At 43.2% G+C, this 57,671-nt stretch carries 55 protein-coding genes, 1 tRNA gene and 1 pseudogene (2 of these 57 running past the window's edge); 29 read left to right on the top strand and 28 right to left on the bottom strand.

What is annotated here, in order from left to right:
* A protein-coding gene (locus FTV29_RS02860; protein WP_180075036.1) for a heavy metal sensor histidine kinase crosses the window boundary here: on the top strand, nt 1-936 show its 3' portion. It extends 450 nt beyond the left edge of the window; 936 of the gene's 1,386 nt are visible here — the last part of the coding sequence; its start codon lies off the left edge, out of view; the stop codon is at nt 934-936.
* On the opposite strand, the gene FTV29_RS02855 is transcribed toward FTV29_RS02860, so the two are convergent.
* Complete coding sequence (locus FTV29_RS02855; RefSeq protein WP_005170277.1) at nt 933-1,721, bottom strand: rRNA large subunit pseudouridine synthase E; 789 nt, start codon at nt 1,719-1,721, stop codon at nt 933-935. The genes FTV29_RS02860 and FTV29_RS02855 overlap by 4 nt on opposite strands.
* A gap of 195 nt (nt 1,722-1,916) precedes the next feature.
* Here FTV29_RS02855 and FTV29_RS15080 point away from each other — a divergent pair.
* The 3 genes and pseudogenes from FTV29_RS15080 to FTV29_RS02850 form a co-directional block, all read left to right on the top strand.
* Nucleotides 1,917-2,080 (top strand): annotated as a pseudogene (locus FTV29_RS15080) (NADP-dependent isocitrate dehydrogenase); the annotation flags it as partial.
* Between the two features lie 604 nt (nt 2,081-2,684).
* Nucleotides 2,685-2,807 carry a hypothetical protein gene (locus FTV29_RS15075; RefSeq protein ID WP_257224402.1) on the top strand — a complete coding sequence of 41 codons (123 nt, stop codon included), beginning with the start codon at nt 2,685-2,687 and terminating at the stop codon, nt 2,805-2,807.
* A 145-nt stretch (nt 2,808-2,952) separates the two neighbouring features.
* A complete protein-coding gene (locus FTV29_RS02850; protein WP_180075035.1) occupies nt 2,953-3,513 on the top strand; it encodes a M23 family metallopeptidase in 561 nt (186 codons plus the stop codon).
* Here FTV29_RS02850 and FTV29_RS02845 read toward each other — a convergent pair.
* Both FTV29_RS02845 and FTV29_RS02840 read right to left on the bottom strand, forming a co-directional pair.
* Nucleotides 3,492-4,703 (bottom strand): YbfB/YjiJ family MFS transporter, encoded by a 1,212-nt coding sequence (locus tag FTV29_RS02845; RefSeq protein WP_100534787.1) that lies wholly within the window; start codon nt 4,701-4,703, stop codon nt 3,492-3,494. The two genes, FTV29_RS02850 and FTV29_RS02845, sit on opposite strands and share 22 nt — an antisense overlap.
* Nucleotides 4,704-4,919: 216 nt before the next feature.
* Entirely contained in the window at nt 4,920-6,350 is a 1,431-nt protein-coding gene (locus tag FTV29_RS02840) for a pyridoxal phosphate-dependent aminotransferase (RefSeq protein ID WP_180040831.1), read from the bottom strand.
* Nucleotides 6,351-6,579: 229 nt separating this feature from the next.
* Here FTV29_RS02840 and msrB point away from each other — a divergent pair, with 229 nt between their 5' ends.
* Both msrB and FTV29_RS02830 read left to right on the top strand, forming a co-directional pair.
* Nucleotides 6,580-6,999: a peptide-methionine (R)-S-oxide reductase MsrB gene (gene msrB, locus FTV29_RS02835; RefSeq protein ID WP_005097408.1), complete on the top strand. Its 420-nt coding sequence runs from the start codon at nt 6,580-6,582 to the stop codon at nt 6,997-6,999.
* On the top strand, nt 6,996-7,472 hold the full coding sequence (locus FTV29_RS02830; RefSeq protein ID WP_005097407.1) for a glutathione peroxidase: 477 nt from the start codon (nt 6,996-6,998) through the stop codon (nt 7,470-7,472). The genes msrB and FTV29_RS02830 overlap by 4 nt, the downstream gene beginning before the upstream one ends.
* Nucleotides 7,473-7,585: 113 nt before the next feature.
* Here FTV29_RS02830 and dapC read toward each other — a convergent pair whose 3' ends face one another.
* The 5 genes from dapC to FTV29_RS02805 form a co-directional block, all read right to left on the bottom strand.
* Complete coding sequence (dapC, locus tag FTV29_RS02825) at nt 7,586-8,755, bottom strand: succinyldiaminopimelate transaminase (protein WP_159138593.1); 1,170 nt, start codon at nt 8,753-8,755, stop codon at nt 7,586-7,588.
* Nucleotides 8,756-8,778: 23 nt separating this feature from the next.
* A complete protein-coding gene (gene glnD / locus FTV29_RS02820) occupies nt 8,779-11,445 on the bottom strand; it encodes a [protein-PII] uridylyltransferase (protein ID WP_005097404.1) in 2,667 nt (888 codons plus the stop codon).
* 26 nt (nt 11,446-11,471) lie between these two features.
* Nucleotides 11,472-12,686, bottom strand: a complete 1,215-nt coding sequence (gene purT / locus FTV29_RS02815; RefSeq protein ID WP_180001300.1) for a formate-dependent phosphoribosylglycinamide formyltransferase — start codon at nt 12,684-12,686, stop codon at nt 11,472-11,474.
* Nucleotides 12,687-13,056: 370 nt separating this feature from the next.
* On the bottom strand, nt 13,057-13,404 hold the full coding sequence (gene ygaH / locus FTV29_RS02810) for an L-valine transporter subunit YgaH (protein WP_005097402.1): 348 nt from the start codon (nt 13,402-13,404) through the stop codon (nt 13,057-13,059).
* Nucleotides 13,401-14,153 (bottom strand): AzlC family ABC transporter permease, encoded by a 753-nt coding sequence (locus tag FTV29_RS02805; protein WP_159138591.1) that lies wholly within the window; start codon nt 14,151-14,153, stop codon nt 13,401-13,403. Before FTV29_RS02805 ends, ygaH begins: the two co-directional genes overlap by 4 nt.
* A 103-nt stretch (nt 14,154-14,256) precedes the next feature.
* Here FTV29_RS02805 and FTV29_RS02800 point away from each other — a divergent pair, with 103 nt between their 5' ends.
* Nucleotides 14,257-14,751, top strand: a complete 495-nt coding sequence (locus FTV29_RS02800; protein ID WP_180049123.1) for a hypothetical protein — start codon at nt 14,257-14,259, stop codon at nt 14,749-14,751.
* A gap of 207 nt (nt 14,752-14,958) precedes the next feature.
* Here the strand turns inward: FTV29_RS02800 and FTV29_RS02795 are convergent, their stop codons facing one another.
* Both FTV29_RS02795 and ychF read right to left on the bottom strand, forming a co-directional pair.
* A complete protein-coding gene (locus FTV29_RS02795) occupies nt 14,959-15,576 on the bottom strand; it encodes a superoxide dismutase (protein WP_180075034.1) in 618 nt (205 codons plus the stop codon).
* Between the two features lie 206 nt (nt 15,577-15,782).
* On the bottom strand, nt 15,783-16,874 hold the full coding sequence (ychF, locus tag FTV29_RS02790; protein WP_005170292.1) for a redox-regulated ATPase YchF: 1,092 nt from the start codon (nt 16,872-16,874) through the stop codon (nt 15,783-15,785).
* 293 nt (nt 16,875-17,167) lie between these two features.
* On the opposite strand from ychF, the gene FTV29_RS02785 reads away from it, so the two are divergent.
* Nucleotides 17,168-17,932, top strand: a complete 765-nt coding sequence (locus tag FTV29_RS02785) for a glutathione S-transferase family protein (protein ID WP_180075033.1) — start codon at nt 17,168-17,170, stop codon at nt 17,930-17,932.
* A gap of 60 nt (nt 17,933-17,992) precedes the next feature.
* Here FTV29_RS02785 and FTV29_RS02780 read toward each other — a convergent pair whose 3' ends face one another.
* Entirely contained in the window at nt 17,993-19,027 is a 1,035-nt protein-coding gene (locus tag FTV29_RS02780) for a hypothetical protein (protein ID WP_180075032.1), read from the bottom strand.
* Nucleotides 19,028-19,408: 381 nt separating this feature from the next.
* Between FTV29_RS02780 and FTV29_RS02775 the strand changes: the two genes are divergently transcribed.
* Complete coding sequence (locus FTV29_RS02775; protein ID WP_005097392.1) at nt 19,409-19,879, top strand: Lrp/AsnC family transcriptional regulator; 471 nt, start codon at nt 19,409-19,411, stop codon at nt 19,877-19,879.
* A gap of 69 nt (nt 19,880-19,948) precedes the next feature.
* On the opposite strand, the gene FTV29_RS02770 is transcribed toward FTV29_RS02775, so the two are convergent.
* Together FTV29_RS02770 and FTV29_RS02765 are read right to left on the bottom strand one after the other, a co-directional pair.
* Complete coding sequence (locus FTV29_RS02770; protein ID WP_005097391.1) at nt 19,949-20,698, bottom strand: YebC/PmpR family DNA-binding transcriptional regulator; 750 nt, start codon at nt 20,696-20,698, stop codon at nt 19,949-19,951.
* 244 nt (nt 20,699-20,942) lie between these two features.
* Nucleotides 20,943-21,497 carry a 1-acyl-sn-glycerol-3-phosphate acyltransferase gene (locus FTV29_RS02765; protein ID WP_159138589.1) on the bottom strand — a complete coding sequence of 185 codons (555 nt, stop codon included), beginning with the start codon at nt 21,495-21,497 and terminating at the stop codon, nt 20,943-20,945.
* 797 nt (nt 21,498-22,294) lie between these two features.
* On the opposite strand from FTV29_RS02765, the gene FTV29_RS02760 reads away from it, so the two are divergent.
* The 3 genes from FTV29_RS02760 (at nt 22,295) to FTV29_RS02750 (ending at nt 23,887) form a co-directional block, all read left to right on the top strand.
* Nucleotides 22,295-22,371, top strand: a tRNA-Ile gene (locus FTV29_RS02760).
* A 193-nt stretch (nt 22,372-22,564) separates the two neighbouring features.
* Entirely contained in the window at nt 22,565-22,912 is a 348-nt protein-coding gene (locus FTV29_RS02755) for an Arm DNA-binding domain-containing protein (protein WP_180075031.1), read from the top strand.
* Between the two features lie 747 nt (nt 22,913-23,659).
* Nucleotides 23,660-23,887: a hypothetical protein gene (locus tag FTV29_RS02750; protein ID WP_034608979.1), complete on the top strand. Its 228-nt coding sequence runs from the start codon at nt 23,660-23,662 to the stop codon at nt 23,885-23,887.
* Nucleotides 23,888-23,903: 16 nt separating this feature from the next.
* On the opposite strand, the gene bioB is transcribed toward FTV29_RS02750, so the two are convergent.
* The 3 genes from bioB to queG all read right to left on the bottom strand — a co-directional run bounded on the left by bioB (nt 23,904) and on the right by queG (nt 26,454).
* Nucleotides 23,904-24,905, bottom strand: coding sequence for a biotin synthase BioB (gene bioB, locus FTV29_RS02745; protein WP_100329905.1), 1,002 nt, complete (start codon nt 24,903-24,905; stop codon nt 23,904-23,906).
* Between the two features lie 144 nt (nt 24,906-25,049).
* Nucleotides 25,050-25,250: a hypothetical protein gene (locus tag FTV29_RS02740; RefSeq protein WP_005097383.1), complete on the bottom strand. Its 201-nt coding sequence runs from the start codon at nt 25,248-25,250 to the stop codon at nt 25,050-25,052.
* A gap of 109 nt (nt 25,251-25,359) precedes the next feature.
* Nucleotides 25,360-26,454, bottom strand: coding sequence for a tRNA epoxyqueuosine(34) reductase QueG (gene queG, locus FTV29_RS02735; protein WP_005097382.1), 1,095 nt, complete (start codon nt 26,452-26,454; stop codon nt 25,360-25,362).
* A 23-nt stretch (nt 26,455-26,477) separates the two neighbouring features.
* On the opposite strand from queG, the gene FTV29_RS02730 reads away from it, so the two are divergent.
* Complete coding sequence (locus tag FTV29_RS02730; protein ID WP_180075030.1) at nt 26,478-27,959, top strand: NAD(P)H-hydrate dehydratase; 1,482 nt, start codon at nt 26,478-26,480, stop codon at nt 27,957-27,959.
* A 279-nt stretch (nt 27,960-28,238) separates the two neighbouring features.
* Here FTV29_RS02730 and ruvC read toward each other — a convergent pair whose 3' ends face one another.
* Complete coding sequence (gene ruvC / locus FTV29_RS02725) at nt 28,239-28,784, bottom strand: crossover junction endodeoxyribonuclease RuvC (protein ID WP_004278925.1); 546 nt, start codon at nt 28,782-28,784, stop codon at nt 28,239-28,241.
* Between the two features lie 125 nt (nt 28,785-28,909).
* Here ruvC and FTV29_RS02720 point away from each other — a divergent pair, with 125 nt between their 5' ends.
* Nucleotides 28,910-29,476 (top strand): FxsA family protein, encoded by a 567-nt coding sequence (locus FTV29_RS02720; RefSeq protein WP_180075029.1) that lies wholly within the window; start codon nt 28,910-28,912, stop codon nt 29,474-29,476.
* Between the two features lie 126 nt (nt 29,477-29,602).
* Entirely contained in the window at nt 29,603-30,241 is a 639-nt protein-coding gene (locus FTV29_RS02715) for a LysE family transporter (RefSeq protein WP_100535265.1), read from the top strand.
* On the opposite strand, the gene FTV29_RS02710 is transcribed toward FTV29_RS02715, so the two are convergent.
* From FTV29_RS02710 to ahpF, 3 genes are all read right to left on the bottom strand, one after another.
* The gene (locus tag FTV29_RS02710) at nt 30,225-30,425 is read right to left on the bottom strand and encodes a hypothetical protein (protein WP_005097377.1); all 201 of its coding nucleotides are present in this window, start codon (nt 30,423-30,425) and stop codon (nt 30,225-30,227) included. The two genes, FTV29_RS02715 and FTV29_RS02710, sit on opposite strands and share 17 nt — an antisense overlap.
* 146 nt (nt 30,426-30,571) lie before the next feature.
* On the bottom strand, nt 30,572-30,820 hold the full coding sequence (locus tag FTV29_RS02705) for a hypothetical protein (RefSeq protein ID WP_005097376.1): 249 nt from the start codon (nt 30,818-30,820) through the stop codon (nt 30,572-30,574).
* A 271-nt stretch (nt 30,821-31,091) separates the two neighbouring features.
* Nucleotides 31,092-32,657 (bottom strand): alkyl hydroperoxide reductase subunit F, encoded by a 1,566-nt coding sequence (ahpF, locus tag FTV29_RS02700; protein WP_180075028.1) that lies wholly within the window; start codon nt 32,655-32,657, stop codon nt 31,092-31,094.
* Nucleotides 32,658-32,891: 234 nt separating this feature from the next.
* Here ahpF and FTV29_RS02695 point away from each other — a divergent pair, with 234 nt between their 5' ends.
* Both FTV29_RS02695 and FTV29_RS02690 read left to right on the top strand, forming a co-directional pair.
* Nucleotides 32,892-33,110, top strand: a complete 219-nt coding sequence (locus tag FTV29_RS02695; RefSeq protein ID WP_005097373.1) for a DUF1653 domain-containing protein — start codon at nt 32,892-32,894, stop codon at nt 33,108-33,110.
* Nucleotides 33,111-33,134: 24 nt separating this feature from the next.
* Complete coding sequence (locus FTV29_RS02690) at nt 33,135-33,740, top strand: O-methyltransferase (protein ID WP_180075027.1); 606 nt, start codon at nt 33,135-33,137, stop codon at nt 33,738-33,740.
* Here the strand turns inward: FTV29_RS02690 and FTV29_RS02685 are convergent.
* Nucleotides 33,737-33,943 (bottom strand): KTSC domain-containing protein, encoded by a 207-nt coding sequence (locus FTV29_RS02685; protein ID WP_100329913.1) that lies wholly within the window; start codon nt 33,941-33,943, stop codon nt 33,737-33,739. The two genes, FTV29_RS02690 and FTV29_RS02685, sit on opposite strands and share 4 nt — an antisense overlap.
* A gap of 304 nt (nt 33,944-34,247) precedes the next feature.
* On the bottom strand, nt 34,248-34,811 hold the full coding sequence (gene ahpC, locus FTV29_RS02680) for an alkyl hydroperoxide reductase subunit C (protein ID WP_005097370.1): 564 nt from the start codon (nt 34,809-34,811) through the stop codon (nt 34,248-34,250).
* 489 nt (nt 34,812-35,300) lie between these two features.
* On the opposite strand from ahpC, the gene hrpA reads away from it, so the two are divergent.
* The 6 genes from hrpA (at nt 35,301) to FTV29_RS02650 (ending at nt 45,500) form a co-directional block, all read left to right on the top strand.
* Nucleotides 35,301-39,224, top strand: a complete 3,924-nt coding sequence (gene hrpA / locus FTV29_RS02675; RefSeq protein ID WP_180075026.1) for an ATP-dependent RNA helicase HrpA — start codon at nt 35,301-35,303, stop codon at nt 39,222-39,224.
* Nucleotides 39,225-39,254: 30 nt separating this feature from the next.
* The gene (locus FTV29_RS02670) at nt 39,255-40,364 is read left to right on the top strand and encodes a beta-ketoacyl-ACP synthase III (protein ID WP_005170328.1); all 1,110 of its coding nucleotides are present in this window, start codon (nt 39,255-39,257) and stop codon (nt 40,362-40,364) included.
* 26 nt (nt 40,365-40,390) lie between these two features.
* Nucleotides 40,391-41,167 (top strand): 1-acyl-sn-glycerol-3-phosphate acyltransferase, encoded by a 777-nt coding sequence (locus tag FTV29_RS02665; RefSeq protein WP_100355380.1) that lies wholly within the window; start codon nt 40,391-40,393, stop codon nt 41,165-41,167.
* Between the two features lie 161 nt (nt 41,168-41,328).
* Nucleotides 41,329-43,335: a hypothetical protein gene (locus FTV29_RS02660; RefSeq protein WP_159138340.1), complete on the top strand. Its 2,007-nt coding sequence runs from the start codon at nt 41,329-41,331 to the stop codon at nt 43,333-43,335.
* Nucleotides 43,336-43,424: 89 nt separating this feature from the next.
* Complete coding sequence (locus FTV29_RS02655) at nt 43,425-45,140, top strand: AAA family ATPase (protein WP_005097360.1); 1,716 nt, start codon at nt 43,425-43,427, stop codon at nt 45,138-45,140.
* Nucleotides 45,141-45,170: 30 nt separating this feature from the next.
* Nucleotides 45,171-45,500, top strand: coding sequence for a gamma-glutamylcyclotransferase family protein (locus tag FTV29_RS02650; RefSeq protein WP_180075025.1), 330 nt, complete (start codon nt 45,171-45,173; stop codon nt 45,498-45,500).
* Between the two features lie 297 nt (nt 45,501-45,797).
* On the opposite strand, the gene FTV29_RS02645 is transcribed toward FTV29_RS02650, so the two are convergent.
* Nucleotides 45,798-46,250, bottom strand: a complete 453-nt coding sequence (locus tag FTV29_RS02645; RefSeq protein WP_005097358.1) for a DUF441 domain-containing protein — start codon at nt 46,248-46,250, stop codon at nt 45,798-45,800.
* Between the two features lie 139 nt (nt 46,251-46,389).
* Here FTV29_RS02645 and FTV29_RS02640 point away from each other — a divergent pair, with 139 nt between their 5' ends.
* Nucleotides 46,390-47,100 carry a pseudouridine synthase gene (locus FTV29_RS02640; protein ID WP_005097357.1) on the top strand — a complete coding sequence of 237 codons (711 nt, stop codon included), beginning with the start codon at nt 46,390-46,392 and terminating at the stop codon, nt 47,098-47,100.
* Between the two features lie 39 nt (nt 47,101-47,139).
* On the opposite strand, the gene FTV29_RS02635 is transcribed toward FTV29_RS02640, so the two are convergent.
* The 3 genes from FTV29_RS02635 to FTV29_RS02625 form a co-directional block, all read right to left on the bottom strand.
* On the bottom strand, nt 47,140-47,583 hold the full coding sequence (locus tag FTV29_RS02635; RefSeq protein ID WP_005097355.1) for an N-acetyltransferase: 444 nt from the start codon (nt 47,581-47,583) through the stop codon (nt 47,140-47,142).
* A 97-nt stretch (nt 47,584-47,680) separates the two neighbouring features.
* A complete protein-coding gene (locus tag FTV29_RS02630) occupies nt 47,681-48,028 on the bottom strand; it encodes a type II toxin-antitoxin system RelB/DinJ family antitoxin (protein ID WP_005097354.1) in 348 nt (115 codons plus the stop codon).
* A gap of 114 nt (nt 48,029-48,142) precedes the next feature.
* Nucleotides 48,143-49,051 carry a pseudouridine synthase gene (locus FTV29_RS02625; RefSeq protein ID WP_005097353.1) on the bottom strand — a complete coding sequence of 303 codons (909 nt, stop codon included), beginning with the start codon at nt 49,049-49,051 and terminating at the stop codon, nt 48,143-48,145.
* A 125-nt stretch (nt 49,052-49,176) separates the two neighbouring features.
* Between FTV29_RS02625 and tsaE the strand changes: the two genes are divergently transcribed.
* The 4 genes from tsaE (at nt 49,177) to hfq (ending at nt 53,203) form a co-directional block, all read left to right on the top strand.
* Complete coding sequence (tsaE, locus tag FTV29_RS02620) at nt 49,177-49,656, top strand: tRNA (adenosine(37)-N6)-threonylcarbamoyltransferase complex ATPase subunit type 1 TsaE (protein WP_005097351.1); 480 nt, start codon at nt 49,177-49,179, stop codon at nt 49,654-49,656.
* Entirely contained in the window at nt 49,646-51,622 is a 1,977-nt protein-coding gene (gene mutL / locus FTV29_RS02615) for a DNA mismatch repair endonuclease MutL (protein WP_180075024.1), read from the top strand. The genes tsaE and mutL overlap by 11 nt, the downstream gene beginning before the upstream one ends.
* 6 nt (nt 51,623-51,628) lie before the next feature.
* Nucleotides 51,629-52,573 (top strand): tRNA (adenosine(37)-N6)-dimethylallyltransferase MiaA, encoded by a 945-nt coding sequence (gene miaA, locus FTV29_RS02610; RefSeq protein ID WP_005097348.1) that lies wholly within the window; start codon nt 51,629-51,631, stop codon nt 52,571-52,573.
* Between the two features lie 93 nt (nt 52,574-52,666).
* The gene (hfq, locus tag FTV29_RS02605) at nt 52,667-53,203 is read left to right on the top strand and encodes an RNA chaperone Hfq (protein ID WP_180075023.1); all 537 of its coding nucleotides are present in this window, start codon (nt 52,667-52,669) and stop codon (nt 53,201-53,203) included.
* Nucleotides 53,204-53,322: 119 nt separating this feature from the next.
* Here hfq and FTV29_RS02600 read toward each other — a convergent pair whose 3' ends face one another.
* Together FTV29_RS02600 and FTV29_RS02595 are read right to left on the bottom strand one after the other, a co-directional pair.
* Nucleotides 53,323-54,630: a peptidylprolyl isomerase gene (locus FTV29_RS02600; protein WP_005170365.1), complete on the bottom strand. Its 1,308-nt coding sequence runs from the start codon at nt 54,628-54,630 to the stop codon at nt 53,323-53,325.
* Nucleotides 54,630-57,083: an LPS-assembly protein LptD gene (locus FTV29_RS02595; RefSeq protein ID WP_180075022.1), complete on the bottom strand. Its 2,454-nt coding sequence runs from the start codon at nt 57,081-57,083 to the stop codon at nt 54,630-54,632. The genes FTV29_RS02600 and FTV29_RS02595 overlap by 1 nt, the downstream gene beginning before the upstream one ends.
* 121 nt (nt 57,084-57,204) lie before the next feature.
* Between FTV29_RS02595 and FTV29_RS02590 the strand changes: the two genes are divergently transcribed.
* Nucleotides 57,205-57,671, top strand: the 5' end (the start) of a protein-coding gene (locus FTV29_RS02590; RefSeq protein WP_180075021.1) for an aminoglycoside phosphotransferase family protein. It continues 547 nt past the right edge of the window; the window shows 467 of its 1,014 coding nt (coding positions 1-467); it begins with the start codon at nt 57,205-57,207; its stop codon lies off the right edge, out of view.

Below are 57,671 nucleotides of genomic sequence, written 5' to 3'. Positions count from 1 at the left end.
GGACAAAGGATACTGGCAAGCTATTTATCAAAACTGGTGCTCTATAGTCTGCTTGGCATACTGCTCTCGACCTTGATGGCCTGGCTGGCAGGACGCTATATTCTCAAGTCCATGCGCCAGTTGATGCTGGCTACAGCACAGGTCAATATTCAGCAGCCCAATCAGCACATCGATGTTCAGAGTAATACGCTTGAGGTTCAAGAGCTGCGTCAGGCCATGAACGATATGCTCGCTAATATTCAGGCTGCGTATCAGCAGCTGGCACGTTTTTCTGAGGATATTTCACACGAACTTCGCACCCCATTAAACAATTTAATCGGGCAGACACAGATTCTGTTATCGCGGTCGCGCGAACCTGCTGAGCTGGAAAATCTGCTCTATTCCAACTTGGAAGAATACGAACGCCTGAGCCAGATGATTGAAAGTATGCTGTTTATCGCCCGGGTAGAACATGGCGGATATGCGATTGAAAAACAGCGTTTCAATCTAAATGACATGCTGCAAGAATTGCTTGAGTACTTCAGCTTTCTGGCCGAAGAGAAGCAGATGCATTTAAAAGTGGATGTTCCGCCAGATTTAAGTCTGACAGCCAGCACCGTATTGTTACAGCGCGCAGTCGCCAATCTGATCAGCAATGCCATTACTTATGGTCAGCCTGGGAGTGAGATTATTGTGTCTGCACAGCGACTCAACCACAGGATTAAAATATCAGTGTTGACGCCAGAAGTCTGGATTGCAGAGCAGCACCATCCGCATTTATTTGAGCGTTTTTATCAGATCGATGACAGCCGGCACGAAAAAGCCCAGACGGGTGGTCTGGGCCTTGCCATTGTACAGTCGATCATGCAGCTCCATCAGGGGCAGACAACTGTAGAAAATACACCGTCTGGCGTGATCTTTAGCCTGTCCCTACCTGATGAGCAGACTGGGTTTTAACCACGACCGCGTCCGCGACCACGAGGTGCTTTGGTATTTGGACGAGTTGTACCATTGGTACGACGTTTCGGCTTTTCGCTTTCGTCCATTTGCCAGATACGTTTGGTACCTGATTTTTTCACTGAACCATCTTTGTTCTTGCGAACCATTGGCTTACCACCCGTACCACCCGGTTTTTTCACATAAGAACGTGAACGGTATGGCTCTTCAGCAGGAACATTCTGGAAATCTGGATAAAGTAAAGGTTCAATTTCCTTGGTTTCACCCGGTTTAATATCCATACGTACAAGGTCAATATCACCAATTTTAGTACGGATTAAACGCAGTGTAGGGAAGCCCACCGCAGAGGTCATACGACGAACCTGACGGTTACGGCCTTCACAAATCGAAATCTCAACCCAAGACGTTGGGACAGATGCACGGAAACGTACAGGAGGATTACGCTCCCACAACCATTCCGGTTCAGATACTTTTTCAGCTTTGGCTGGAAGGGTCATGCCATCTTTAAGTTCCACACCTTTACGAAGCTGCTCAAGTGCTTCTTCGGTGACATCACCATCAACCTGCACCATATAGGTTTTAAACTTTTTATTGGCAGGATTGGTGATGTACTGGTTCAGACCACCGTGATCTGTTAAAAAAACCAGACCTTCTGAGTCCATGTCCAGACGACCAGCAAGACGTAAATCTTTGTCGTCGATGAAATCAGCCATGGTTTGGTGTTTTTCATCTGGGCGGAATTGGGAGAGGACGTCATAGGGTTTGTTTAAAATGACGATTTTCATAGGAAATAACTTCTATAATTACATAAACTTAAAAAATGTAGAGGCTTATTTTAAAGGGAAATTTGGTTATTTCCCGTATAAATCTCAAAAACAACGAATCTGGATTAGAATATTATGCGTTAAGAACAGTTGAAAGTATTGCCTAATTGGCAATTATTTTTAGGTTTGTCAGTAGCATTCGGAAAAATATGAAGAATAGAATATCAAAAGATCGTAGTACCTGCGGATGGTGCCAAATTACCGTTAATGCAAACCTGTCCCTCAACCTAGCAAATAATCCAATTGTCCCATGTATCAAAGGGAATGAAATTGGTGCTGATATTACACCAACAATGCAGGCTGTGGTAGATGTTGCAGTTTAAAAGCATAGAGTAGTAAGCCCTCAAATGCTTGGATCAGATAGATATCGAATCTGTCAGAAGTAAAAAAGGTTATTAAGTTAATCAAAGAGAAAAAATGGACATGACTAGAATCACCTTGAACTAAATTGTGCGTTAAACATGAACTACTAGAAAGAAGTCCTGACCTGATCATAAAGAAGATTTTAACTATAAAAAAATAGCCAAAGAGCGAACATTCATGCATTTGCGCGCTGGAGGTCAAGCGCAAGACTGCGAGCTTGTTTTGAATTTGATCATCCTACTATTGCAGATATACTTAACTCATTAAAGCCTGATTCTCCTAATTAAAACCTATATTAAGCGCAGGTTTCTCAGGGGGATTAAATTTTCTTAAATTCTGATTGATAAACGCCCAAAAGTTAAAATGAGTATCAAGCTGCAACTTTGCGTAAAGATTGTAGTGAGCCAGAACAGGATTTGTTCTGAGTTGAATCACTTAGCCAACCTATTATTACATTGACGTATTTGGATACAGCTCGATGATTGGCATATTTTCCAAAAACGTTAGAGTGATCAATGGAACTTCCAGTGATAGAGACGTTTCTCCGAAGGAGTACATAATATGGCCAAATCTAAAGCGAAACATAAGCAGGTCCAACAAAAGGACAAGCAGGACAGCGCTCAGAATGAAGAGCAACAACAGCAACAACCAGCCAAACCCTCCCGTGCAAAAAAACGTAAGTAATTCCTAGCTACCTTCCATAACAACGCCCTTACATAAGGGCGTTGTTATATCATTGATTTTATAAAAATATCATTCAAAAAATTACAAGATTACGACTTTAAATTGTGCTGTTCTGCTTAAGATAAAAACCATCTTTCTAAAATAAATGCGAATAATATTGGTGAAATTTTTTCGGATTTTAAGCTTAATTTTATCTGTATGCTTTGTCTTGACCGCCTGTCAGCCACCACCTTCAGGTGAAGCAGCAGGATGGAAAAGTCCTTATCTTTATTGGCAACTGAAAAAGACTCAATTAGAAGCACCGTTACAGATTCCGGTCGAAGGTATTACAGTCCGTCAAATTAATGATACGTGGGGAGCCGCGCGCAGTGCAGGCCGTAAACATGAAGGGACAGATATTTTTGCTCGACGTGGCACACCTGTCTTAAGTGCCACCCAAGGGATTGTACGTAAAATTGGCACCAATAATCTGGGTGGGAAAGCTATCTGGGTGACAGGGCCTGATATGAGTCAGCATTACTATGCGCATCTGAATGATTATGCTGAGCATATTCAGGAAGGCGACTGGGTGGAAGCGGGCGAAGTGATTGCCTATGTCGGCAATACTGGAAATGCCAAAAATACTCCGCCACATCTACATTACGGGATTTATCTGAGCGGGCAAGGGGCGACCAATCCATATCCTTATTTCGTGCCTTCTCCTTGAGCAGAAACTGGATGGGGTTGTGTTTCAGGAGTGAATCTGGCAGGACGGGTACACCAGAATAATTGCAATGTTCCTAATAAAAGAACAAATGCAGCTAATATGAACTGTTGATGATAGCTCAAACCAAAATATTGCAGCGCACTAAAACTGAGTCCGCCAATCAGCTGAACAGAGGCGAAACACAAGGTGGCAATGCTCCAGAGTTTTTTATACGCCAGCCCATACAGTTGCAAAATGGTATAAGAGGTCAGGAAGACCACAGCAGGGTTTAGCATGCCGGTCAAAAAGGAAGAGCTCAACGTGAGCAATGCTTGGCCCTCTAGAGTCGCAATAAAAATAGCCACAATATAAAGACTATAAAGAATTTTTAGGGCAGCAAAATTACCGAATTTTCTGGCCAGTGCATAAGCACTGAAGGCACCTAAAGCACTACCAAATCCATAAAGAATCCAGTTGAAGTTAATCCAGAACAAGCTCAACTCCAACTGCTGGCTTAAATAATCAATCCAGAAGAGCGAATGCGGTATATAGGCAAAGGCGCTACACGCGTAGACAGCCAGTAAGCTATAAAAGACGCTACTCAAAGATATCTTGGAGGTAGTCGAAGGTGCTTGTACGGACAAATAAGGCTTAAATTTTTGGATAAGTCCACTTAAACATAGACAAATGAGCAGGGCAAAGCCACATAAGATCAGCCAGGCAGTCTGTATGGAAATCTGATCCAGATAAGGCAGAAACAGGGTTGCAATTAATACACCTAATCCGATTCCGCTAAAACCGATAAAGTTGATTTTAAGACGATCCTGAAGCTCACAGCACTGCGCGACTACACTCGGCGATAAGATCATCATCAGCCCGCCGCTGATTCCTGAAATCACGCGCCAGACGATATACCAAACTTCAGAGAAACCAGAAAATGCACAGCACATCAGACTGAACATACCGGCAAAAGCTGAAATTTGAATATACCTGCTCATACTGCGGTCTTGAGGCAGACGCATGGCGGTATAGGCACCAATTAAATAGCCCAGTAAATTGGCACTGCCCAAAAGCCCGGCAAAATCTGTACTCCAGCCAAAGGCTTCTCGTGTACCCGGTAACAGCGCAGTATAAGAGAAACGAAGAATGCCAATCCCCAAGCACATACTAAGGCAGAGAAACAGGCTGAGTTTAATTGTGTGTGAGGACATCCGTGTGTTCATAAAGTTTTATATTTGGTTAAAAAATAACATGAATCTTCGTGATTAAGGAGAAATCACTTGATAAGAAACCGTTGAGTGCAGGAATTTGTGCTTCAGGAAGTCTTTGTACTTTTTAAAATGTTATAAGTCGAAACTTTGAATATGGAGAGAAATAAAAAAACCGCATTCAGAAATGCGATTTTTTTATGTTGTCTATTTCAGGAGTTAACGCATCTTGGCCAGGAAACGGCCAACACGGGTAAGGGCTTCACGCAGTTCATTTTCAGCCGGCAGGAACACCACACGAAAATGATCCGGTGTCGGCCAGTTAAAGCCTGTACCTTGAACCAGAAGTACTTTCTCGGCACGTAACAAGTCCAGCATCAGCTTTTCATCGTCCTGAATTGGATAAACGTTCGGATCCAGTTTCGGGAAGCAGTACATCGCCCCCTCAGGCTTGACACAGGACACCCCAGGAATCTCGTTCAGCATTTCCCAGGCAATATTACGCTGTTCATACAAACGGCCACCCGGACGAATCAGGTCATTAATGGACTGATAGCCGCCCAGTGCAGTCTGAATTGCATATTGCGCCTGATGGTTGGCACACAGGCGCATAGATGCCAGCATGTCCAGACCTTCGATATAGTCTGCTGCACGTGTTTTATTGCCGGTAATGGCCATCCAGCCAGAACGGAAGCCAGCAATACGATAAGCCTTTGATAAACCGTTAAATGATACACAAATCTGATCACCTGCCAAGGCAGCTACAGCGACATGCTCGATACCGTCATAGATGATTTTGTCATAGATTTCGTCAGCAAATAAAATCAGGTCATACTTCTTGGCCAAGTCCACGATCTGTTGCAAGACATGACGCGGATAAACCGAACCGGTCGGGTTGTTTGGATTAATAATCACAATACCACGGGTATTTGGCGTGATTTTACTTTCCATATCGACAATGTCTGGATACCAGTGATTTTCTTCATCACATTTATAATGAATCGCCGTACCGCCAGACAGATTGACTGCCGCAGTCCAGAGTGGATAATCTGGCATTGGAATCAGCATTTCATCGCCATCATCCAATAGACCCTGCATGGCCATGACAATCAGTTCAGAGACACCATTACCGATATACACATCATTGACGTGCATATCCAGAATGCCTTTTTGCTGGTAATACTGGCAGATCGCCTTACGTGCCGGGAAAATCCCTTTAGAATCTGTATAGCCAATGGCATTTGGCAGATTTAAAGCCACATCATTGATGATTTCTTGTGGTGCTTCAAAACCGAATGGGGCGGGGTTGCCGATATTCAGTTTGATAATCTTATGACCCGCTTCTTCCATCTCGATGGCCGCTCGTAACACAGGCCCGCGAATGTCGTAGCAAACATGCTCGAGCTTAGACGATTTCTTAATTTCGCGAGGGGTTTGGAGAGTGTTCGGCATTTTGATGTTCTCGGAAAGAGTGGAGGTCACTTTTGCATAACGGTATAAATAACTTTTAAATGTCTCAGTTGTTACCAGATCGAGATGATGTTCATCTCTGAGTAAAGCAACAATTCTTTCATGGGTAAATCCTAGCTGTTGATACTGTTTGATCACAGGAAGTAAATTCTGAAAAATTACGCTCTTTTTTTGCGACATTTTTTAATCCTGAGCAAGAATATGACTAAGCTTAACACTAAATTTGCTCACAAAAAAGCATTTAGTACATAAGTTGCTTACTTTGTTTCCGCATATTTGCTTACTTTTTGCTTTTTTGGCTATTATAGGTCTTTTGTAAATTGTTAAATAAACACTAGAATTTTTAAATTGAATCACGTAAATATAGGATTATCCTATTTTAAATAGCAAGATAAAAAGGTACGCAATCATGGGAAAACTCAATAAAACAGACAGAGAATGGCAAAGAGAGTTATCACCTGAAGAGTTCCGTATTACACGCCAAAAGGGAACCGAACCCGCATTTACCGGGAAATACTGGAATACCAAACAAGATGGTGTTTACGTATGTCGCTGTTGTGGTGAACCTTTATTTACTTCAGAAACCAAATTTGACAGTGGTTGTGGCTGGCCAAGCTTTTACCGTCCCCTGAGCAGTTCAGTCATAGAAGAATTACCTGATACTTCACACGGGATGGTCAGAACTGAAATTGTTTGTCATCATTGTGACGCACATTTAGGGCATGTTTTCCCTGATGGTCCAGAACCGACGGGCTTACGTTATTGTGTAAACTCGGCTTCTTTAGAATTAGAAACACAAGAAAAAAATGATGAGGAAACCTATCCATGACCAGCATTTATCAGTTTGAAGCTGAATTGTTAGATGGTAAAAGCAAACAGCTTGCAGATTATGAAGGCAAGGTACTTTTAATCGTGAATACAGCAAGTAAATGTGGCTTTACCCCACAATTCTCAGGATTAGAGAAGCTTTACGAGAAATATAAAGATCAAGGTCTGGAGGTCTTAGGATTTCCATGCAACCAGTTTGGCGGTCAGGATCCAGGTTCCAATGAACAGATTGGTGAGTTTTGCCAGAAAAATTACGGGGTATCTTTCCCGATGTTTTCCAAAGTGGATGTTAAAGGCCCTGAAGCGCATGCCATCTTCCGTTATTTGACCAATAATTCCAAAGGTATTTTAGGAAATGGGATTAAATGGAACTTTACCAAGTTTCTGATTGGACGTGATGGTAAGGTTTTGAGCCGTTTTGCACCGACGACCAAGCCTGAAGATCTTGAAGTTGAAATCGAAAAAGTACTCTAAACTTTATTTTGAGACATGAAAGAATTTTTGAGTGCTGGATTAAAATTGATCGTATTGCATTTTTATAAAAAAACCACTGTATTTACAGTGGTTTTTTTGATTATGACTTAAATCTAGAGAATCGCTTTTAGACGTTGAATGACTTGTTCACATTGTGCCAGATCAGCAACCAGAGCTAAACGTACATGATTTTCACCCGGATTACCTTGTTCAGTATTACGAGACAGATAACGGCCCGGCAGAACTTTAATATGGGCTTTTTCCATCAGCATTTTGGCAAAGGCTTCATCATTGTCGACTTTGAGCCAGTAGTAGAAACCGGCATCCGGTTTTTTCAGTGGCAGCAGGTGACCGAGTTCTTGCTGGAACAAATCAAATTTGGCGCGGTATTGCACCCGGTTGTCTTCCACATGGGCTTCATCGTTCCAGGCAGCAATAGAAGCCAGTTGGTGCTGTACCGGCATCGCTGCACCGTGATAAGTACGATACTGCAAATACGGTTTTAGTAAAGTTGCGTCACCGGCGACAAAACCTGAACGCATGCCCGGCAGGTTGGAACGTTTAGACAGCGAGTGGAATACCACACAGTTTTTATAGTCATCACGACCGATTTCAGCACAGACTTCCAGTAAACCCGCGGGTGCCTGATCAAACCACAATTCCGAATAGCATTCATCTGAAGCAATGACAAAGTTGTATTGATCTGACAGCGCAATCAGCTTTTTAAACTGTTCTTTAGACAGCACCGCACCCGTTGGATTGCCCGGCGTGCAGACAAATAATAATGCGGTTTTTTCCCAGACTTCTGCCGGAACGGCATCAAAGTCACCGAGGTAATTATTTTCCTCAGTACAGTTGATGAAATAAGGTTTGGCACCTGCGAGCAGCGTCGCACCTTCATAAATCTGGTAGAACGGGTTCGGCATCACCACATAAGGTGCCTCTTCTCGGTTCACCAAGGCTTGTACAAAAGAGAAAATTGCTTCACGTGTACCGGAAACGGGCAGGATATTGCTGTCTGCACTGATGCTATTCAGCTTAAAGCGGCGGCTTAACCAGTTGGCAATACTTTCACGTAGTTCGGGAAGACCTTTACTGTTGGGATAAGTCGATAAATGTTTAAAGTTATCAATAATCGCCTGTTTCACAAACTCCGGTGCAGGATGCTTTGGTTCGCCAATCGACAGGGGAATTAATGGCATATTTGCAGGCTGGATATCCGCAAAAAGCCGATTTAACTTTTCAAAGGGATAAGGGTGCAATAAAGACAAGCTAGAGTTCATGAAATGTGTTACCGAGCAGAGTGTTAGTGTTGACCGCTGACCTGATGTGAAGCCTCATCCAGGGCAGCTTTGAGTGCAGCTGCAAATTCTTGAGACTCAGTCGGGCTCATCGGGATGCCATTTTTTTTGGTGACAAAGAAAATATCTTCAGCACGTTCGCCAAGTGTGGCAATTTTGGCAGAGTGGATATCCAGCCCTTGCATCATAAATAAACCGCCAATTTTGGCAAGTAAACCAGGATGATCCAGAGTCGCAATTTCGACCATATTCTGATCCAGAGCCGCATTCATCGTAATATCGACTGTATTTTCAATATCGAAATGACGGAGTTGACGCGGAATGCGGCGTTGCATCAGACCCGGATATTCATCTGAATGGCTCAAAGCGTCTTTCAGGGCTTCAATGACGGTGGCTTCCCGTTCAGGGTCGGTGAGTAAGGTACCAAAGCGATCCAGCACCACATAGGTATCCAGACTAAAAGCTTTGGTCGCGGTAATAATCCGCGCATCTTGAACATCCAGATTCATACGATCCAGAATGGCAACGGTGGTCGCAAACAGATTCGGTTTATCCTGAGTATAAATAAAGATCTGTACTGCATCCTGAGCATATTTTCGATGCGCCCGCATCAGCACCAAAGGCGCAGGATTATCGCCATGTTGTAAAATGGCGCGGGTATGCCAGGCAATTTCATCCGCGGTTTCTTTCAGGAAATAATCATCACCCAGTTCCTGCCAGACTTTTTCAACATCATAGAGCGAGAAATGCTCGACCAGACGTTCACTGGCTTCAAACTTGGTGTCTTCAATCAGCATCTGATAATCGACCGGACGGCCAAGACCAGAACGGATCACATCACGCGCCTGCGTATAGAGTTGACGCATCAAGGATGCGCGCCAGGTATTCCAGAGCTTGGGATTGGTGGCATTGATATCCGCAACTGTCAGGGTATACAGATAGTCCAGATGCTCCATATCGCCCATTTTTTCTGCGAATTCTTTGACCACATCCGGGTCGGAAATATCTTTTTTCTGCGCAGTCACAGACATCACCAGATGATTCTGGATCAGCCAGGCCACCAGATTACTTTCGCGTTCGGTAAAGCCATGGCTACGGCAGAATTTAATGGCATCGGCTGCTCCAAGCTCACTATGATCACCGCCACGACCTTTGGCAATATCATGAAAAAGAGCTGCCAGATATACAATGTCACGACGGGTCAGGCGCTGGAACACTGAACTGACCACAGGAAATTCCTTGGCAAATTCAGGTGCTTTAAAGCGATTTAAATTGCGTAGCAACAATAAGGTATGTGCATCGACCGTATAGATATGGAACAGGTCATATTGCATCAGGCCCAGAATCTGCCCAAAGGCCGGGATGTAATTACCCAGTACGCCATAACGCTTCATCGTCACCAGGGTGTCGTAGAGTCGATGCGGTGAGCGGATAATCGCCATAAACAGCGCCTGATGCACCGGATTATCACGAAAATCCTGATCAATGCGTTTTCCTGCCAAGGTCAGCAGGCGTAAGGTACGCGCACGAATGCCCTGAATTTCAGGACGATTGGCCAGCAGATAGAAAATTTCCAGAATCGCGCTTGGATTTTCCGAGAAAATCTTGTGATGCTGAACTGCTAACTTGCCATCGACCAGTTTGAAATTTTCATTAATTTCCTCAATCTGGCGTTCATATTGCGGTAAACGTGGGGTAATCACAGATTCATTGAAGTAGGCCAGCAGCATTTCATTGAGTGTAGAGACTTGCTGTGCGCTGCGATAATAGCGCTTCATAAACTGTTCAATTGGATAGTTCGGATGATGCGCCTCATCACGCACATAGCCGAATTTAGCCGCAATATCACGCTGATAATCGAACAGTAAGCGGTTTTCATCGCGCTTGGTCAGGCGGTGCAGATGATGGCGAATTTCCCAGAGAAAACTTTCAGCTTCTTCGAGCACACCGAGTTCAAATTCAGAAATAAAACCCAGATGTACCAGATCATAAATCCGGTTGACGCGGAAATGTCGTTTGGCAATCCAGCCGATCTGGTTGATGTCGCGGATACCGCCCGGCGCATTTTTAATATCCGGTTCCAGATTGCTTTCGGTATTGTTGTGCTGAGCATAGCGTTTATGCTGCTCATCCATTTTGGCATCAAAGAAGGTTTTATCGGTCCAGGTGCGTGACACGATGCGCCGTGGCCATTTGCACAGGTTCTCATTGCCAATAATCAGGCGTGCTTCGATTAGCGTAGTGGCAACGGTGAGATCACTACTGGCCTGACTGACACAGTCATTGATGGTACGCACGCTGATCCCCGGTTTGAAATTACCGACATCCCAGAGTAATGAAATGAAGGTAGAAATCAGCTGTTCCTGCTCTGGACTAATCTCGTCTTCTGACAGGATCATGAGGTCGACATCAGAATAAGGCAGCATTTCACGGCGACCATAACCTCCGACAGCAAACAGGGCCAAATCTGTTTGATCCAGTTCGGCGTATTTCCAGAGAAATTGCAGTGCTTCATCAATCAGATTGGAACGTGCCAGAATAATATCCCGAATCGACTGTCCATTTTCAAAACTCTCCTGTAGCTGATTTTCGACATCACTACGCCATTGATTGATGGCTTTAATGTCATGGTTACTTTTAATGTAATTCAGCAGAGGTAAGGTATTGATCATGAACAGTGGTCCGTTGGTATTTCAGCTTAGTTTTGATTAATGCTAACTTGATTTGCGACCTGAAGTGCCAGTTCGCGTGCCTGTTCAATGCTTTCAGCACGTGCAGTCGCAACACCCATGCGACGCCGTTCGAAGCCTTCAGGTTTGCCAAACAGGCGCAAATCAGTATTGCCGTCTGCTAAAGCAAGATTCAGGCCAGAAAATGAAAGATTACGATCATCTACCCCGGCATAAATCACCGCGCTGGCAGCCACACTATGCCGTGTGGTATTGACCGGCAGGCCTAAAATCGCACGTGCATGCAATTCAAATTCGCTTTGGAATTGAGAGGCAAGTGTTACCAGTCCGGTATCGTGTGGACGAGGAGAAACCTCACTAAACCATACTTGGTCGCCTTTGACAAAGAGTTCTACACCAAAGATTCCGCAACCACCCAGTGCTGTGGTGACTTTGTGGGCAATGCGCTTAGATTCCTCTAGCGCTGCTGGAGTCATCGGCTGAGGTTGCCAGCTTTCGACATAATCGCCCGAGTCCTGACGATGTCCGATCGGATCGCAATAAGAGGTTTCGATCTCGCCGGTTGCCGGATTTTTTGCACGAACAGTCAATAAGGTAATTTCAAAATCAAAGTCAATTTGCGATTCGACAATCACCGTACCCTGATTGACGCGTCCACCAGTTTGCGCATATTCCCAAGCCGCGTCTACCTCTGCAAAGCTTTTTACCCGAGACTGGCCTTTGCCAGAAGAGGACATGACCGGCTTGACAAAGTTTGGATAGCCGACATCATCACAGGCAGCACGGAAGGACTCTAAACTGTCAGCAAATCGGTACGCTGAAGTTGGCAGCCCCAGTTCTTCTGCGGCCAGACGGCGAATGCCTTCGCGGTTCATGGTCAGATTGACCGCTTTAGCCGAAGGAATGACGGTTGCAATATTTTGTTCTTCAACGTCAACCAGTACTTGTGTGGCAATGGCTTCAATTTCAGGAACGATTAAATGTGGCTGGATTTGATGGATCAATTGTTTTAATTCTTCAGCATCGGCCATATTCAAGGTATAGGAATAATGCGCGACTTGCATGGCAGGTGCATGCTCATAACGGTCAGCAGCATGAACTTCGACCCCAAGACGTTGTAGTGAAATCACCACTTCCTTGCCCAGTTCACCAGAACCCAATAATAGAACTTTATAGGCAGAAGCTTGCAGGGGAGTACCAATAGTCACGCTCATGTGTGTCATCCATGCTTGATTTTATGGACTTTTAGCATAGCAGAACTGAGCCGGCAGTTAAGCCAAGATTCATACAAAATTGTGATATTGTCCAACAGTTTTATTTATAAAGTTTTTCTGGATGTAAGTAAGGCGTAATCGTCATTTCACTGATCTGTCAGACTGATTTGAAGACGGTATATCCTGTTTTGGCAATAGCTTTTTTCTATCTACAACTGGTCGAGTATTAAAAAAGTATAAAAGGATATGGAAATGATTTTATTTTAGCTTTTTCTTTCAGGAAAAATGATAGGGATCAGCTAATTATTTTTATATAATAAAGACCTATGCTATTCCATATAGCATAAGTCTTTATCTTGATTGATCAGTCAGTTTAAGCTTAAAACGTCATCGGCACATAAGTATAAACCAGACCATAGGTCAGTGCTGCGGTCAGGGTCGCCATCACGATGCGTTTGAATTTAAAATAAAGCGCAGTGAGTACGATAAATCCGACCAGCATCGCAATACTTTTATTCGGTGTTTCTAATAATGGCGGTAAGGTAGCAACTACCAGCATGGAGCTGATTGCCGCAATGCCGATTGAACCCAAGGCAATTTTTAGCCACAATGCTCCGCGTTTTTGTGAGCCTTGCTGAAATTTCTGAATCACAAAAAAAGGCCCGAAGCGTGAGACGAAATTGGCGATCCCGACGACAATGCCGACCAGAATAATCTCTAGATTCATGCTTGATCTCCTGCGTGTTCAGGATCTGGCTGTTTTAAGATATAGTGCTTGAACAGGCCGGCAAAAATACCGGAACTGATACCAATGAAAATCGCGGCAGACAGATCAATAAAGTAACAGGCCACAGCAGAAACCAGAATGGTGACAGCCACAACAAAAGTATGTTTCTTCTCAAAAGCAGCCAATAGGAAACTCAGGAACAGCGCAGGTAATAGGAAGTCTAGAGCCGCTTGCAAGAATTGCGGCAGATTGCTGACCTGATCGGCAAATAAACCACCGAGAAAAGATCCCAATGCCCAGGACATCCAGCTAAACAGGCTTAAACCCAGCATCCAGGATTCAGACCATTCCTGACGCCGTTGCGAGAGCTTGATCATGCCGGAAGCAAAAACCTCATCGGTCAGACCCCAAGACCAGATCGCGGTTTTCTTTAAATTCAGCCGGTCTTGAATCAGGTTTTGCAGCGCAGGGCCATAGAGCAAATGCCGAATGTCTAGGGCAATCACCGTTAATGCCGTCATCCAGATAGATGTGCCACTGCCTAAAAGTGCGACCACAAGGAACTGGCTGGCACCTGCATACATCGAGCAGGAAAGAAACAGCGCTTCCCAAGCCGTAAAGCCAAACTGAGTGGCTGAAACGCCAAAAGCAAACGACACTGGTAAATAAGTGAAGATGATCGCTTGGCTATCTTTTGCACCTTGCCAGAAGCCAGCAGGTTGCGTAGCGAGTTGATTCTGTTCAGACACGACACACCTTGAAGGAGAGTTGAACGATGGGTCAAATGAAGATTGTGTATTCTACGTGAATTTAATAGCATAGTGCCGAAATGTTTAAATTGGCGAGCCTGATATGTGGATGTTCAAGACACGTACGATGCTGACAGCTGCTTTAATGAGCACTGCATTGTTGTTACAAGCGTGTGGGAATGACAGTCAATCGACTGATAAGCCAGAAATTAAACCGGCACCTAAACTGACGAATGATGCGACCACCTATGCCAATGCGGCATGGCAACTGATCAATAAAGTCGATCCACTGGTTTATCATAAAGAAGTGGATCAGCTGGAAACCCAGGTGCGTCAACCGGCACGTAAGCTGAGCACAGACTGGCGTATTAATGTCAAAATGACCGATTCGGTGACTGAAGGTAAATATGCTCTGTGTCGTAAAGCCTTAACCAGTCTGGAAATCTGGGCGCGTACCGTGATCGACAATGGCAGCAGTCTGGAACAAAAGCAGGCGGATTATGAGCGGGATAAACTGCAATGTCAGAATGCGATTGATAATCCTGAATTGGGAAATACTGATCCCAAACAAAAAGGCACTGCGATTGCCAATATGTAATAAACCTTTAGCCATTTAGTTATAAGCATAAAAGCCAGTCATTCAGACTGGCTTTTTTAGGATGAGACAACAGCAAGACTCTAAAAAGAGGGTATCCACACATGTTCTAATAAAATCACAAATACACCACAGATCAGGAGTGTGCTGCCAATTATGCGCTTAATCAGAATAGGTGTAGACATGGTCGATCTCCTTAAATATTTAAAGCTAAAGCGTGTTCAATGCTTCCAGATAACGACGATTCACTTCTTGCCAGTTCACGACATTGAAAAAAGCCGAGATATATTCCGGACGACGGTTTTGATAGTGCAAATAATAGGCATGTTCCCAGACATCCAGACCTAAAATGGGAATATTGCCATACATCAGTGGAGAGTCCTGATTGACGCTGCTTTCTACAATAAGTGTTTGATCTGGCGCAACACTCAGCCAGGCCCAACCGCTACCAAAACGGCTCAGTGCTGCCTGGGTAAAGGTGTCTTTAAATGCCTCGAATCCGCCTAATTCATGTTCAATGGCCTTTGCAATTTCAGCTTCTGGATGGCCGCCACCGTCTGGACTCATGACTGTCCAGAACAGGGAATGATTGGCATGTCCACCGGCATTATTGATCACGTTCTGTTTTAATTGCTGCGGTACTTCATTGAATTTGCTAATTAAAGCTTCGACCGATAAATCTTCCCATTCGGTTCCTGCGATCCCTGCATTGATATTATTAATATAAGTTTGATGATGCTTACTATGATGAATTTCCATGGTCTTGCTATCGATATGAGGCTCTAGGGCATCATAGGGATATGGCAGTACAGGCAGGGTATAGCTCATGGTCAGGATTCCTTTGCTAGAATGAAGTCATGTTATTTTTCATTAGATTTAACATACGCCTGAATTTAATATTCTTATATGAGAATAATTATCATTATTGTTAATATGTGTGAATTATGCGTTGCCTGTAAGTTTTCTACGCTCGGTCATCTTATTTCCTAGGTAATAAAAAAGCCCCAGAAGGGGCTTTTTCACACAGCAAATACTTAGACGTTAAAACGGAAATGTAAAACGTCGCCATCCTGAACGATATAGGTTTTACCTTCTAGACGCCATTTACCGGCTTCTTTTGCACCCGCTTCGCCGTTGTACTGCACGAAATCATCATAAGCAATACATTCTGCACGGATAAAGCCTTTTTCAAAGTCGGTATGAATTACACCAGCGGCTTGAGGTGCAGTTGCACCAATTTTCACAGTCCAGGCACGAACCTCTTGTACACCTGCGGTGAAGTAAGTTTGTAAGCCAAGTAGTGAATAACCTGCACGAATGACCACGTTTAAACCCGGTTCTTCCATGCCCATTGCTTCAAGGAATTCAGCACGGTCTTCATCTTCAAGCAATGAAATTTCAGCTTCAATCTGGTTGCAAAGTGGAACCACAATTGCATTTTCTTCAGCGGCTAATTTTCTGACTGCATCTAAATGCGGGTTATTTTCAAAACCATCTTCAGCAACGTTGGCAATATACATGGTTGGTTTAAGCGTCATTAAGCCAAAGCCACGTACCAGTTTACGTTCGTCATCATCCAGATCCGCTGCGCGAGCCGGTTTGCCTTCATCGAGTAAAGGCTGGATTTTTTCCAATACTGCTTTAGTAGCAATTGCTTCTTTGTCACCACCTTTGGCAGATTTAGTCAAACGGGTAATCGCTTTCGCCACCGCGTCGAGATCTGCAAGCGCGAGTTCTGTATTAATCGTGGCGATATCATCCAGTGGATCAATACGACCATTCACATGAATGACGTTTTCATCTTCAAAACAACGTACCACGTGAGCGATTGCATCAGTTTCGCGGATGTTGGCCAGGAACTGGTTACCTAAGCCTTCACCTTTAGAAGCACCAGCGACCAGACCTGCGATGTCCACAAATTCCATAGACGTTGGAATCACGCGCTGCGGTTTAACAATTGCTGTCAATTTGTCTAAACGTGGGTCAGGAACAGGCACGATGCCGGTATTTGGTTCAATGGTACAGAACGGGAAGTTTTCTGCAGCAATAGCAGCTTTGGTTAAAGCATTGAAAAGTGTAGATTTGCCAACGTTCGGCAAGCCGACAATACCGCAATTAAAACCCATGAAATAACTCACAAAAGCGTTATATAAAAATTGCCCCCGATTTTACATGAAAGCACGGCTAAAGTCAGGTCATGCACTTGTGGTTTATTGCAATCAAATGCTTCTTATAACTTAAAAGCTCCGCTAAGCTTTCCCGGATTTGTTATGAGTCCGCCGAATATAGAGGAATAATCAGCCAGTATTGTACTTTTGGATAAAAATCACATTGTTTTTCTAAAATTGAGTGACTAAAGTATCTGAATAAAACAGCGGCCTATACGCCCTGATCCAATAACGATAAACATGGAGCATGCATGCGAACTTTATACCAGTTTCCTTTATCTCACTTTTGCGAAAAAGCACGTTGGATGCTGGACCATAAAGAGCTGTACTATGTTGCTCACAACCTGATTCCCGGCGTACATCGGGCTTTTGCCCGACTGAAAACAGGACAGAATCGTCTGCCTATTTTGCGCGATCAGGACAAATGGATTGCAGATTCAACCCAGATTGCGCTTTATCTGGATGATACTTATCCAGAACATCGTTTATTGTATGTTGAAGGACATTTTCGAAATAAAGCCTTAGAAATTAATGAAATTACTCTGGAGCTGGGTCGTCATGTCCGCCGCTGGATGCTCTCTCAAGCGCTGACTTCCGATCATGAATCTCTCGATATTTTAATTGGTGAGCAGGGCTATTTGCGCCAGTTTGAAAAATTTTCTAAACCTTTATTAAAAGCGATGGTCGCCAAGGGTTATGCATTGAATGAGGAAACCGTGGCGGAATCCAAACAGCATATTGATGTCACTGTACAGCAACTCAATCAGATGCTGGTTAGTCAAGGTGGATATTATTTTGTCGGAAATCGTTTAGGTCTGGCGGATATTGCTGTCTGTTCTATGCTTGCTCCATTATTGGCGATTCCGGGGACGCCGTGGGAAAAAGAAAATTTTGAAACCTTGTCCGAAGAATATCGTGATTATCAGCAGCATTTAAATGCGTTGCCTCTGGGTGAATATATTTGTCGTATTTACCGAACCGAACGCAATGCGCGAGTAGACTGGCGTGGTGTATAAGCTTCAAGGCAAATCCTAAAATTAAAAACGCGCATTTGCGCGTTTTTAATGAGATGATGATTAACCCCAAGGATTATTTGGGTCGATATCAATATTTTTACTAAAGTGATTGAACAGTGAACCAAAATCAAACCTGGATGAACCACCACCACTGCTGATATTCTGAATCGTATCTTGAGTGTCAGGCAGAATAGCAGACAAGTCAATATTGGAATCTGTGGCACCCACATCTTGGACCAGATCACCTGGATCAGGTAATTCAATCGAAGAGCTATTATCAATCAATTGCCCAATGCCTCCGGCAATGCTACCTAGATCAAACCCGTTTGAAGCAGAGGAAATTCCTTCGATCAGAGTACCCAGATCCAGATCACTATCTAGATTGAGATTACCCAATAATCCTCCTAAATCTATGCCATTTGAGCCATTCGCGATCAGGCCGCTGAGTAAATCGGTAAAGCCATCGAGATCAAAATCCCCCGCTGCATTCTCACCGACAAAACCGCTAATTAAATCTGTGATAGCACCGATATCAAAATCATTGCCTGTATTGCCGCCGATTAAACCGCCGATCAGATCTGCAATCGCGCCGATGTCGATATCACCCAGTGCACCAGACCCACCAATCAGACCACCAACCAGCTGAACGATTTGTGCAATATCAATCTCGCCATTACCGCCGATGAGACCGCCGACGAGTTTGGAAATAGCACCAATATCCAGATTGCTGCTATTGTTCGCCATTAGGCCATTCAACAAATTGGTGATCTGGCCAATATTAAAACTGCCCCCATTGGATTGGGTTAAGCTGCTGATCAGACTCTGAATATCTAACTTCGAAGCATTTGAACCAGACAACTGAATTAATAAATTGCTCAGATTTGCGCTGTTCAGACTATGTCCAGAGAGAAGGCTGTTTAATAATGAGCTCACGGAAGGTTGTGAATTAGAGCCGTTTAGACTGCCAATGAGATTGCTAAGCGTACCTGAGGCTGTTCCAGCGAATAAGCCACCTAACAGGCTTTTAGTTTGTGTTTCAGCCGTTAAGACAGGACTCACCTTGGTTTTAATCAAACTTAAAATTTTAGAAGCCATGAGCATTCCTTATTTAATATTTTTTGAAAAATGCTATTTTTATTTTTAGTGCGGCTTTGTTTTAATCTATTTCTATACACTTGTAAAAGATAAGTGGCTGAACTGTGCGGGTACTTGAAGGTCTGGCTTATATTTTGCTGGACTAATTAAACTTAAACTATTAAAAAATAAATAATTAATAGAAATTACCATTGGTCATTTTTTAGAATTATATGATTAACGGTTATCTGGTTCAGGATTGAAAGTTACTTTATAAAATGGCAGAAGATTTGGAAAATATTTTCAGAATATGAAAACTTTGTGAAAAATAAATAAATATTGTATAACAGGGAGAGCGCAATATTTTGCTATTTTTATTGATTATTAAGAAAGAGTATAAAAATGGAACTGGATCGTTTCGATAAACATATTCTAGAAATATTGACCCATGAGGATGTCAATCTGAATGAACTGTCTGAGCGGGTAAATTTATCTGTGAGTTCAGTCCATCGCCGGATCAAACACTTGATCGATCACAATATTATCAGTGGCTTAAAGCGTGAAATTAATTATCAGAAATTAGGTTTCACGCTGCATGTACTGTTACAGGTGTCGCTAAGTAAACATGATAGTGATACTTTTGCTAAATTTCTGGAAGAACTGGAAAGTATTCCCGAAGTGATTAATGCCTTTTTGGTCACCGGCCAGTCTGCGGATTTTATTGTCGAAGTGGTGGCGCGAGATATGGAAAATTATAGTGAAATTTTACTCAAGCGTATCGGGAAAATTGAGCATGTGGTTGCACTGCATTCGAGCTTTGTCATTAAAGAATATAATGTCTTTAACTGTAGCGGACTACTCAATAAAGTTTGATCCTATGCGAGAGTAGCAGACAGCCATAAAAAAACGCACCCAAGGGTGCGTTTTTAGTTTTGATCAAGCTTAAGCGTCTAATTGCGCCATCACTTCATCGGTAAACTCTACGTTGGTATATACGTTTTGAACATCATCTAAATCTTCAAACATATCGATCATTTTCAGAATCATTTTGGCTTGATCAACATCTGTAATTTCAGCTTTGGTTGAAGGGCTCATCACCACTTCAGCATTGTCAGACTTCAGACCTGCTGCAGTGAGCGCATCCTGTACATCACCAAAGCTTTCAGGCGTGGTAATTACCAGAATTTCATCTTCAGCAATTTCAATATCTTCCGCGCCTGCTTCCAAAGCTACTTCCATGATTTGATCTTCTAAAGAAACATCTTCAAAAGTGATCTCGCCACGTTTGGTAAACAGATAAGCCACTGAACCGGCAGTACCTAAGTTACCATTGGTTTTTGAGAAGCAATGGCGAACATCAGGAACAGTACGATTCAGGTTGTCTGTCATGGTCTCTACCAGAACAGCAACACCACCTACACCATAACCTTCATAGGTCACTTCTTTCAGGTCGTCGTTATCTTCGCCACCCGCACCACGTTGAATGGCACGGTTGATCACATCACGTGTCATATTTACAGATAATGCTTTTTCAACCACCGCACGCAGACGAGGGTTGCTACCTGCATCTGGACCACCGAGTTTTGCCGCAGTGGTTAATTCACGAATATATTTGGTAAAAAGCTTACCACGACTCGCATCTTGTTTTGCTTTACGATGCTTAATATTGGCCCACTTGGAATGACCCGCCATGCGAACTTTGCTCCTTGTAGATTGGCTGTATGCCTATCAGAATGCCGAAATTCTACCATAAGCTTTTTTTTAAAAAAAAGTGTCTGGATTTGAGATTTCAGGATAAAACAAAAAAATTGTATTAAATTGATAGAAAAGGGGAATGCTATAGTGCAGTTTTTGATTTTATTTTCAAATTTATACAAATGCTTTAGGAGGACATGAACAGCAGTGTATCTGTTCATGTCGAGCACTGTTACTGAGCTTATTCCGGAATGACAATATCCAGATCCACTTTATCTTTATAGAGCTGTTTGATTAAGGCCAGATCTTGAGCCAGATCTGTTGGATAAATCTTGCCTAAAATGCCACCTTGTTTGGTTCTGGAATTGGCATATAGCAACACAATCGGCACATTGGCAGCTTTGGCAATATGCCAGAAGCCGGTACGGATCGGTTTACGTGCTTCACCTTGCTTGGCACGTGTCGCTTCTGGTGCAATCACCAGATTAAACTTTTCATTATTCTGAAAATGCTCCACCATCTGGGTCACGATATCTTTATTGGCCTTGCGGTCAACAGGAATACCGCCGACAGCTTTTAATAGCGGTTTGAAAGGTCCTTTAAATAGTTCTTTTTTGATCAAGGTATGAATTTTAAGATCATAAATCTGGAAGAGGGCAATCGACAGCACTGCATCCATCATTGAAGTATGTTCAAAGCCAATAATGACCTGTTTGTCTTCGAGTACATCTGGTTCGACATGATATTGCCAACCCGCAAGTTTAAATGCAGATTCGCCAATGAATTTATTTAGCATAAGCACAGATTAAGTAAAAGCCATATGTGGAGAATTGCATAATTTCTTCTTGTTCGGCCATTCAGTCAATAGGCTGGCAAATAAAACGTGTAAATAATGTAGAAATCTATAATTTCTTGATCTTTTTAAACTGAAATATTAAGAGCTAAAATGTATAAATAAAAAATTTTGATATTAAAAAAGTATTATTAGATATAAAAAAAGTCTTAAAATGGTGAAAAAATGACTATCCAGAGCAAGACTTAGTTATTAGACTTTTGTCGAAGAAGAGAAGGGGTATTAATCCTTTCTATTTTGTTGTTCTTTCTACTCTGAGATTGAAAACTATGACATACATTACAGCCTTTGTAGTCTCTTTATTGATTTTAGTGCTTATAATTGTATGGTCTTTCATCGAAATTAAGCAGGATTTGCGTAAAGAAAAAGAAATGAAGTCTCAATTCTAATTTTTCTTTATTCTGCAGCTCATATACTTTTCCATCATTTTTAATATTTTATCAAATATTTTTTGATACTTTATAAATATACTGAGACGTCAAATCTATCAAATGTATGTCTTATTCTATGAGGTTGACGTCAATATTTCAGGCTAGGCTGCCTTAAATTGATCTGTATATACCCATTTTTCTGCATGTCTTTAGACTGAAGTATTAAAGAACTAGAATTTCTTTCGAATCAAGTCATGATGATTGCTGCCTAAGTGTTCAAGTGGTTATAAAAGTACTTGTCTTTCAAAAAAATCTTAGCTAGTATTCATGACGCTTGAACTTATTGATAAATAAAGTTTTCAGCATGTAGGGCCTATAGCTCAGTTGGTTAGAGCAGCGGACTCATAATCCGTTGGTCGACAGTTCAAGTCTGTCTGGGCCCACCAAATTCATGTATTTATATAGTAAAATACATACTTAAACCCTTAATTCTAAAAGAGTTAAGGGTTTTTTAATGTCTTAAGAATACTCAGGTGTACTCGTATAAAAACACCCTATTTGTATCCTGGCTTGTATCCTGTATAAAAAATAGAACTCAGGATACAGGAGCCTAGTTTAATCTAGGAAAATCAAAATTTTATGGCTAAATCTAAATTACTCACAGATACCCAATATGCAGCGTTAAAAGCACAAGAATCTGAGTACAGAGTTTCCGATGTTTCAGGTCTGTATTTAAAAGTTGGTGTAACAGGTAAAAAGTCATGGCAGTTAAGATTTAAGAGTACAGTTGGTAAGTGGACATGGCTTGGGTTAGGAAGTTACCCCGTAATCTCAGTCAAAGAAGCACGATCATTGGCGATTAAATATCAAAATGGTGAAATTATTTTAAAAACTAAAAATGAGAAGTTATTGGAAGCTCAACAAAAAGAGAACCTATTGTTTGGTAATTTACTAATTAAATGGATGAAGACAAAGCAAGCTGTATGAACTGATAAAACTTATAAGAAAGAGTATCAGTCGATAGAAAAGCATATATTGCCAGTATTTTGTTATCGTCTATTCAAAGACATACCTGCTTCGGAGTGGAAAGGATTTTTTCAATAAAAACAATTAAATGAATAGATATTCAATCGATTTGAAAAACTAATTTCGTATTGTCGTAATGCTTATGATTTTACCATTGACGATAATTTAACTATTACACTTAAATAAAAATTAGGCAATATTTGAATCAACTTATAAAAAAGAGGTCTGGCTTCAATAGATAAATTCTATGAGTCATTTTTAAGGATTTTTTATCTAGAAGAATTTTACTTCAGGAAAAAAGTTTATATTTATGAATGGACTGTGATGCACTTCAAAAAATATCAGGAAATAAGATGAAAAGTAGATGAAATGCATTTTACAACTGAGAAAATTATGCTAATAAATAAGAGATGATTTTTTAGTCAGAAATCATGATGTTTCAGGAAGGAATATCTTAAGAAGCGTATTAAAAAAATGATTAAACAGGAGTTTCAAGATGCTTCAGCTATTAAGAAAATTATTTTGCTTGCATATCTATGAGTACGAGCAAATGCAGGAAATCGGGGAACACAGGGAGTGTCGTAAGTGTGGGATCAATAAGGACTGATGTTTTACAAAAAAAGTGAGCGAGGGCTCACTTTTTTTATGCTTATACTTGGCTAATTTCCGTTAAAATTAGAGTGAAATTCCAAGCTGATGATCGGGCATATGAGCAAAAATTTTCATGCAGATACCTATATCGTAAACAGCAATCTGGCAGATACGCTGCATTGGCTTAGTCTGCATCAAGACAGTTATGAGTCTTTTAGCTATGATGCAATCACTCAGGAGTTGGTGGTGCATCATGCCAATGGAATGGATCAAATCAGAGTTGGAGATTATCTGAATGCCCGCTATGGCATACTGATTACTGCACATAACTTTTCAGCGACTTAATTCACTCCTATATTGCTTAGCCTGCCATAGCATCGGTCGCCAATGCACGTACACTTGGTTTAGGCTGCTCTGCAACCAGACCTAATTTCTCAAATAGCTTTTGGTCACGACCTTGGGCAGTATTTGGGGTGGTCAAAAGTTTTTCACCCGAGAAAATGGAATTGGCACCGGCCATAAATGCCAGAGCCTGATCTGAATCGGTTAACGATTCACGGCCCGCAGAGAGGCGGATGTAGCTTTTTGGCATCAAGAGGCGCGCCACTGCAATGGTACGAATCCATTCAATAACATCCAGTTTTTCTACATCTGCCATTGGTGTGCCTTCAATTGGAACCAGCATATTGATCGGGACAGATTCAGGGTGAATGACCAGCGTGGCAAGTTCATATAATAAACCAATCCGGTCATTACGGCTTTCGCCCAGTCCGACAATACCGCCACTACATACTTTTAAACCGGCTTGACGCACATAATCCAAAGTATCGAGACGGTCATCAAAGCTTCGGGTACTGATAATATGTGAATAATATTCACGAGAAGTATCCAGATTGTGGTTGTAGTAATCCAGACCGGCATCTTTCAAACGTTCTGCTTGGGATGCATTCAACATGCCCAGTGTCATACAGGTTTCCAGACCGAGTGCTTTAACTTCCTGCACCATTTCCAGAACATAAGGCATATCGCGCTCATGCGGGTTACGCCATGCAGCGCCCATACAGAAACGAGAGCTTCCAGAAGCCAGTGCCTGTTTAGCCTCCTGAATGACTTTATCGACCGCGATACGTTTTTCAGCTTCTAGCTTGGAATCATAATGCGCAGATTGTGAACAGTATTTGCAGTCTTCAGGGCATTTGCCTGTTTTGATCGAGAGGAGGGTGCTGACCTGAACTGTATTGGCAGTGAAGTGCTCACGATGAACCTGTTGCGCCTGAAACAATAAATCCATTAAAGGCTGCTGATACAGTGCCTGTATTTCTTCACGTGACCAATCATTGCGTACTGCATTACTCGTGTTCATATATCTGTCCTTGTTTGTGCTTATTTATCATTCACCTCATCTTAATAAAAATGTGTGTCTGCCTCACTAGCAAAATATGACCTTCTATAACAAACAAAGCCCACACGGGGTGGACTTTGTCATTATATTCAATCCTGAAATTTTTTATTCACGATGACCCCCATGAATATTTTGATTTTGCAGATCGTCACGATGCTGCTTGTTCAACACTCGTTCATCCTGCTCATGCTGATTGTTCTTAGGAGAATCGATTGGCCCATGTTGGGGCTGCTGCTGTTGTTGCTTCTGCTGTTTAAGCTGATCTAGCTGTTCGTGCTGTTGCTGTTTTTTATCTTGCTCTTGCATCTTCAATCCCTCTCGTCATTTTTTCATCTCTTTCTTTATGACATAAAGTGATCAAATATTGTGTAAGCCTTATAAGAGATCGAGTGAGCCGAAGTAATAAATTGAAAATTTATGCTGTTTTGGTCAACTGTTCCTGAATCGCCCAATCAATATGCACCTGCACAATTTCGTCATGTAATGCCCGTTGATGTTGTAAAGCGTAAACAATCTTTTCATCAAAAGGTGCATTGCCCAGACCAATTGCGATATTGCGCATGAAGCTTTGATAACCTGTACGGCGCATTGGACTGCCTTCGGTCGCACTTAAAAAGGTGGTTTCATCCCATTGCCATAAATCTAGCAAGCTGACCTGATCCAGACCATGTCGTGGATGAAAATCTTCTACCGGGGTGATTTGGGCAAAACTGTTCCAAGGACAAATTAGCTGGCAATCGTCACAACCAAAAACCCGGTTACCAATTCCGCGGCGCAAATCCTCTGGAATAATACCTTTATATTCAATGGTTAAGTAAGCTATACATCGCCGTGCATCCAGCATATAGGGCTCGACAATGGCCTGAGTTGGACAGATGTCGATACAGGCCGTACAGGAACCACAATGTTTACTGGCAGGCGCATCAAAAGGGAGGTCCAGAGAAGTAAATAGCTCTCCAAGCACAAAGAAAGAACCAGACTTTTTATGAATCAGCAGGGTATGTTTACCTGTCCAGCCCATGCCAGCACTTTCAGCCAGTGATTTTTCAAAAATGGGTGCAGAATCGGCAAAAGGGCGTGATTCAAAATCGCCAACTTTTTCCCGGATTTTTGTCGCCAAGGTTTTTAGCCGACCGCGCATGATCTTGTGATAATCCCGGCCACGGGCATAACGCGCAATAATCGCGGAATTGGGTGCATACGGAACGTAACGTGGCTTTGGAGTCTCGACCAGATAATCCATACGCACGCAGATAATGCTGCGCGTGCCGGGGACAAGTAAGGCAGGATTGGCACGTTTTTCCAGATTATCTTCCAGAAATTTCATGTCGCCATGATAGCCACGATCCAGATATTCCTGTAAGCGCGCTAATTCTGCTTGAGCATCTGGTTTGGCAATGACACAATCAGAAAACCCCAATTCTAGCGCCTGCGCTTTAATCCAGGCTTTTAGCTCGGCTGGATCTTGTTGATAGACTTGAATTTGTGCGTAAGAATCGGGAGTTGTCATAAACCAAAGACAGGGAATAAAAAATGCAGCAACAAGTTTACCATAGCCCTGTTTATCATAGCCAAAGTATTCAAGCATGGGAGCAGCGTTGGTTTCAGCAGCAAAATAGTTCCTATGGTTTGATGCAGCAGGTGGCTTGGTCAGTCACACAGCGTCTGAGTGTGCTATTTAAAGAAAAAAATATACAGAAAATAGCGGTGTGTTGTGGTCAGGGCAATAATGCTGGTGATGGTTATCTGATTGCAAAATATTTAAAACAGGCCGGTTTCGATGTAGATATTTATGCGGCTGAAAAGGGTCAATCAGTGGACTTGGCCAAAGCTTGGCAAGAAGCGCTGGATGCTGGATTGAAAGTAGGGCCGCATTTTCAGTTTAAGCATGAATATGACGCTTATATCGATGCCTTATTTGGCATTGGTTTAAATCGTGAGCTGGATGTGAACTGGCAATCCATCATCCAATTGATCAATGACCAGAAAGGTCTCAAAATCGCGGTTGATATACCGAGTGGACTGCATGCCAATACCGGTCAGCCTTTGCCTATTGCGGTTAAAGCGGATTTTACGTATACGGTTTTGGGCTTAAAGGCAGGACTGTTTACCGGACAAGCTAAGGAATATGCCGCTAAGGTTGAACTGATTTCTGCCATTCCAGTTGATGCCGAACTGCAACCAGTTGCCAAACTTTCCTCACAGCAGATTAAATTACCGAAACGTGAAGCCTTTGGTCATAAAGGCAGTTATGGTCATGTGCTGGTGGTGGGGGGGCATGCTGAAATGGGCGGAGCAGTGATTATGGCAGCAGAAGCGGCATTTGCTGCCGGAGCAGGTAAGGTCACCATTGTCTGTGATGCGAAACACCATACCGCCATTTTGTCTCGTGCGCCGAATATTATGCTGCGTGATATTAATGCTCTCAACATAGAGCAGCGCACAGCCTTAATTCAGCAGGTCGATGCAGTCTGTTTTGGTATGGGCATGGGACGTGATCAATGGGCAAAAGAGCAATATCAGGCATGGTTTGATTTAATTCGAAATTCAGACTTAGACATTGTTTTAGATGCAGATGCATTGTGGTTTTTAGCCAAACAGCCGCAACAATTAAATTCTAAAACTTACAGTACACCGCATCCGGGTGAAGCGGCAACTTTACTTGATTGTAAAACCTTGGACATTGAAACAGATCGGATTCAAGCGATTCATGCCTTAAGGCAGAAGTATGGTGGGCAATGGGTGCTGAAAGGCTCAGGTAGCTTGATTCTGGAACAACAGCTGTATATTTGCACTGCCGGGAATGCGGGCATGGGAACAGGTGGTATGGGCGATGTGCTGGCCGGGATGATTGCCAGTCTAAAGGCACAATTTGCTCAATCCATTCATTTGCATGAAATTGTGACGCTGCATGCACTGGCAGGGGATGAACTGGCCAAAAACGGCGAACGTGGTTTGCAGGCGCAGGACATGAAACATGCAATTTATCAGGTGGTTAATCGTCAAGGCGGCTAATCTGTCTGCAATCAAGCTGAAAATTTCAGGCCAAGTGCGAGGTGTGGGGTAGCGCTACTGGTTTGCTGAGCAGGCTGTGGCACTCGATTTAAAAGGCTAGGTGAAAAATTTAAGTAGTGGTGAAGTGGAGGCTTGTTATTGTTGGCGCAGATTCACCGCTTCAGGAAATGATTGCACGAAGTTGACAAAGAGCCTGCTTGTGCAATCGGACAAGCAATTATTCCAGAGCATCTGCAACCCGACTTAGGTATTCAAGGCTTTAAAATACGGTGCTAAACATTAACGACGACGGCTGCTGACCCGACTGCGGCCACGTGCCATGCCGCCCAAAGCATTGAGTACCGCCATTTTACTCATACTACCTGAGGCATGTGCATGACAAATGGCAGCCGCCAGTGCATCGGCGGCATCCTGTTGCGGTTTGATGCTGAGTTTTAAAATATTCATCACCATCATCTGTACCTGCTCTTTATCAGCAGCGCCATAACCCACTACAGACTGCTTGATCTGGCGCGCCGTATATTCAGCAACTTTTAAATCCAGATTGACCAGCGCGGCAACAGCAGCACCACGGGCCTGACCCAGTTTCAAGGCAGAGTCCGGGTTTTGTGCCATAAAGACCTGTTCTACTGCGGCTTCTGTCGGGCCATAAAATTTTACAATCCGCTCTACACCGGCAAAAATTCGTTTTAAACGTTCAGGCATTTCCGTGGTTTCTGTGCGGATCGTACCGGCATCGACAAAAGTCAGTTTGGAGCCGTCTTTTTCGATAATTCCGTAACCGGTTAAACGAGAACCGGGGTCAATCCCAATAATTAATGACATGCCTGCACTTTAAAAATAGAATAATGCCCATATTGTTACATAAGCGTATCAAAAAAGCTTGATCCTGATGAAGCAGTTGATTACATCATCCTATTATTTATTTTACTGAGATTAGATTAATTTTCATGAAATTATTTCTTATTATCCTTGCAGGCTTAATCCTAGAAGTATTTGTCTGGATTGGCGTGGGTGACCTCGTCGGGAGCATGTGGTACGTATTTTTCTGGTTTATCGCTGCATTTTTTATTGGTATGAACCTGATCCGTAAATATTCGGCCGGTGTGATGCCACAGATGCAGCAAATGCAAATGGGGCAGATGAATGCAGATCCTGCATTAACAGGAAATTTACCTAAAATTTTAGCAGGCTTTTTCCTGCTTCTTCCTGGCTTAATTAGCGATGTACTGGCGGTATTAATGCTGATTCCAGCCGTGCAGCAGGTATTTAAAGCTGCCATGATGAAGGCGATGATGAAACGTCAGCAGGCCATGATGGAAAAAATGATGGGTGGCATGATGGGCGATATGGGGGGTGCGCAAGGCCAGAACCCCTTTGCCGAGATAATGCGTCAAATGCAGGATATGCAAAACCAGCAAGCAGGTCGTGGTGATTCAACCATCATTGATGGTGAAGCGCGTGAAGTGAAGCCTGAAGCGAAAAAAATTGAAATGAAAGATATCAATCCAAAATAAGATATCCATCTGCAAAGTTCAAAAGGTTATATTTAAGCCGAATCTGATGATTCGGTTTTTTATTGGAATATTCTCATTAGTTTGAACAAACGTTATAATCATTTTTTATAATTTAACGCTATTTTAATGTCTCTGCTTTTTACCATCTGCCTTCTGCATTTTGTTGCTCAACTAAGTCCTGGCCCTGATATTCTACTGATCGCCAAAAGTGCTGCATCTACCACACGCCAAAATGCCCTGAAAATTATTGCAGGTATTTCGGCCGGTATTGTCGTGTGGGTGGTACTGACACTGGCCGGATTTACTGTTTTAATCGAGCAGTTTCCATGGGTCCAGCAGGTCTTGATGCTGCTCGGTGGAATATTCCTGGCAAAAATGGGCTGGGCAATGCTCAAGGGTGGTGTGCACAGTTTTAAGAATAAACATCAGCCCGAAGATGATTCCAATGAACTGGCACAACCCAAAAATTACTTTATGTTGGGTCTATGGACCAACCTCTCTAATCCTAAAACGCTGATCTATTTTAGCAGCGTATTTTCACTGGCACTGAGTTCGTCAGCCTCGGAATATCTGAAAGCACAACTCGCGGTGATTATTCCCTTGCAGACTTTTATCACTTTCGCTTTACTCATGTTGCTGATTTCACAGCCGAAAATTAAAGCTCTGTATCAGCGTTCAGGGAGTTATATTGATATCGTTTCAGGCGGGCTATTTTTACTCTTTGCGTTATGGTTATGGTATGACGCGCTTATTTTGATGAATTAACTGGATGATCATCCAAAGTGGATTCGGTGGATATAAGTGAAGAAGACACTAAATTTTCTTGTGTTTTAACCGCTGTTTGATAGCGATTGGGTCTTAAGCTGGTTTCGGTATTTTCAGAACCCTGATAGCTGCGGCTACGGTTGGCACGCTCGCGTAATCCACCTTTTTTAATTAACTGAACCATTGCATATCTCCCATTCCAAGATCTGCTATTGTAAATCAAATCTGGCAGCTATGAATCGGTTTTTCTGTATAGCGATACTGGTATTAAAGCACCATAAAAAAAGACCTGTTTTTCGGAACAGGTCTCTCAATCAGAGCTAAATAAAATTAACGAAGGCCTTTATTTTCTTCTTGTAAAACATCGAGTATAGAGTGTTGTACGGGAACTTCTTGTTGTTGTGATTGCACATAGACGTGTACCACTTTAAATACGATCGCTGTAGCAAGACAGGCCACCAGACACAAAATCCAGAAGCCAAAAGGACTGCGAATATGATGCGAACCGCAATCTGGACATGATTTTTCTGTAGATTCCACTACTTTTTCGCAGCAGGCACATTGATATTGGTAGTGCATTGTTCTTCTCCCAGGATGTTATCCTTTTTTATTCTTCGATCATGAAAGATGATTTATCACCCTATCATAGGAGAGCTTTCGCAGGCTTGCAATACGAGATTATCGACAGTTACAGACCATCTATACAGAATCAAAATTAATGACATGCTTATGACAAGATTAGCAAGAAGATGAATGGACGCAGTGCTTATAAAATATACTTAATCTAAACAGGTAGTTATTGAAAAATAAAGCCCGCTTCAAGCGGGCTTTATTAGGGTTTTGTTAAGGATTACTGACCTGAACGGATGATGTAATCAAATGCAGACAGTGATGCTTTCGCGCCTTCACCTGTGGCAATGATGATCTGCTTATACGGAACAGTAGTACAGTCACCTGCTGCAAATACACCTTTCACATTGGTTTCGTTGCGTTCGTTAATCAGGATCTCACCACGATTTGACAATTCAACCGCTGTTGCTTTTAAGAAATCGGTATTCGGCAACAAACCAATCTGTACGAAGATCCCCGCCAATTCAACAGTGTGCTCTTCATCTGTAGCACGGTCTTTGTATTTCAGCGCCGTCACCTGTGCACCGTCACCGACCACTTCAGTCGATAAGGCATTTTTGATCACTGTGGTGTTCGGCAAGCTGTTCAATTTGTCTTGCAGTACCTGATCGGCACGTAACTTGGTATCAAACTCTACCAGGGTGACATGCTCCACAATACCTGCCAGGTCAATCGCCGCTTCTACACCCGAGTTACCACCACCAATTACTGCAACACGTTTGCCTTTGAATAAAGGACCGTCACAGTGTGGGCAGTAGGCTACACCACGGGTTTTGTATTCCTGCTCACCCGGAACGTTCATTTCTCTCCAGCGTGCACCTGTAGACAGAATCACGGTTTTCGATTCCAGTTTGGCACCATTCTCTAAAGTGACTTCTACCAGACCATTGGCCGTTTCATCTGCACCTTTGATGTTAGAGACACGTTGCAGGTTCATGATGTCGACACCGTATTCACGTACATGTGCTTCCATTTCAGCAGCAAACTTGGGACCTTGGGTTTTCTGAATCGAGGTATAGTTTTCGATGTCCATGGTGTCCATGACCTGACCACCCATGCGTTCAGCCACGATCCCGGTTTTAATGCCTTTACGTGCAGCATAGATCGCAGAGGTATTGCCTGCAGGACCACCACCAATCACCAATACATCAAAAGCATCTTTGGCATTGAGCTTTTCAGCCTCTTTTGCTGCAGAGTTGGTGTCCAGTTTTGCCACGATTTCTTCCAAAGTCATACGACCTTGACCGATATGCTGGTTGTCCTGGAACACCATCGGCACCGCCATGATTTTGCGTTCTTCCACTTCATCCTGGAAGAATGCCCCATCAATCATGGTGGTTGTTGTGCCCGGGTTGTAAATTGCAATCAGGTTTAAGGCTTGAACCACATCCGGACAGTTATGGCAGCTGAGTGATACAAATACATCAAAATCAGATTTGATTCCTAAGCCTTTAATCGACTCTAAAACTTCAGCAGATACTTTCGGTGCATAACCAGAGCTTTGCAGTAAAGCCAGAATCAGTGAGGTGAATTCATGCCCCATTGGCAGACCTGCGAAGTAGACCCGTGGCTCTTCACCTGCTTTGGCAATACCAAAGCTTGGAGCACGTTGGTTTGTACCGTCAAAGCGTGCAGTGACTAAATCAGATAATGCAGCCACTTCCTCAACCAGTTCTTTGATTTTTGCAGATTTGTCGGAATCATTTAAAGTCGCAACCAGTTCAATCGGGCTTTCCAGACGTTCGAGTAGTGTTTTTAATTGGGCTGAAGTATTTTGGTCTAACATGGCTAACGTCTCCAAAGGAATAAATATTTATTTGATAAAGCGATATTAGTGCATAAATCAAAATAGTTAAAACAGTTTGTTTTTATAGTATCGATCGGAATTACTGATTTATTGAAAAATGCATCATTAATTTCAGATTTTTATATGGCGTTAGAATAAGAATTTTCAAGTAATTTAACTTGATATTTGCTTAATTCAGTTAGTATTAGGCATCTATAACAGGAGGGCTGAATCATGGAATTACAGCGCGGAATTTATCAGCATTATAAAGGGCAGCTTTATCAGGTATTACATGTCGCCACGCACAGTGAAACTGAAGAAAAGCTGGTGGTTTATCAATGTCTCTATGGGGACTATTCGATTTGGGTGCGCCCTTTAACAATGTTCACTGAAACCATTACCACCAACGATGATCGTGAAGTGGAACGCTTTAAATTAATTCAGGCGCTTTAAGCTAAAAAGGCTCAGGGAGGGGCTATGCTAAATCCAGATGAATTTGAAAAATTCATGCATGAATTATATGAAAAATTTCATATGCATGATCTCAAGCAGACAGATCGACTGCAACGATATCGCAATATAGAACCAGAATCAGGTCGATTTTTATCCATGTTGATTCGTGCCCAGCAAGCCAAAGATATTTTGGAAATCGGTACATCCACAGGCTATTCGACTTTATGGCTAGCTGAAGCTGCTCAGCATACCCAAGCAGTGATAACCACACTGGAAATAGATAAAGCACGTGTCACTCAAGCGAAACACTATGCAAATACATTGGGTTTTGAACATCTTATTGATTTTAAAGTGATGGATGCGCAGCAATATCTAGAAGCTTCACAGCAACAGTTTGATTTTATTTTACTGGATGCAGAGCGCGATGCCTATCTAGGCTATTGGAAGCATTTGGCTCGATTACTCAAGCCAAAAGATGGGATACTTTTGGTGGATAATGTCATTTCACATGCAGCAGAAGTGGAAGAATTTATTCAGCTGATTCAGCAAGATCAGCGTTTTATCATCAGCACTGTACCGGTCGGTGCGGGTCTGCTGATGGTCGGATATCGTGAATCGCATGAGTTTTAATCCATGCAGACTTTATTGAAATGTAAATTATATTCAAGATATTTATGTACGAAAGCAGCTTTATCTTCACGTCTGAGCAGGTTGTCATAAATAAATTCAGGTACAGGATGATAGAGCTCTGTATGGCCATTACTATAAACGATTTTCAGGTGGCGGCTTGAGGGATTATATTTCCATGAAATCACTGTAAGCAGTTTTTGCATATGCGTTCCTCCACTGAATATTTATTTTCTTATCATTTGAACTTATGCCATGCCGTGCTGTAGATGTATAGCTATATTGTAAGAATGGGCAGAGGATTGTAAGAAAATAGCTGCAGCGAGAAATTAAAACTTATTTAGCGCAGTTTGATAGATCGCAAAGAAATAGACGATTCAAGCAATTTCGGGATAAATACACACACTCAATCTGCGTGTAAACACTACTTCTAAAATAAATCAAATCAAAAGTTATAAAAAACCACGCTAAAGAGCGTGGTTTTTTTGAGTCAGTTTAATCTAATTAAAATTAGATTTTACCCACTAGGTCGATTGAAGGAGCAAGAGTTGCATCGCCTTCTTTCCATTTAGCTGGGCAAACTTCGCCTGGGTGAGCATGTACATACTGAGCTGCTTTAACTTTACGAAGAAGTTCTTGAGCATCACGACCGATACCACCGGCGTTGATTTCAACGATTTGGATTTTACCTTCTGGATCGATGACGAAAGTACCACGATCAGCAAGGCCGTCAGCTTCGATTAATACGTCAAAGTTTTTAGCAAGCGTCCAGTTTGCATCACCAACCATTACATACTGGATTTTTTTGATTTCTTCTGAAGAATCGTGCCAAGCTTTGTGTGTGAAATGTGTGTCAGTAGAAACTGAGTAGATTTCAACGCCTAATTTTTGGAATTCAGCGTAGTTGTCAGCAAGGTCACCCAGTTCAGTTGGGCAAACGAAAGTGAAGTCAGCTGGGTAGAAGAATACTACAGACCATTTGCCTTTAAGGTCAGCTTCAGTTACTTCAATAAATTGGCCATTTTGGAATGCAGTTGCTTTAAATGGTTTAACTTCAGTATTAATTAAGCTCATCATTGTCTCCATGATTGAGGTTTGTTTTGAATTTCAATTAGCTTATAGAAATTTACTTTATTGGTGAAATGGTATTTTTACATTACAAAAATCGGAAAAACCGAATCATATAAAAATTCTCCATTTTCACAAAATAGCTTTGTTCATTGAGCAGCATCAAGATGATGGCTTCATGACAAAATTATCTCTTTTTCCTCGTGCTAACAAACATGATGCTGAAACTGAAAAATTCAAGGGCAGATCAGGAAAAAAATCCTATTTCCCTCAAAATACTCTCGATATCAATTTGAAAATTAGGCTTATGCTTAAACTTAATCATGTGGACAGGTGATAGTAGCGGGATAATTTGCTCGATTTGCTACGCCGAATTAAGGGAAATGAGACGAGTAAAGCCAATTTGTCCGGCACTTAACAGAACTACGACTATCTGAAAGCCAATGAACCAAGTAAAATAAACTTTTCCGGTTTTTTGATGTGGGTGTTTTCTCTGTGCAGAGTCATTTAAATGTAGATCAATGGATAATGGCGCGTGACCGTCACCGTTTAAATCGACTGAAGAAGGGGAAAGATGCCAATGCCAAGCAGTATCAGGAACTATTTGAAAAATCCAATCTGAAAGTGCGGCAACGGCTGGAACGTCTTCCAGACATCAAGCTGAATCAAGATTTGCCCGTTACCCAATACGCTGACAAGCTGATAGCCGCGATTCAAAGACATCAGGTGATTATTGTGGCTGGCGAAACCGGTTCTGGTAAAACCACACAATTACCGCAAATTGCCATGCTGGCTGGACGCGGCCTGACTGGTCTGATTGGACATACCCAGCCACGCCGACTGGCGGCTCGAAGCGTATCACAGCGTATTGCTGAAGAAGTTGGCGAAAAACTCGGGGAATCAATTTCCTTTAAAGTGCGTTTTACTGAACAGGGTTCCCAAGATTCAATTGTACGCTTGATGACTGACGGTATTCTGCTTGCCGAACTGACGCATGACCGCTACCTAAGCAAATATGACACCATTATTATTGATGAAGCACATGAACGTTCGCTGAATATCGACTTCATTATGGGCTATCTGAAGCAGTTACTGCCGCGTCGTCCAGACCTGAAAGTCATCATTACGTCTGCCACACTGGATGTAAACCGTTTTAGTAATTACTTTAATGGTGCACCCATTTTTGAAGTAGAAGGCCGTAGTTTCCCGGTTGAACTGCGTTATCGCCCGATCTCGGAAATGAGCATTGGCGGCAGCGATGATGATGAATTTGATGACTTCGAAGAAAACTTGCCGCGTGCTGTGGTTAAAGCGGTAGAAGAATGTTTTCAGGATGCACAAGAAAAAGGCCATCCCGAACATGCCGATATCCTGATTTTTGCCAGTACAGAACAGGAAATTCGCGAGCTACAGGAAACCCTGATCAAGCATGGACCACGGCATACTGAAGTCTTAACCTTATTTGCCCGTTTAGCCTTGGCAGAGCAGCAAAAAATCTTTAATCCTTCCGGTGGTGGGCGACGTATTATTATTGCCACCAACGTCGCGGAAACAGCGTTGACTGTACCGAATATTCGTTATGTAATTGATAGTGGTTTTGCGCGTATTTCACGTTATAACTATCGTTCACGGGTGCAGCGCCTGCCGATTGAAGCCGTTTCTCAGGCTGCAGCCAATCAGCGTAAAGGTCGTTGTGGTCGTATTGCGCCCGGTGTTTGTATCCGCCTGTATTCAGAAGACGACTTTCTGAGCCGTCCGGAATTTACTGAACCTGAAATCAAGCGTACCAATCTGGCATCGGTGATTTTGCAGATGCAGAGTCTGGGTTTAGGCTCGCTGGAGGACTTTGATTTTATCGAACCACCGGATCACCGTCTGGTGAATGATGGCCGTAAGTTGCTGATTGAGTTGGGGGCAATGGCCGAGAAAAATTCTCCTAAAACTGAAGATGATCAAGCAAATCCCTCTAAATCTCCCTTTGAGAAAGGGAGACTTCAAAGCAGTGGATTAACCAAAATCGGTCAGCAAATGGCAAAAATGCCGATTGACCCACGTCTGGCCCGTATGATTTTGGGTGGCGCACATTTTGGGGTTTTAAACGAAGTCTTGATTATTGTTGCGGCGCTCGCGGTACAAGATCCGCGTGAACGTCCTGCAGACAAACAAATGCAGGCCGACCAGAAACATGCCTTGTTCCGTGAAGCTGATTCTGACTTTTTGTTCTATATAAAACTCTGGGAAACATTGCACGGCAATCGCGAAAGTATGAGTGAGAATAAACGCCGTACATTTGCGCGGAATCATTTCTTGAGCTGGCTGCGTTTACGTGAATGGAAAAAAACCCATGAACAACTGGTGGACTTGGCTCAAGGTCTAAAACTGTCATTTAATGACAAAGCTGCCAGTTATGAAAATCTGCATCGTGCATTACTCACCGGCTTATTGTCGTTTATTGCCAACAAGACCGATGAACGTAATGTGTTTATGGCGGTACGTCAGCAGAAAGCCCGGATTTTCCCGGCATCGACTTTGCATAAGAGCAATACGCCGTGGGTCATGGCTTTTGAGATGGTGGAAACCTCGCAAGTGTATTTACGCACTCTGGCCAAGATTGAACCGGAATGGATACTGCTAGCCGCCCGCGATCTGCTCAAGCATCATTATTTTGAACCGCACTGGTCGAAAAAAGCCGGTGTGGTGAACGCTTATGACCAGATTTCATTATTTGGTCTGATCATTGAGCCAAAACGAGCAATCAATTATGAAAAAGTCGATCAGGCTGCGGCGCATGAAATTTTCTTACGCGATGCTTTAACTACGGGTCATCTCGGTATTAGTCCGCCATTTTTAAAGCATAACTTGCTTAAACTGGAAGAAGTCGAACGGGTTGAGGATAAATTGCGTCGTCGTGATCTGGTGGTAGACGAAGAAACCATTTACCAGTTCTATGCATCTAAAGTGCCAGCTGAAGTGGCCAGCCGCCGTACTTTTGAAGATTGGCGGGCTACGGTTGAGCCTCAGCAGCCACGTTATTTATTTGTTGATGATGATGCATTATGGCTGAATGACCGTCCAACCACACAGCAATTTCCTGACTATTTACGTAATGGTGAACTTCGTCTGGCAGCGACCTATCGCTTTGACCCGAGTCATGATGAAGATGGCGCGACAGTTAAAATTCCACTGCAAGCCTTGGCTCAGGTAGATGAAGCAATCTGGTCCTGGGGAATTCCAGGCTGGCGTCTGGACCTGATTGAAGCATTGCTAAAAGGCTTGCCGAAGGACAAGCGCCGTAATCTGGTGCCAATTCCAGATACTGCACGAAAACTCATGGCAAAAGTCGATGTACAGGATCTGCAGAAACATATCTTTGGTTTCCTGGCGTTCCAGTTACGTGGCGATCAAATCACTGAGAAAGATTTCAGCTTTGACCGGGTCGAACAGTATCTGTTACCGTTTATTAAAGTCACTGATGAAAAAGGTCGTGTCATTGAACAGGGTCGTGATTTGTCAGAGCTGAAAGCACGTTGCCGGGCTGAAACCCATAGTCCGGTCAAGCAGCTGAAAGGTGAATTTAAAACCTTCCCGGAAAGTTTTGTGTTTGAAGCCTCACAAAAAGTCACGGGTGTCGTGGTCAAGCAGTATCAGGCGCTGGTGCCGACCAAAGCCTTTGCTGCACTGGAGCAAAAAGATGAGTCGGGCGTGGTGATTCAGACCTTTAACGATCAGGCGGAAGCGATCAAAAAACATCGTGAAGGGGTGATCCGACTGGTGCATATGCAACTGGGAGACCTGATTCGCCAGTTAAAAAAACAGATCTCCAAACCTTTGGCACTGGCTTATTCGCCACTCGGTGACAAGGCCCAACTAGAACAAATGTTAGTTTATGCCACAATGCAAGTGTCCATGAATGAGCTACCTGTCAATGCGCAAGAGTTCCAAAAACTGGTTGAAGATGTAAAAAAATCTTTCTTAAGTCATGGGCAAGTTACCCTGAAAGAGATCACAGATATTTATATCCAGTGGCAGGAAATCCGCCGGAAATTATTGGTTTTAGACCATTCTGTGTTTGAGAAAAATATCAATGATATTGAAGATCAACTTGATTTAATGAGTCTTTCTGACTTTGTATATCGTAAACCATCCGATGTATGGATCGAATTTCCACGTTATTTGAAAGCCTTGATCTTGCGTTTAGACCGCTTGCCCAATAATCTACAAAGGGACAATTCCGCCATTGACCAAATTGATCAATGGATGGAAAAATTGTTCAAGTTTAAAGATGACCCTCGTCTGAAAGAATTGTACTTCATGGTCGAGGAGTTAAGAATCTCATTGTTTTCACAACCGATGAAAACAAAAGCACCCGTGTCTCCAACTCGCTTGCAAAAAGTATGGGATCGTCTTGGAATCAGTTAAGATATAGGTAATTCAGAGAAGGAGTTTTACATGGGCATCCGCATTACGGGTACTGGCTTGTTCCATCCGGAAAATGTCATCACCAATGAAGAATTAGTTGAAAGTTTAAATGCTTATGTGGAACTGTTTAATCACGAAAATGCGGACAAAATCGCTGCAGGCGAAATTGAAGCGCGTCGTGGTTCTAGTGCAGAATTTATTGAAAAGGCATCTGGTGTCCAACGCCGTTATGTTGCGGAAAAAAGCGGTATTCTAGATCCGAAACGTTTACGTCCGAATTTACCTGAACGTGCAGATGATGAAATTTCACTGCAAGCAGAATGGGGTGTAATCGCAGCCAAGCAGGCGATGGAAAATGCAGGCGTAACTGCTGAAGATATTGATATCGTGATTTTGTCATGCTCGAATTTGCAACGTGCTTATCCTGCCGTTGCCATCGAGATTCAAACCGCTTTAGGAATTAAAGGCTATGCCTATGACATGAATGTGGCCTGCTCGGCAGCAACATTTGGTCTGAAACAGGCCTATGATGCGATTAAGGCTGGTGCGCGTCGTGTGTTATTGGTTAATGTGGAAATTACCTCTGCACATACCGATTTTCGTTCACGTGACTGTCACTTTATTTTTGGTGATGTGGCAACCGCTTCAATTATTGAAAACACTGAAAGCAAAACCGGTTTTGAAATTCTGGATTCCGAGTTGTTCACCCAGTTCTCGAATAACATCCGCAATAACTTTGGTTTCTTGAATACCTCTGAAAATGCCGACATTGATGACAAGCGTTTCCGTCAGGATGGCCGTAAGGTCTTTAAAGAAGTCTGCCCACTGGTTGCGAAAATGATTACAGCGCAACTGGAGAAGAATCAGATTGCACCGACTGGCGTGAAACGCTTCTGGCTCCATCAAGCCAATGCCAGTATGAATGAACTGATCCTGAAACTGGTGGTTGGCAAAGAAAATGCCAAACCTGGTCTGGTGCCGATGATTCTGAACGAGTTTGCCAATACTTCTTCTGCAGGCGTGATCATTGCATTACACCGCACTGCCCATGAAGTGGAAGATGGTGAATACGGCGTACTTTGTTCATTCGGTGCTGGTTATTCAGTGGGTTCGATTCTGGTTCAAAAACGTGTGGCATGATCCGCAATAAATAGAGAGTAGACAGATTGCAGGCCAAGCATGACGGGCAGTGGATCAGGCGTTTAAGTGCCTTCTCCAAGTTATATTTTACCCCGACATTTTTAGGGGCTGAGTATATGGATGCCAGTCGACCTGCAATGTATGTCGGTAATCATTCCATGTATGGCATCTTTGATGCGCCGATGCTGATTGATTACCTCTACAACGAACATAAGGTGGCTGTGGTCAGTATTGCAGATCATAGCCATTTTTATGTGCCGCTGTGGCGTGAAGCCGTGAAAAAGTTTGGTGCCATTGATGGAACACAAGCCTATGTGCGTGCTGCAATGCAGCAAGGCTATTCCATTCTGGTCTTTCCGGGTGGCGGTCGTGAAGTGCTCAAACGTCAGGGTGAGCAGTATCAGCTGATCTGGAAGCAGCGTTACGGCTTTTTAAAGCTGGCGCAAGAATTCAACTATGATCTTGTCCCTTTTGCCGCTCTCGGTGCGGATGAGGTCTATGAGATTGGCTTTAATGCCAATAAGATTATCCAGCATAAGTATTTTCAAACACTACTTAAAATACCACAACTCAATAAATTACTACGTCAGGGCGATGTGATTCCTTCTCTGCCCAAACACCTGTTGCCAAAACGCTTGCCCTTTTATTTTCAGTTTATGCCACGACTATCGATTGCTCAGGTGCAGACGCAAGAAGAGCTGGTTGAGTTTCGGCATAGCTTGCAACAGCATATTTATACGGGGTTGGCAGCGCTCACTGTGCAGCGTCAGCAAGACCAGCAGGCAACCGAATCCTCGTTGTAAATCCAAGTTGTGACATATTGAGATGCGCTATATTTAGAAGTCATCCTGCAGTGCTGTTTTATTGTGCGAGTACTGCCATAATGTATGGTCAAATAGTCACTGATCGATGATCGAGGGCTCAACATGATTCAATATAAAAATAAAATAATATAGGTGCGTATATGGAACAGGGTGGTTGGGTAGCGCCGTTAAAATTGCTGGCACAACAATGTTTGCGGATTTCTCCGGAGTTGAACCAGCTTTATCTGGATCAGATGGCGATGATTGGTCATCTGACTGCACAAAATCTATTAAAAATTCAGCAGGGTCAATACCGGATTGAATTGCTAGACGGGTTGTTCTATATCCAGTTTTATACTGCATATGCACTGGACTCCGGAACTGCACCCGTTTTGGTCGAGAGTCATTTTTATTTTCAGCAATACAAAGCAGAAGCGCTAGAAGAATTTTTTTTACAGGATATCTATTTCCTGACTGGGGACTTGAAACCGCAGCATTCGCTGTATTTACGTGACAAAGCCAAGCAATTACGCAAACTGATTCTGAACCAGGTCTATGAAGCGGTAAATGGCCCAGCACGGGTATTGGCATTCCTGCGACAGATGTCGGTGGTTCAGGCTGAGATTATTGATCATCATTTAATAGAGGCCGGGTTGTATACAACACCAGTCATGCAAAACGTTGTTCTGGACGAACAGGATATTCCCCCGCAAATTCTTGAAAGCTTGCAACAGGCTTTTTCTTTGGCATTTCTACAGCAGGATGAGTTCCTGTCCATCCAGTCCTTAATGGACACTCTGGATGAATTCTGTTTTAGTGCCGCACAGTTTTTGCATCCGGCGACGTTTCGGATTATGTCCTTGTCTTTTGAAGAGCGTTTTAATTTACATGAACTGAATGATCACAGCGATGATATTCGGCTGTTGTATCGACATGCCGAGGAGCAGAGCCACCTGCTCGGTTTTGTCCGTTTGATGAACCGTGAGGTCTGGCATCGCGATGACTTATTAGCCAAACGAAATTTTCTGGAAAATCATCCCTATTTATGGCAAAAAAAGGTGGCCCGATTACCACTATTTGACTGTCATCGTGCAGTGAACTGGATTTTCAGGCAACCAGCCGAAGTACTGGACTGGATCAGTAGCAATATTCAGCACAGCAGCGTGCGGGTGGCAGTGACGGCCTTAAGTTTTGTAGACAGCCATCATATTCATCCGCAGATTATTCTGGCGACCTTACAATATTTTCAATATGTCTCAGCGCGACTGTTTATTCATAGCATGCATGAATATGCAATCCAGCATGACTGGTTTCAACATCAGCATAATCAGGCGGTGGTCTTAAAAGGCACACGCCAATCGATGGATGATCAGCGGATTGCCATCACTCCCTCGATTCTGTATCTGGACGAATGGATAGAACTGCTGCGTAACGTGGTCAAAATGGATGATCAGATCACCAAGAAAGTCTATTTGCAACTGAGCCGGGTGATGCAGGCATATATGCAGCATCTATATAAAATTACCACACATCTTCCAGAAGAAGTCTTGACCTATATTCAGCCTCAAAGCCAGCAGAATCGGGATTTCTATCATGTGTTGCAGCGCTATCGGATTCCTTTTGTCGAATTTAGACAGCTGTTTTATTTACACAGTGGACATGTGCGTGAGTCTGTATTTGACAGTTATGTGCGTGACTATTTAGTGGAATATTTTTCCAGTCATAACGAGATTCCGAAAAACCTCAGCTGGAGTGGATTATTCGCTCAGGCCGTGATCTGGCATGATCAGATTCAGAAGCAGGAAATGATGGCCAAGCTGAAAAAAGAGTTTGCGCTCGTAACTTGGTCACCTTTGACGCAGGCCTCATTTTTATTATATTTCAACTGGCGTTTTGAGGAGCTTAAAAATCTGGATCGTATTCTGGAAGAATCCAAGGTTTTCAGGAACTGTCTGGCTGCCAGTTATGCCCAGCAGATTATTGAAGGGCAATATGTGGCCTTTCGCATGTCGCATCCGGATGTGCGTTTACCTTTAATTCTGGGCTGTCGAATCGTCAATGGGCAAGTGATCTTCGATCAGCTGGAATATCCGAACAATCAAAAGGCAGAAGCTGAATATAGCAATATCGCGATGCATTTTATCAACTGGCTCAACTTGCAGGCTTAAGTGCAAGATTAAGTGGTTTTCCGCCATGACGCTTAACTTTTCTGCCAAAAATCGTTAGGCTATAGCCGTTCTTTCACGGTATTGCTCTTATGAAACAGGAAACTGCCCTTAAGTTACTCAAAGCAGGAGAAAATGTCTTTTTAACCGGTTCTGCGGGTGCAGGAAAAACCTATACGCTGAATCAATATATTAATTATTTAAAAGCGCGTAAGGTCGCCGTCGCGATTACGGCATCGACCGGTATTGCAGCCACGCATATGAATGGTATGACCATTCACACCTGGGCCGGCATTGGGATTAAAGACTTTTTGTCCGAAGATGACTTAAAGCGCATGAAAGAGCGTAAATACTTAAAAGAACATCTGGAAAATGCCCAAGTTCTGATTATTGATGAAATTTCCATGCTGCATGCCAAGCAGCTGAATCTGGTCAATCAGGTGCTGAAATATTTTAAGGACAGTGATGAAGCCTTTGGCGGTATTCAGGTAATTGTGGCCGGGGATTTTTTCCAGTTGCCGCCAGTCGGTAAGAATGACGAGCGTAATCGCGATAAATTCTGCTTTATGTCGGAAGCCTGGGTAGAAGCCAAGTTTCGGGTCTGTTATCTGACCGAGCAGCATCGTCAGGGCAATGATTATCTGAATGACATCCTGAATGCGATCCGTGCGCAGGCGATTAGCCATGAACATCGCACGGCTTTACAGGCAACCCGACATCAAGAAATCGGCGATACCTATACGCGTCTGTATACCCATAATATGGATGTGGATAGTCTTAACTTTAAACATCTGAATGAAATTGACAATGATCCGCGCCAGTTTGATGCCCAGTGTGATGGCAATGAAAAGCTGATTGAAACTTTAAAATCTTCAGTACGTGCACCAGAAGCCTTAACCTTGAAAAAGCATGCCAAAGTCATGTTTGTAAAAAATAACTTTGATATGGGCTATATCAACGGCAGTCTGGGTGAAGTGATCAGTTTTGAAGAAGACGATGAATATGGTGTGCTGCCCAAAGTAAAACTGACCGATGGCACGACCTTGGTGGTGGAGCCGGAAACCTGGTCGGTAGACAATGAAGCTGGTAAGACTATTGCCAGTTTCCAGCAAATTCCTTTACGCTTGGCCTGGGCGATTACCATTCATAAATCTCAAGGGATGACCTTGGAAGCAGCAGAAATTGATCTGAGTCATACTTTCGAGAAAGGTCAAGGTTATGTGGCGCTGTCACGGTTGAAAAGCTTAAATGGCTTACGTTTAAAAGGCTTTAATGAGCAGGCTTTGGAACTTGACAGTTTAGCGATTAAAGCTGATCGTCGTTTTCAGGAACTTTCTGATGAAGCCGAAGCGAATTTTGAAAATGTCGATTTGACTGCGCAGCATAAAGCCTTTATTCGTCACTGCGGTGGCACATTGAATGAAGCAGAAATCCAGCGCAATGAAAAGAAAATTTCCAAGAGTGGCACGAAGCAGAGTTATGCCACTGCCACACTGGATGAAACCCGAGCACTGTTTGAAGAAGGCTATGAAGTTGCGGATATCGCGACTGAACGTGGTCTGACGCCAGCGACAATCATTAATCATCTAGGCCGTTTACACAAAGAGCAGGGACTGGATATTTCGGTGGCTCATCCGGGTGAGGAAGTGGTGGAGCAGGTGCGTAAAATTTATAAACGCTTAACCAAACGTCAAAGTGCTGAGCATTTTAATGATGATGGCTCGATTAAGTTGCGCCCGATTGTAGAACTCACCACGCCTAAAATGGCCTATGACCAAGTCCGTCTGGCACTGTTATTTGTAGAGTAATCCCCGAAATGATCCTTCAGAACTTTTAAGATGCATAGTTTATTCGTATACGGCACGCTTCGTCCCCAGCAACCCAATGCCCATGTCATGGAGCGGATTGGGGGAAGCTGGAAAGCCGCTTATATCCGTGGGCATTTGCAACAGCGTGGCTGGGGGGGGGCTGAATTTGGTAGCCCGGGCATTCAGCTCAGTGATTCGGGCGAGACTGTTCAGGGTTATGTATTTATATCTGAGCATCTTCCCCAATATTGGGAAGAGCTGGATGCGTTTGAAGGTGATGAATATCAACGGATTCCGGTTAAAGTATATTTGGAAAACGGCGAGATGATAGAAAGTTTGGTTTATGCCTTAAAAGATTAGGCTCGGATTTGTCATGCAGTAAATTTCAAATTTTTATCAGGTCACAGCTTGTTAAAGATCATTCTATTTTTTTGTATCGCTTTTATTTTAGCTTGGAAAGCTTACAACCAAGATGAATCTTCCGTTGATCTGATGACATATCCTGAGCAAGCTTGAAACACTGCTTTAAAGCTTGGTGCAAGGTAATCAATAGATGACCTGCATATTATAGGTCATGTGATGTATTTTTGTTATAGGTCATGTGATGTGTTTTTGAGAAATCTTTGCATACTGGTGATGCGTGCTCATGATTTGAATCTATTGTGTACCAATCAATAAAGATAAAATCCCGGCTGCAATCAGCGGCCCAACAGGTACGCCGCGTAACACCGCCACACCTGCTACAGTACCAATCAATAAGCCCGCGACAATATCCGGTTGATTCGACATCAGTTTCACACCGCGGCCACCGAGCCAAGCCACAAAAACACCAATGGCAATGGCCAGTAAAGATTTCCAGCTGAGAAATGACTTGAGAATACTTTCTCCGGCAATTTTGCCACTCGCAATCGGTGCCAATACCCCGATGGTTAAAATAATAATTCCAATATTCAAACCATGTTGTTGTACATAAGGCAACAGGTCGTGTAGCGGGGTAATTTTAAGAACAATCAGTACCGCTGCAGCAATGGTGACAGCACTATTGTGACTGAATATCCCACAGGCCAGTAATACCAAAAGAACCATCAAATTTAAATCGAGTTGTGACATGGGCGGGAGAGGAAACATGGAAAATGCCACCATTGTAGAGCGTTTCAGCTGGTGATACGAAGAAAATAAGCGAAGCAATCAATTTAGGTGTGTTTCAGGATAGAATGCACAACTCTTCACGCGATACAGGTTTAAGCAGATGCTATTGGAAAAAATGTTGCAGTCACAAGGTTTCGGCTCCCGCAAGCATTGTCAGCAACTGATTAAAAATGGTGCTGTTTCCATCCAGAATGAAGTGATTGATCATCCCAAACATAAACTGGATTTGAATGATTTAGACTTCGAGGTCTATGGCAAGGCCCATCGCTATCGAGAGAAAGTCTATATCGCTTTAAACAAACCGCAGGACTATGAGTGTTCGCATCAGGCCACGCATCATTTTAGTGTGTTTGATCTGTTTGATGAGATGCTGCTGAATCGTGGCATTCAATGCGTGGGTCGTCTGGATCAGGACACCACCGGACTGTTATTGCTGACTGATGATGGCCAGTTTCTGCAAGCATTAACACATCCGAAAAAACATGTGGCCAAAGTTTATCAAATGCAAACGGCAGATCCAGTCACTGATGCTCAGCTACAGCAACTGGAACAAGGCGTTGAGCTACGCAATGAAAAAGGTATTTTTGCAGCCACTGAAGTGATACGTCTGTCTGAAAGCCGTCTGCAAATGAGCATTCATCAAGGGGTATATCATCAGGTGAAACGCATGCTGGCAGCCGTCGGAAATAAAGTCGAGCAATTGCATCGTGCTCAAATTGGTGCTTTGGCTCTGCCTGAGCTGGCTGAAGGAGAATGGATCTATTTAAATGCAGAACAGGTGGCTTTGGCAAAATTCCGTTCAGAAGAATAATTGAGTTATTCTTCTCAAGTTTATTTGAACGATCAGATTTTATCTCAGGAAACAATGATAGGTCTGAAACTCATTATCCTTAATAAATCCCATAGATTCATACAATTCATGCGATTGGTAATTGTTCTTTTGGGTTTCCAGGGTAATTCTTAAGGCCTGTTCATGTTTGGCAAATAAAATTGCGGTATCAATCAGTTGTCTGGCTGCACCCTGACGCCGAAATATCGGGGTGATATAGACATCATCCAGAATATAATAGGTCGAGCAGGCCACCGAAGAAAAACCCAGATACAGGATAATAAAGCCGGTAAAAGTATCATCTTTGGTATTAATGAAAATGACGGTCTGTCCATCTTCAAAACGTTGTTTTAAAAATTGGTAGGAGAGTTCGGGGTTAGAGGAGGTGCCATAAAATTGTCGATATTCATCGAATAATATCGCAAGCTGATTCAGGTCTGCTGATTGAGCGCGTCGTACGAGCATTGCATCCTCCATGCTAATTTTTTATTCATTATCAGCATCAAGCATAGCGAAGTTTGTCAGTGGCCGGCTTTAGAAATTGTTCGGAAATGCAACAATGTTAAATTTTGTCGCTTTCACCTAAAATGGCATTCAGTTCTTCAAATAAATCCAGATGATCATCATCGAGCTGGATTTCCTGATCATCCAGAGAATTGAGTGTTGAATTTGGCAAGCTGCTTTGCCCATTCTGGATCTCATTTTGCTTCAGTTTGCGCAGTCGGATCAGTTGTTCCAGATTAATATTCTGGTTTTCAATCGAGAAGGGGATCGATTTGGTAATCACCACCTGTTTGAAAAAAAGACGCACGGCCTGAGCTGGCGTAATCCCCAATTGCTTAAATACCGCAAAGGCTTGTTTCTTCTCTTGCGAGTCCAAGCGAATTTGATAAACTTCAGTTTTTCTCATAATATTTTTAAAGCTTTAAATTACTTAACTTTTCGCCTTTATTCTAATCAATTACGTTTGAAATTCAATCTTAAAGCGACCGATTTTAGAAAATAATCTGTAATGACAAGCGATTTACAGTGTCAATTCAAGTCTGGAGCTGAAATTCATGCTTTTCTGCGTGATCGGATCGATGAATTGAATATGTTGGGCCAATAAGCTTAAAGGGGCAGAAAAATCATCTTCGGCTTTGTGCGCTATCCGTGGATAAAACGGATCATTCTGAATTGGAATACCGAGATGATTCAAGTGCACGCGTAATTGGTGCTGTTTGCCAGTGTGTGGTTTCAGTTCATATTTGGCCCATTCTTTATTATGTTCTAACAGCTGGATTGCCGTTTCGCTATTGGCTTCGCCGTTGACCACCTGCATGGTATAGAAGGGCTGACCTTTTTCCATTCTTAATCGTGTGATCAATGGAAATTCTAAATCAGCCTTGTATGCTGCAATCGCATGGTAGGTCTTCTGCACTTGCCGTGTGGCAAACATCTGTTGATACAGGCCACGAGATTCTACATATTTTGAAATGAGAACCACACCGGCCGTTTCACGGTCTAGCCGGTGAATCGGTGTTAAATGTTCATTGCCTGTTTGTTTTTTGAGACGAACCAGCAAGGTTTCCTGTACATACTGACCGGTCGGACTCATGGTCAAAAAGTGCGGTTTATCGATCACCATGAAATGCTCATTTTCAAATAAAATCTGATGTTGAAAAGGAACATGCACTTCATGTGCCAAAAATCGATAATAAAAACAATGACTATTGGCCTGAAATGGACTTTCTGTGCTTAATTGATGGCCCTGCGCATCATAGACCAGACCTTTGGCGAAACGGGCTTGCCATTCATCTGCTGCGATATGCGCAAATTGCGTGCATAAATAAGCAAAAACTGTCGGGGGTGCATCTAGACTATCCTGCAAGAACACTTTACTGGCACTGACCCCATTTAACATGGGCGGATTAAACTCAACAGTCGGATGCATGGCAGGCAGATCAACCTCTCAGAAACAGAAATGGTGAAAAAATACAGTTTCTCACACAGGTGAATAGGCTTTTAAAGCGTGGCGATGCTATCATATTTATTCTTTTGCATCATGTCGTGAGTAATATGCCTTATTCATTTAATGTCACTTTAAATCATGAAGACGATACCCAGAAACTGGCCAAGGTTCTGGCCGAAAATTTCCCTGCGGGAGTCGTATATCTGATCGGTGATTTGGGGGCAGGAAAAACGACCTTAACGCGCTATTATTTGCAACAGCTGGGTCATCAAGGTTCGGTGAAAAGTCCGACTTATACGCTGGTCGAACCGTATCAGATCAATGGGCAGGATATTTTTCACTTTGACCTGTACCGTCTGAATGACCCCTATGAACTCGAATTGATGGGAATCCGGGATTATCTGGAAACTCCGAATGCGCTATTTTTATTTGAATGGCCCTCCAAAGGTGGCGATGAAATTCCGCAAGCTGACCTGATTATTGAAATTTTAAAATCTGAAGATGAACTGACCCGTACTGCAAGCCTGATTTCCTCTAATCTTGCTTTGCGAGAGGCTTTGGAGCGTCAATTTTCACATGTCGAATGATTTAAGCCTACGCCGTATCCGTGCCCTTGATCCTGCGCTGGCCAACCAGATTGCTGCAGGTGAGGTGATTGAACGTCCGGCATCCGTGGTCAAGGAATTACTGGAAAACTCGATTGATGCGGGTGCGACCGAGCTGATCATCCGGGTGGAACAGGGTGGCAGTACCTTAATTGAAATTATGGATAACGGCCGTGGTATTCATGCTGAAGATCTGGCATTGGCCGTCATGCGTCATGCCACCAGCAAAATCCAGAGTGCCGATGAGCTGTATGCGATCAGCAGTTTAGGCTTTCGTGGAGAAGCGCTGGCATCGATTGCAGCAGTCTCACGCCTGACCATGATCAGCAGTCAAAATGAGGATGGCATTGGTTATCAGGTAGAAGTAAACGGTACGGCTTTTGATCATCAGCAGATTCAAGCGGTCGCGGCTTCGAAAGGGACGCATATCCGGGTTCAGGATTTATTTTTTAATGTGCCTGCGCGGCGTAAATTCTTAAAGAAACCGGGCACTGAATTTGGCCACATTGAAGAAATTGTACGCCGTATGGCACTGACGCATTTTGATATCCGGTTTGTGCTGGAACATAATGAAAGCATCAAGCTGAATTTACCCGTGGCGGATAGCGGTGCTTTACGTTTCCAGCGGGTACAGCAGTTATTGGGTCGTCAGTTCACTGAAAATGCTTATTGGATCGATGCTGACAGTATAAACATGCGTTTATCAGGCTGGCTTGGTCATCCCTCAGATGCGCGTGCACAGGCCGACTTGCAATATGTCTATGTCAATGGCCGGATTGTCAAAGACAAAACCATTTCTCATGCCTTGCGGATGGCTTATGATGGCATTTTGCATGGCCATCAACATGCGGCTTATTTGCTGTTTTTAGAAGTTGATCCTGAAAATGTTGATGTCAATGTCCATCCCACTAAGCATGAAATTCGCTTTCTGAATCAGCGTGAAGTACATGAGTTTGTACGGTATTATGCCAAAGAAACTCTGGCACAATTCCAGACGGCAACTGCTGATTTAGCAACTGCGATGAAAGTTGATGATGAACCTGTTGCACTTGTACCGCAACCGCGTTATCAGGAACAGTTTAGCCTGCACCAGACTGCGCATGCGCAGCAGCAATTATCCTCTAACCTACCTGTAGCTGCTAAAGATGAAAATGAGGCATCGGATGTCCTGACCGACTTTGAATCTTCGCGGCCGCAAACGGTACATTATGCGCGAGACTATAATGCGTCTTATGCAGGCTCGCAGCAGCTGAATAATGCCCTGCAAAGCTATCTGGCACCGCTGCGTGATCAAGCGTCTGCCTATGAGCCACAAGTTGCAGAGCAAGCCTTGCAAAGTCATATACAGGCCAAAGTCGATGAACATCCACTCGGGATTGCGATTGCCCAGTTACATGGGATTTATATTCTGGCACAAAATACCGAAGGGCTGATCATTGTGGATATGCATGCAGCACATGAGCGGATTGTCTTGCAGCAAATGAAATCGGCTTGGGATAAACCTGAATTCTGGACATCACAGCAATTGCTGATTCCCAAAGTGGTCAACATCACTCGAATGCAGGCGATGCGGGTCGAAGAACTCAAAGAGCAGTTAATGCGTTTGGGGCTTGAAATTGACCAGTATGGTGATGAACAGGTGATTGTGCGTGGCGTACCTGCCATTTTGCACAAAGCAGATTTTGATGCACTGATTCCCGAGCTGTTAAATGATCTGGATCCGAATGATCAGGTACAGGGTCTATTGCAGAAACGTGACCAGATTCTGGCAGGTATGGCCTGTCATGGTGCAGTACGTGCGCATCGCATTTTAAGCCTGTCTGAAATGAATGCTTTACTGCGTCAGATGGAACACACTGAATTTGCCAGTCAATGTAATCATGGCCGTCCGACTTGGCGCGCTTTTCCATTGAATAAACTAGACAAACTTTTTGCTCGAGGAGAGTAGTTTTACATGTCCAATCAATTGCCGGTCATCAATTTAATGGGGCCAACTGCAAGTGGCAAAACCGCTTTGGCATGTGAACTGTATGAGCAGGGAAAATTCGAGCTGATTTCAGTCGATTCTGCGCTGGTTTATCGGGAAATGGATATTGGAACAGCCAAGCCTTCTAAAGAGGAACTGGCGCGCTATCCGCACCATCTGATCGATATTATCAGTCCGCTTGAAGTCTATTCTGCGGCAAACTTTGTTGAAGATGCTTGCCGGTTAATTGATGATATTCATGCACGTGGTAAAACACCGATATTGGTGGGCGGAACCATGCTGTATTTTAAAGCCTTACTTGAGGGGTTGTCAGATAATCTGCCCAGTGCCGACTATACGATTCGTGCTGAAATTGAAGCCAAAGGCGAGCGAGAAGGTTGGGAGACTGTTTATGCAGAATTAAGTGCCGTAGATCCCGTTGCTGCGGAGAAATTCAAGGTTAGTGACAAGCAGCGTATTATTCGTGCCTTAGAAGTGTTTAAACTGACCGGTGAGCCGATTACAAAACTACAGGCAGAGCAACCTAAAAATTTACCATATCGTTACAGTTTTTATAACTATGCACTTATGCCAGATCGGTTAGAATTACACGGGCGTATTGAACAACGTCTGCAAATGATGTGGAAAAACGGTTTTTTAAATGAAGTTGTTAGTTTGATTGAAAAATACGATTTTAATGAAAATCTACCTTCTATGCGTTCGGTAGGTTACCGTCAAGCTATAGAATTCTTAAAAAATGCTGACAAAACCAAGGAAAAGCAACAGGAAATGGAGGATAAAGCTTTATTTGCGACACGACAACTTGCAAAACGTCAATATACGTGGCTGAGGTCTTTGCAAGAAAAGCATAAATTTACAACATATTTTACGCTACAGCAGGCTCAACAAGACTTGCGAAACTGTCACGGATAAAGCAAAATTTAGGGACTATCTTTTTTATAATTTTTAATTGAAAAATAGAGATAGTTTTTGCGCTGATTTTTAATTTTTTTTTGGAGTTATAACATGTCTAAAGGTCAAACTTTACAAGATCCATTCTTGAATTCTCTCCGTAAGGAACGTATCCCAGTATCTATCTTCCTGGTAAACGGTATTAAATTACAAGGTCATATCGAGTCTTTCGACCAATACGTGGTTTTATTAAAAAATACAGTAAGCCAAATGGTTTATAAGCATGCAATTTCAACTGTAGTGCCTGCACGTAATCCTCGTCCTGCTGGTGCGCCTGCTGGTCCACAAGGTGCTGGCTTTGGCGGTCAAGGTGCTACTGGTGGTTTCGGTGGCGGTCAAGGTGCTGGCTTTGGTGGTCAAGGTGGCTTCGGTGGCGGTCAAGGTGCTGGCTTTGGTGGTCAAGGTGGCTTCGGTGGCGGTCAAGGCGCTGGCTTTGGTGGTCAAGGTGGTGGCTTTGGTGGTCAAGGCGGCTTCGGTGGCGGTCAAGGTGCTGGTTTCGGTGGTCAAGGTGCTGGTTTCGGTGGTCAAGGCGCTGGCTTTGACAACGATACTAAATTTGAAGATACTCAAGACGACGAAAATAATCGTTAATCGAGTCTGAAAATTAAAAAAACCTCTCATCGAGAGGTTTTTTTATGCCTGTAAGTTTTGCATGGATAAAAATTAAAAAGCCAGCAATCTAGCGCTGGCTTTTTAAAATGGATCTGGGCTTAACGATTACGTTTAGGATCCAGTTGTGGATCTTTGATTTCTACATAGGCATTGCTACGTGTTTCACGTAACCAGCTGTCCAGCTCGGCATCAAACTGACGTTCACCAAGTAATTGACGGGCCATACGTTCTTGATATTCCTCTGTCATATCCTGTTGACGTGTTTCGCTGACTTGCAGGATATGCCAGCCAAACTGGGATTGAAACGGTTTACTGAACTGCCCCACTGGGGTGCTTTTCATTTGCTGTTCAAACTCAGGCACCATTACCCCAGGGCTTACCCAGCCAAGACTGCCACCATCACGTGCTGAACCGGTATCATTGGAGAAGGTTGAAGCTAAAACAGTAAAATCTTCGCCTTGTTGCAGGCGGCTATATAAACTGTCAATCATCTGTTTGGCATTTTCCGGACTGACTACTTCAGAGGGTTGAATCAGGATGTGACGGGTCAAGTATTGAGGAACCAGGGCTTTTTGTTCGCCACCTTTACGTTCTAGTAGCTTGAGTACATGTACCCCATCAGCAACCGGAATGAGTTCAGAGGTTTGACCTGGCTGTAGGGTCGTGACACGTGCAGCCAGTTCTGCCGGAATTTCTGACAGGCTTCTCACGCCCATGTCAGCAGCTTCGACTTTAATGCCGCTAGTGCTGTATTTTTTGCTGATCGCCTGAATATCATTGCTGTTATTCAGCTCTTGCTTTACCTGTGTAGCAATCTGTTCAGCATTTTCGCCGCTTACACGTAAATGCAGCACATGTACCTGACTGCCGAGTAAAGCCTGACCTTGCGGGGTATTTAGGAAGTTTTTAACATCCTGGTCTGTGATTTGAATCCGTGAAGTCACGACTTGTTGACGTAAACGATTCAGCGCTAAATCTTCCGCAATACGGTTGCGTAAAGAAGCATAGGTATTGGGCGCCATGGCATCCAGTTTTTGCTGAAAAGCTTCCAGACTGGTTGAGCCCGAATCGCGTGCAACTTTCAGTACTGCGTCATTCAGGGATTTTTCATCGGGACGAATATTGTAGCGTTTAACTTGTTCAAGTTGTGCCTGACGAATAATGAGCTGCTCTAAGGCTTGTTGCTCAAGAAATTGTTGGGGTGGAACTGTCTGATTTTGCTTTTGCAGCTGATGAGAAATCTCGGCCACACCTTGAGCCAGATCACTACGCAGAATGATACTATTGTCGACCACAGCTACAACTTCATCTTTAGGTTGGGCAACAGCAAACGTCGTCATCGCTGAAGAAAGGCATAGCGCAAGTGCAGTCGCTTTAAAAATTTGTTTTAACTGTTTTGTCTTCATTAACGTTCTGTCCAAGTTTGATTGATATTGTTAAAACCTAGAATGCGATTTTCTAGTAATGAGGTGAGTTTGCTGCTTAACCCACCTAAGCCTTTCAGGCTGACCTCGGCCATAATGGCGCGTTTGGCTTTGACGTTTGAATCATTAACGTTGTCTAAGTCATTGTAATATGAACGACCATATACAGAAACTCCCCAACAGCATGACTCATAGTTCACGCCAAGTAAATATTCTCGTGCGACACTATTGTCGAGGTCAAACTGCGCATGTCCCACCAGACGCCAGTTGTTGGCAATCGGCTGGATAAATGAACCCACTACATGATCATAGCTCTTCTGACGGTTCGGAATGTCTTTACGATAGAAATAGCCGACGTTGTATAGATTGCCTTGCTCACCGGTATAATAAACCTGCAGATCGCGCTCAGCATTTTGGCCATTCGACATCCAGCTTGAGTTCAGATTAATGTGAACATTATTTGACAGCTGGCTGGTCAGTTGAATTACAGGGCCAGTATGACTTTCACGGTCGAATTCATCTGCATCATTTTCCAGTGTGACACGGCGATCTTCAAAGAAGAAACTTTGACCGACACTCGCACGTAGGCGTTCCAGACCTTCTTCATTAAACAGGCTATAACTCAGACCTAAAGAGGCAAAGTTGTTGTCTTCCAGGCGGTCGTTGCCATAGAAGCGACGCGCACTGAAAAGCTGATCATAATTAATCGAAGCGACGACTGAGTCAAAGTTAGGTTGATTCTGCTGGTTTTCATAAGGTGAATAGGCATAGAACAGACGAGGCGTTAAGGTCTGTAAATAGGTGCCTTCTTTTTCGAAAATTAAGCCGGTGTCCAGCGTGAATTGTGGCACCACAATGGACTGGCTTTCACTAGAACCACCACGGTCTCGGGTTTTCTCATCATAGAAGGTATTGATGTTGCGTACAGATGCTTCCGGAATAAAAAACGACCACGGGTTATAGTGATTATAACGCACCGAAAAGTCGTTATAGATGCGGGTGCCACTTGGTTGATAAATCTTGTCATCATTTTGAGGGATATCAGCAAAATTTCTCAGGTCCTTCTGGAAATAAGCAGTATCGTTATTAAACTCAAGCTGTAATCCGAGTGGATTGCCAGTTTTATAATTGACTAAAAGCTGCGGCAAACGTGCATAAGGACGATCTTCATCCAGTACAGTGGGATCGAGTGTCTGGAAATCTTCGACTTTGAATTGTGCCTTTAAGCCGGGAATACCATTTTTATAATTGACTTCCCAGGCGCGGCGCAGGTTCAAGTCAGTTTTTGAGTTCGGGTTATTGTCCAGGTCGGCAAAGTAATCTTTGTCTGAGGCGTAATTATATTCCAGATTGGTCGAGAACTGATCGTTGATCTGCCAATTATGCAAGTAATGTAAGCTTTTACGATCCTCATTATCATAACTTTCATCCGAAGGTAGATAGCCACCCCAGATGCGACCTTCACCATAATTTTCTGTCAGATAACGGAACTCGCCATCTAGCATGGCACCACGATCACCAATATAGCGCGGCGTGAGGGTAGCATCATACTGTGGGGCCAAATTCAGATAAACAGGAACACCGAGTTCAAGTCCGCCATCATTGGTAAAACCAAAAGTTGGCGTCAGAATGCCGGTAGTACGGCGGTCATCAATCGGGAAGTTGAAATAAGGGATTGCCAATACCGGAACGTCTTTGACATACAGTTTGGTATTGCGGGTTTCACCACGTCCGGTTTCCTGATTCAGCTTGATCTTTTCTGCCTGTATTTTCCAGGTCGGCTTTTGCTCAGGCGGGCAGGTAGAGTAAGTGGCATTTTCCAGTTCTATGGTATCAGTCGATGTTTTGGCAATCTTTTCTGCACGACCGTGGGCATGTTGCTGCTCTGCAATATAGAAACTGTTGTTTAAATCGCCCTGTTGGGTTTTTAAATTATAATTAATATCATCACTTTGTGAGATCAGACCGCCTTGTGCTAACTGTACCTGACCTGCTGCTTTGGCATAGGTCTGGGTCTGATCAATGGTCACTCGTTCGGCACGGATTTGACGACCTTGCTGATCAATAACCACATTGCCTTCCAGATAGGAGTCGCCTGCCGGATTGTAATGTCCATAATCGGCGGTAATGGTTGAGGTGGCTTGGTCTGGCGCAATAGTCGCTGCATCTGGAGCGATCGGGGTGACCCAGGCACCTTCACAATAAGCCGAACTTAAATACTGTCCCTGACGTTGCTGCGCTTCAGCCGAGGATTTATCGACATAGTATTGTGAAAAGAAGGCTTCACCTGGATAGGTCTCATTAATGCGCTGTTTGAGTTGTTCTGCATTTACATCGGATGAGACAGTTGATGCAGCATAGCTTGAGGCTGAGCTGCCACATAAAAGGGTTAAGATCGCAGTCGCTAGAGGGTTGATTTTAAAGTGATGCTTCATTTGTCTCATTAACCAATCATGCTTTTATCGCAATTAATTATTGTCGCATCATAGAGAAAAAGTTGATAAGTAGCTACACTTAGCACTTTAAAAACTCAGCCTGTATTAGAATTAATTGCAAATGAATACACAACGCGAACAATTGATACAATCTTGGATTGCCTCTGTACTCGGTTCAGATCAATTTGAAACTCATTTTTTAGCAGGTGATGCCAGCTTCCGTCGTTATGCACGAATCAAACTGAATAATAAAACATTTATGCTGATGGATGCACCACCAGAAAAAGAAGATTGTGTGCCTTTTGTGACGATTGATGAATTTTTTGATGCGCATGGCGTGCGTGTTCCGCATATTGTCGCCAAAGATCTGGAAAATGGTTTTTTGCTGCTCGAAGATTTTGGCGATGTCCTGCTTTCCAATCTGCTGAATGAAGAGACGGTGGATGCTTATTATGAGCAAAGCTTTAAGCAGCTGATTCAACTGCAATCAATTGCTGGAGAAGGACATTTTCCGGAATACTCTTATGAAAAACTGATCTCGGAAATGCAGCTGCTGACTGACTGGATGTTGCCAGCCTTAAAGATCCA

Origin of the sequence: Acinetobacter sp. YH12254, assembly GCF_013417415.1 — a bacterium.
In the GTDB taxonomy this organism is placed as follows: Bacteria; Pseudomonadota; Gammaproteobacteria; order Pseudomonadales; family Moraxellaceae; genus Acinetobacter; species Acinetobacter pseudolwoffii.
Note: the sequence above shows the minus strand (reverse complement) of the source record. Positions and strands in the feature narration are given on the sequence as shown.

Coding starts and splice junctions, on each gene's coding strand:
- FTV29_RS15075 (WP_257224402.1), top strand. CDS start 2,685: ATGGCCAAATCTAAAGCGAAACATAAGCAGGTCCAACAAAAGGACAAG.
- FTV29_RS02715 (WP_100535265.1), top strand. CDS start 29,603: ATGTCTCTGCTTTTTACCATCTGCCTTCTGCATTTTGTTGCTCAACTA.
- hfq (WP_180075023.1), top strand. CDS start 52,667: ATGTCTAAAGGTCAAACTTTACAAGATCCATTCTTGAATTCTCTCCGT.
- FTV29_RS02780 (WP_180075032.1), bottom strand. CDS start 19,027: ATGGCTTCTAAAATTTTAAGTTTGATTAAAACCAAGGTGAGTCCTGTC.
- FTV29_RS02660 (WP_159138340.1), top strand. CDS start 41,329: ATGGAACAGGGTGGTTGGGTAGCGCCGTTAAAATTGCTGGCACAACAA.
- ychF (WP_005170292.1), bottom strand. CDS start 16,874: ATGGGTTTTAATTGCGGTATTGTCGGCTTGCCGAACGTTGGCAAATCT.
- FTV29_RS02720 (WP_180075029.1), top strand. CDS start 28,910: ATGAAATTATTTCTTATTATCCTTGCAGGCTTAATCCTAGAAGTATTT.
- mutL (WP_180075024.1), top strand. CDS start 49,646: ATGTCGAATGATTTAAGCCTACGCCGTATCCGTGCCCTTGATCCTGCG.
- FTV29_RS02685 (WP_100329913.1), bottom strand. CDS start 33,943: ATGCAAAAACTGCTTACAGTGATTTCATGGAAATATAATCCCTCAAGC.
- FTV29_RS02850 (WP_180075035.1), top strand. CDS start 2,953: ATGCGAATAATATTGGTGAAATTTTTTCGGATTTTAAGCTTAATTTTA.
- FTV29_RS02775 (WP_005097392.1), top strand. CDS start 19,409: ATGGAACTGGATCGTTTCGATAAACATATTCTAGAAATATTGACCCAT.
- FTV29_RS02595 (WP_180075022.1), bottom strand. CDS start 57,083: ATGAAGCATCACTTTAAAATCAACCCTCTAGCGACTGCGATCTTAACC.
- FTV29_RS02840 (WP_180040831.1), bottom strand. CDS start 6,350: ATGTCGCAAAAAAAGAGCGTAATTTTTCAGAATTTACTTCCTGTGATC.
- FTV29_RS02770 (WP_005097391.1), bottom strand. CDS start 20,698: ATGGCGGGTCATTCCAAGTGGGCCAATATTAAGCATCGTAAAGCAAAA.
- FTV29_RS02705 (WP_005097376.1), bottom strand. CDS start 30,820: ATGCACTACCAATATCAATGTGCCTGCTGCGAAAAAGTAGTGGAATCT.
- FTV29_RS02645 (WP_005097358.1), bottom strand. CDS start 46,250: ATGTCACAACTCGATTTAAATTTGATGGTTCTTTTGGTATTACTGGCC.
- glnD (WP_005097404.1), bottom strand. CDS start 11,445: ATGATCAATACCTTACCTCTGCTGAATTACATTAAAAGTAACCATGAC.
- bioB (WP_100329905.1), bottom strand. CDS start 24,905: ATGAACACGAGTAATGCAGTACGCAATGATTGGTCACGTGAAGAAATA.
- tsaE (WP_005097351.1), top strand. CDS start 49,177: ATGCCTTATTCATTTAATGTCACTTTAAATCATGAAGACGATACCCAG.
- msrB (WP_005097408.1), top strand. CDS start 6,580: ATGGGAAAACTCAATAAAACAGACAGAGAATGGCAAAGAGAGTTATCA.
- FTV29_RS02855 (WP_005170277.1), bottom strand. CDS start 1,721: ATGAAAATCGTCATTTTAAACAAACCCTATGACGTCCTCTCCCAATTC.
- FTV29_RS02795 (WP_180075034.1), bottom strand. CDS start 15,576: ATGAGCTATACCCTGCCTGTACTGCCATATCCCTATGATGCCCTAGAG.
- FTV29_RS02690 (WP_180075027.1), top strand. CDS start 33,135: ATGCTAAATCCAGATGAATTTGAAAAATTCATGCATGAATTATATGAA.
- FTV29_RS02640 (WP_005097357.1), top strand. CDS start 46,390: ATGCTATTGGAAAAAATGTTGCAGTCACAAGGTTTCGGCTCCCGCAAG.
- ahpF (WP_180075028.1), bottom strand. CDS start 32,657: ATGTTAGACCAAAATACTTCAGCCCAATTAAAAACACTACTCGAACGT.
- FTV29_RS02830 (WP_005097407.1), top strand. CDS start 6,996: ATGACCAGCATTTATCAGTTTGAAGCTGAATTGTTAGATGGTAAAAGC.
- FTV29_RS02655 (WP_005097360.1), top strand. CDS start 43,425: ATGAAACAGGAAACTGCCCTTAAGTTACTCAAAGCAGGAGAAAATGTC.
- FTV29_RS02630 (WP_005097354.1), bottom strand. CDS start 48,028: ATGAGAAAAACTGAAGTTTATCAAATTCGCTTGGACTCGCAAGAGAAG.
- queG (WP_005097382.1), bottom strand. CDS start 26,454: ATGACAACTCCCGATTCTTACGCACAAATTCAAGTCTATCAACAAGAT.
- ahpC (WP_005097370.1), bottom strand. CDS start 34,811: ATGAGCTTAATTAATACTGAAGTTAAACCATTTAAAGCAACTGCATTC.
- FTV29_RS02740 (WP_005097383.1), bottom strand. CDS start 25,250: ATGCAAGAGCAAGATAAAAAACAGCAACAGCACGAACAGCTAGATCAG.
- FTV29_RS02625 (WP_005097353.1), bottom strand. CDS start 49,051: ATGCATCCGACTGTTGAGTTTAATCCGCCCATGTTAAATGGGGTCAGT.
- FTV29_RS02695 (WP_005097373.1), top strand. CDS start 32,892: ATGGAATTACAGCGCGGAATTTATCAGCATTATAAAGGGCAGCTTTAT.
- FTV29_RS02845 (WP_100534787.1), bottom strand. CDS start 4,703: ATGTCCTCACACACAATTAAACTCAGCCTGTTTCTCTGCCTTAGTATG.
- FTV29_RS02600 (WP_005170365.1), bottom strand. CDS start 54,630: ATGAAGACAAAACAGTTAAAACAAATTTTTAAAGCGACTGCACTTGCG.
- dapC (WP_159138593.1), bottom strand. CDS start 8,755: ATGAACTCTAGCTTGTCTTTATTGCACCCTTATCCCTTTGAAAAGTTA.
- FTV29_RS02765 (WP_159138589.1), bottom strand. CDS start 21,497: ATGCTAAATAAATTCATTGGCGAATCTGCATTTAAACTTGCGGGTTGG.
- ygaH (WP_005097402.1), bottom strand. CDS start 13,404: ATGAATCTAGAGATTATTCTGGTCGGCATTGTCGTCGGGATCGCCAAT.
- purT (WP_180001300.1), bottom strand. CDS start 12,686: ATGACACACATGAGCGTGACTATTGGTACTCCCCTGCAAGCTTCTGCC.
- miaA (WP_005097348.1), top strand. CDS start 51,629: ATGTCCAATCAATTGCCGGTCATCAATTTAATGGGGCCAACTGCAAGT.
- ruvC (WP_004278925.1), bottom strand. CDS start 28,784: ATGTCATTAATTATTGGGATTGACCCCGGTTCTCGTTTAACCGGTTAC.
- FTV29_RS02670 (WP_005170328.1), top strand. CDS start 39,255: ATGGGCATCCGCATTACGGGTACTGGCTTGTTCCATCCGGAAAATGTC.
- FTV29_RS02730 (WP_180075030.1), top strand. CDS start 26,478: ATGCAGCAACAAGTTTACCATAGCCCTGTTTATCATAGCCAAAGTATT.
- FTV29_RS02650 (WP_180075025.1), top strand. CDS start 45,171: ATGCATAGTTTATTCGTATACGGCACGCTTCGTCCCCAGCAACCCAAT.
- FTV29_RS02635 (WP_005097355.1), bottom strand. CDS start 47,583: ATGCTCGTACGACGCGCTCAATCAGCAGACCTGAATCAGCTTGCGATA.
- FTV29_RS02755 (WP_180075031.1), top strand. CDS start 22,565: ATGGCTAAATCTAAATTACTCACAGATACCCAATATGCAGCGTTAAAA.
- FTV29_RS02785 (WP_180075033.1), top strand. CDS start 17,168: ATGCGAACTTTATACCAGTTTCCTTTATCTCACTTTTGCGAAAAAGCA.
- FTV29_RS02800 (WP_180049123.1), top strand. CDS start 14,257: ATGTGGATGTTCAAGACACGTACGATGCTGACAGCTGCTTTAATGAGC.
- FTV29_RS02710 (WP_005097377.1), bottom strand. CDS start 30,425: ATGGTTCAGTTAATTAAAAAAGGTGGATTACGCGAGCGTGCCAACCGT.
- FTV29_RS02750 (WP_034608979.1), top strand. CDS start 23,660: ATGAGCAAAAATTTTCATGCAGATACCTATATCGTAAACAGCAATCTG.